At 42.3% G+C, this 57,671-nt stretch carries 48 protein-coding genes, 1 tRNA gene, 3 pseudogenes and 1 riboswitch (2 of these 53 only partly in view); of the genes and pseudogenes, 13 read left to right on the top strand and 39 right to left on the bottom strand.

Features of this window, described 5'->3' with window-relative positions; genetic code table 11:
- On the top strand, window positions 1–195 hold the 3' end of the coding sequence (locus NQ541_RS01365; protein WP_005611005.1) for a M48 family metallopeptidase. Its footprint begins 378 nt before the window's first position; 195 of the gene's 573 nt are visible here — the last part of the coding sequence; the start codon falls outside the window, past its left edge; it ends in the stop codon at window positions 193–195.
- A 205-nt stretch (window positions 196–400) separates the two neighbouring features.
- Here NQ541_RS01365 and NQ541_RS01360 read toward each other — a convergent pair whose 3' ends face one another.
- The 11 genes from NQ541_RS01360 to murB all read right to left on the bottom strand — a co-directional run bounded on the left by NQ541_RS01360 (window position 401) and on the right by murB (window position 11,397).
- On the bottom strand, window positions 401–1,012 hold the full coding sequence (locus tag NQ541_RS01360; protein ID WP_005611006.1) for a VanZ family protein: 612 nt from the start codon (window positions 1,010–1,012) through the stop codon (window positions 401–403).
- 243 nt (window positions 1,013–1,255) lie between these two features.
- Window positions 1,256–1,858, bottom strand: a complete 603-nt coding sequence (locus tag NQ541_RS01355; protein WP_005611007.1) for a Maf family protein — start codon at window positions 1,856–1,858, stop codon at window positions 1,256–1,258.
- Window positions 1,859–1,894: 36 nt separating this feature from the next.
- On the bottom strand, window positions 1,895–3,598 hold the full coding sequence (locus NQ541_RS01350) for an ABC-ATPase domain-containing protein (RefSeq protein ID WP_023921758.1): 1,704 nt from the start codon (window positions 3,596–3,598) through the stop codon (window positions 1,895–1,897).
- Window positions 3,599–3,721: 123 nt separating this feature from the next.
- Complete coding sequence (locus tag NQ541_RS01345; protein ID WP_005611009.1) at window positions 3,722–5,836, bottom strand: glutamine synthetase III family protein; 2,115 nt, start codon at window positions 5,834–5,836, stop codon at window positions 3,722–3,724.
- A 217-nt stretch (window positions 5,837–6,053) separates the two neighbouring features.
- Entirely contained in the window at window positions 6,054–6,917 is an 864-nt protein-coding gene (fba, locus tag NQ541_RS01340) for a class II fructose-1,6-bisphosphate aldolase (RefSeq protein ID WP_023921755.1), read from the bottom strand.
- 212 nt (window positions 6,918–7,129) lie between these two features.
- Window positions 7,130–7,201 (bottom strand) — tRNA-Glu (locus tag NQ541_RS01335).
- Between the two features lie 177 nt (window positions 7,202–7,378).
- Window positions 7,379–8,305, bottom strand: coding sequence for a diacylglycerol/lipid kinase family protein (locus NQ541_RS01330; RefSeq protein ID WP_005611012.1), 927 nt, complete (start codon window positions 8,303–8,305; stop codon window positions 7,379–7,381).
- Between the two features lie 80 nt (window positions 8,306–8,385).
- Complete coding sequence (locus NQ541_RS01325) at window positions 8,386–8,643, bottom strand: HPr family phosphocarrier protein (RefSeq protein WP_005611013.1); 258 nt, start codon at window positions 8,641–8,643, stop codon at window positions 8,386–8,388.
- On the bottom strand, window positions 8,640–9,599 hold the full coding sequence (gene whiA, locus NQ541_RS01320; protein ID WP_023921751.1) for a DNA-binding protein WhiA: 960 nt from the start codon (window positions 9,597–9,599) through the stop codon (window positions 8,640–8,642). The genes NQ541_RS01325 and whiA overlap by 4 nt, the downstream gene beginning before the upstream one ends.
- 12 nt (window positions 9,600–9,611) lie before the next feature.
- On the bottom strand, window positions 9,612–10,490 hold the full coding sequence (gene rapZ, locus NQ541_RS01315) for an RNase adapter RapZ (protein WP_005611016.1): 879 nt from the start codon (window positions 10,488–10,490) through the stop codon (window positions 9,612–9,614).
- A gap of 1 nt (window position 10,491) precedes the next feature.
- Window positions 10,492–11,397: a UDP-N-acetylmuramate dehydrogenase gene (gene murB, locus NQ541_RS01310; RefSeq protein WP_005611017.1), complete on the bottom strand. Its 906-nt coding sequence runs from the start codon at window positions 11,395–11,397 to the stop codon at window positions 10,492–10,494.
- A 265-nt stretch (window positions 11,398–11,662) separates the two neighbouring features.
- Between murB and NQ541_RS01305 the strand changes: the two genes are divergently transcribed.
- Entirely contained in the window at window positions 11,663–13,009 is a 1,347-nt protein-coding gene (locus tag NQ541_RS01305; protein ID WP_005611019.1) for an HlyC/CorC family transporter, read from the top strand.
- A 134-nt stretch (window positions 13,010–13,143) separates the two neighbouring features.
- Here NQ541_RS01305 and NQ541_RS01300 read toward each other — a convergent pair whose 3' ends face one another.
- Window positions 13,144–14,280, bottom strand: coding sequence for an aminotransferase class V-fold PLP-dependent enzyme (locus tag NQ541_RS01300; protein ID WP_081442955.1), 1,137 nt, complete (start codon window positions 14,278–14,280; stop codon window positions 13,144–13,146).
- 213 nt (window positions 14,281–14,493) lie between these two features.
- On the opposite strand from NQ541_RS01300, the gene NQ541_RS01295 reads away from it, so the two are divergent.
- Together NQ541_RS01295 and NQ541_RS01290 are read left to right on the top strand one after the other, a co-directional pair.
- On the top strand, window positions 14,494–15,270 hold the full coding sequence (locus tag NQ541_RS01295) for an N-acetylmuramoyl-L-alanine amidase (RefSeq protein ID WP_044940666.1): 777 nt from the start codon (window positions 14,494–14,496) through the stop codon (window positions 15,268–15,270).
- A 116-nt stretch (window positions 15,271–15,386) separates the two neighbouring features.
- Window positions 15,387–16,418 carry a branched-chain amino acid aminotransferase gene (locus tag NQ541_RS01290; RefSeq protein WP_005611023.1) on the top strand — a complete coding sequence of 344 codons (1,032 nt, stop codon included), beginning with the start codon at window positions 15,387–15,389 and terminating at the stop codon, window positions 16,416–16,418.
- A gap of 100 nt (window positions 16,419–16,518) precedes the next feature.
- On the opposite strand, the gene NQ541_RS01285 is transcribed toward NQ541_RS01290, so the two are convergent.
- Together NQ541_RS01285 and glmM are read right to left on the bottom strand one after the other, a co-directional pair.
- Window positions 16,519–17,796 carry an amidohydrolase gene (locus NQ541_RS01285; protein WP_005611024.1) on the bottom strand — a complete coding sequence of 426 codons (1,278 nt, stop codon included), beginning with the start codon at window positions 17,794–17,796 and terminating at the stop codon, window positions 16,519–16,521.
- Between the two features lie 5 nt (window positions 17,797–17,801).
- Window positions 17,802–19,145 carry a phosphoglucosamine mutase gene (gene glmM / locus NQ541_RS01280; RefSeq protein ID WP_005611025.1) on the bottom strand — a complete coding sequence of 448 codons (1,344 nt, stop codon included), beginning with the start codon at window positions 19,143–19,145 and terminating at the stop codon, window positions 17,802–17,804.
- A gap of 284 nt (window positions 19,146–19,429) precedes the next feature.
- Between glmM and NQ541_RS01275 the strand changes: the two genes are divergently transcribed.
- A complete protein-coding gene (locus tag NQ541_RS01275; protein ID WP_005611027.1) occupies window positions 19,430–20,227 on the top strand; it encodes a Cof-type HAD-IIB family hydrolase in 798 nt (265 codons plus the stop codon).
- A gap of 637 nt (window positions 20,228–20,864) precedes the next feature.
- Here the strand turns inward: NQ541_RS01275 and glpK are convergent.
- Together glpK and NQ541_RS01265 are read right to left on the bottom strand one after the other, a co-directional pair.
- The gene (gene glpK, locus NQ541_RS01270; protein ID WP_259936377.1) at window positions 20,865–22,364 is read right to left on the bottom strand and encodes a glycerol kinase GlpK; all 1,500 of its coding nucleotides are present in this window, start codon (window positions 22,362–22,364) and stop codon (window positions 20,865–20,867) included.
- 32 nt (window positions 22,365–22,396) lie between these two features.
- On the bottom strand, window positions 22,397–22,528 hold the full coding sequence (locus tag NQ541_RS01265; RefSeq protein WP_005611033.1) for a hypothetical protein: 132 nt from the start codon (window positions 22,526–22,528) through the stop codon (window positions 22,397–22,399).
- A gap of 123 nt (window positions 22,529–22,651) precedes the next feature.
- Here NQ541_RS01265 and NQ541_RS01260 point away from each other — a divergent pair, with 123 nt between their 5' ends.
- Both NQ541_RS01260 and NQ541_RS01255 read left to right on the top strand, forming a co-directional pair.
- Window positions 22,652–24,304 (top strand): SulP family inorganic anion transporter, encoded by a 1,653-nt coding sequence (locus NQ541_RS01260; RefSeq protein WP_005611035.1) that lies wholly within the window; start codon window positions 22,652–22,654, stop codon window positions 24,302–24,304.
- Window positions 24,305–24,527: 223 nt separating this feature from the next.
- On the top strand, window positions 24,528–25,907 hold the full coding sequence (locus NQ541_RS01255; protein WP_005611037.1) for a citrate/2-methylcitrate synthase: 1,380 nt from the start codon (window positions 24,528–24,530) through the stop codon (window positions 25,905–25,907).
- A gap of 795 nt (window positions 25,908–26,702) precedes the next feature.
- On the opposite strand, the gene NQ541_RS01250 is transcribed toward NQ541_RS01255, so the two are convergent.
- Window positions 26,703–27,527 carry a TrmH family RNA methyltransferase gene (locus NQ541_RS01250; protein WP_023921692.1) on the bottom strand — a complete coding sequence of 275 codons (825 nt, stop codon included), beginning with the start codon at window positions 27,525–27,527 and terminating at the stop codon, window positions 26,703–26,705.
- A gap of 143 nt (window positions 27,528–27,670) precedes the next feature.
- The gene (locus NQ541_RS01245; protein WP_005611042.1) at window positions 27,671–29,044 is read right to left on the bottom strand and encodes an MATE family efflux transporter; all 1,374 of its coding nucleotides are present in this window, start codon (window positions 29,042–29,044) and stop codon (window positions 27,671–27,673) included.
- Between the two features lie 181 nt (window positions 29,045–29,225).
- On the opposite strand from NQ541_RS01245, the gene fliB reads away from it, so the two are divergent.
- Entirely contained in the window at window positions 29,226–30,455 is a 1,230-nt protein-coding gene (fliB, locus tag NQ541_RS01240; RefSeq protein ID WP_005611044.1) for a flagellin lysine-N-methylase, read from the top strand.
- A gap of 92 nt (window positions 30,456–30,547) precedes the next feature.
- Here the strand turns inward: fliB and NQ541_RS01235 are convergent, their stop codons facing one another.
- Together NQ541_RS01235 and NQ541_RS01230 are read right to left on the bottom strand one after the other, a co-directional pair.
- Window positions 30,548–31,879: a GGDEF domain-containing protein gene (locus tag NQ541_RS01235; RefSeq protein WP_005611045.1), complete on the bottom strand. Its 1,332-nt coding sequence runs from the start codon at window positions 31,877–31,879 to the stop codon at window positions 30,548–30,550.
- A complete protein-coding gene (locus tag NQ541_RS01230; protein WP_005611046.1) occupies window positions 31,876–34,008 on the bottom strand; it encodes a SulP family inorganic anion transporter in 2,133 nt (710 codons plus the stop codon). The genes NQ541_RS01235 and NQ541_RS01230 overlap by 4 nt, the downstream gene beginning before the upstream one ends.
- A 448-nt stretch (window positions 34,009–34,456) precedes the next feature.
- Between NQ541_RS01230 and NQ541_RS01225 the strand changes: the two genes are divergently transcribed.
- Both NQ541_RS01225 and NQ541_RS01220 read left to right on the top strand, forming a co-directional pair.
- Window positions 34,457–35,749: an IS110 family RNA-guided transposase gene (locus NQ541_RS01225; RefSeq protein WP_023921410.1), complete on the top strand. Its 1,293-nt coding sequence runs from the start codon at window positions 34,457–34,459 to the stop codon at window positions 35,747–35,749.
- A 260-nt stretch (window positions 35,750–36,009) separates the two neighbouring features.
- A riboswitch (cyclic di-GMP riboswitch) is annotated at window positions 36,010–36,104 on the bottom strand.
- Window positions 36,105–36,342: 238 nt separating this feature from the next.
- Window positions 36,343–37,476, top strand: a complete 1,134-nt coding sequence (locus NQ541_RS01220; protein WP_005611050.1) for a tyrosine-type recombinase/integrase — start codon at window positions 36,343–36,345, stop codon at window positions 37,474–37,476.
- Window positions 37,477–37,601: 125 nt separating this feature from the next.
- On the opposite strand, the gene NQ541_RS01215 is transcribed toward NQ541_RS01220, so the two are convergent.
- The 18 genes and pseudogenes from NQ541_RS01215 to NQ541_RS01125 all read right to left on the bottom strand — a co-directional run bounded on the left by NQ541_RS01215 (window position 37,602) and on the right by NQ541_RS01125 (window position 53,246).
- Window positions 37,602–38,183 carry a hypothetical protein gene (locus NQ541_RS01215; protein ID WP_155813740.1) on the bottom strand — a complete coding sequence of 194 codons (582 nt, stop codon included), beginning with the start codon at window positions 38,181–38,183 and terminating at the stop codon, window positions 37,602–37,604.
- Window positions 38,184–38,240: 57 nt separating this feature from the next.
- Window positions 38,241–39,449 carry a carboxynorspermidine decarboxylase gene (gene nspC / locus NQ541_RS01210; RefSeq protein ID WP_226969643.1) on the bottom strand — a complete coding sequence of 403 codons (1,209 nt, stop codon included), beginning with the start codon at window positions 39,447–39,449 and terminating at the stop codon, window positions 38,241–38,243.
- Window positions 39,450–39,454: 5 nt separating this feature from the next.
- Window positions 39,455–40,714, bottom strand: a complete 1,260-nt coding sequence (locus NQ541_RS01205) for a saccharopine dehydrogenase family protein (RefSeq protein ID WP_005611053.1) — start codon at window positions 40,712–40,714, stop codon at window positions 39,455–39,457.
- 94 nt (window positions 40,715–40,808) lie between these two features.
- Window positions 40,809–41,663 carry an agmatinase gene (speB, locus tag NQ541_RS01200; protein ID WP_005611054.1) on the bottom strand — a complete coding sequence of 285 codons (855 nt, stop codon included), beginning with the start codon at window positions 41,661–41,663 and terminating at the stop codon, window positions 40,809–40,811.
- Window positions 41,664–41,666: 3 nt separating this feature from the next.
- Window positions 41,667–42,518, bottom strand: coding sequence for a polyamine aminopropyltransferase (speE, locus tag NQ541_RS01195; protein ID WP_005611055.1), 852 nt, complete (start codon window positions 42,516–42,518; stop codon window positions 41,667–41,669).
- Window positions 42,502–43,983, bottom strand: a complete 1,482-nt coding sequence (locus tag NQ541_RS01190) for an aminotransferase class I/II-fold pyridoxal phosphate-dependent enzyme (RefSeq protein WP_005611056.1) — start codon at window positions 43,981–43,983, stop codon at window positions 42,502–42,504. Before NQ541_RS01190 ends, speE begins: the two co-directional genes overlap by 17 nt.
- 459 nt (window positions 43,984–44,442) lie before the next feature.
- Entirely contained in the window at window positions 44,443–45,804 is a 1,362-nt protein-coding gene (locus NQ541_RS01185; RefSeq protein WP_005611059.1) for a hypothetical protein, read from the bottom strand.
- A 4-nt stretch (window positions 45,805–45,808) separates the two neighbouring features.
- Window positions 45,809–45,889: pseudogene (locus NQ541_RS01180) on the bottom strand (SEC-C metal-binding domain-containing protein); the annotation flags it as partial.
- 409 nt (window positions 45,890–46,298) lie between these two features.
- Complete coding sequence (locus NQ541_RS01175) at window positions 46,299–46,976, bottom strand: DUF6710 family protein (RefSeq protein WP_005611061.1); 678 nt, start codon at window positions 46,974–46,976, stop codon at window positions 46,299–46,301.
- A gap of 7 nt (window positions 46,977–46,983) precedes the next feature.
- A complete protein-coding gene (locus NQ541_RS01170) occupies window positions 46,984–47,499 on the bottom strand; it encodes a hypothetical protein (protein WP_233417828.1) in 516 nt (171 codons plus the stop codon).
- A 433-nt stretch (window positions 47,500–47,932) separates the two neighbouring features.
- On the bottom strand, window positions 47,933–48,751 hold the full coding sequence (locus NQ541_RS01165; RefSeq protein WP_005609355.1) for an IS3 family transposase: 819 nt from the start codon (window positions 48,749–48,751) through the stop codon (window positions 47,933–47,935).
- Entirely contained in the window at window positions 48,741–49,088 is a 348-nt protein-coding gene (locus NQ541_RS01160) for a transposase (RefSeq protein ID WP_005609354.1), read from the bottom strand. Before NQ541_RS01160 ends, NQ541_RS01165 begins: the two co-directional genes overlap by 11 nt.
- Before the next feature lie 75 nt (window positions 49,089–49,163).
- Complete coding sequence (locus NQ541_RS01155; protein WP_330362694.1) at window positions 49,164–49,517, bottom strand: hypothetical protein; 354 nt, start codon at window positions 49,515–49,517, stop codon at window positions 49,164–49,166.
- Between the two features lie 234 nt (window positions 49,518–49,751).
- Entirely contained in the window at window positions 49,752–49,979 is a 228-nt protein-coding gene (locus NQ541_RS01150) for a DUF5348 domain-containing protein (RefSeq protein ID WP_005611064.1), read from the bottom strand.
- A gap of 499 nt (window positions 49,980–50,478) precedes the next feature.
- Window positions 50,479–51,501 (bottom strand): AAA family ATPase, encoded by a 1,023-nt coding sequence (locus NQ541_RS01140; protein ID WP_044940669.1) that lies wholly within the window; start codon window positions 51,499–51,501, stop codon window positions 50,479–50,481.
- 125 nt (window positions 51,502–51,626) lie between these two features.
- Entirely contained in the window at window positions 51,627–51,947 is a 321-nt protein-coding gene (locus tag NQ541_RS01135; protein WP_005611068.1) for a plasmid mobilization protein, read from the bottom strand.
- Window positions 51,937–53,049, bottom strand: a complete 1,113-nt coding sequence (locus NQ541_RS01130) for a site-specific integrase (protein ID WP_005611070.1) — start codon at window positions 53,047–53,049, stop codon at window positions 51,937–51,939. Before NQ541_RS01130 ends, NQ541_RS01135 begins: the two co-directional genes overlap by 11 nt.
- A 2-nt stretch (window positions 53,050–53,051) precedes the next feature.
- Complete coding sequence (locus tag NQ541_RS01125) at window positions 53,052–53,246, bottom strand: hypothetical protein (protein ID WP_005611072.1); 195 nt, start codon at window positions 53,244–53,246, stop codon at window positions 53,052–53,054.
- Between the two features lie 183 nt (window positions 53,247–53,429).
- Between NQ541_RS01125 and NQ541_RS01120 the strand changes: the two genes are divergently transcribed.
- Together NQ541_RS01120 and NQ541_RS01115 are read left to right on the top strand one after the other, a co-directional pair.
- On the top strand, window positions 53,430–53,879 hold the full coding sequence (locus NQ541_RS01120) for a helix-turn-helix domain-containing protein (RefSeq protein ID WP_005611074.1): 450 nt from the start codon (window positions 53,430–53,432) through the stop codon (window positions 53,877–53,879).
- A gap of 449 nt (window positions 53,880–54,328) precedes the next feature.
- A pseudogene (locus NQ541_RS01115) lies at window positions 54,329–55,159 on the top strand (MSCRAMM family protein); the annotation flags it as partial.
- Between the two features lie 11 nt (window positions 55,160–55,170).
- Here NQ541_RS01115 and NQ541_RS01110 read toward each other — a convergent pair.
- Entirely contained in the window at window positions 55,171–56,361 is a 1,191-nt protein-coding gene (locus tag NQ541_RS01110) for an IS630 family transposase (RefSeq protein ID WP_005609147.1), read from the bottom strand.
- A gap of 109 nt (window positions 56,362–56,470) precedes the next feature.
- Between NQ541_RS01110 and NQ541_RS01105 the strand changes: the two are divergent.
- Window positions 56,471–57,671 (top strand): annotated as a pseudogene (locus tag NQ541_RS01105) (VaFE repeat-containing surface-anchored protein); its annotated part runs 1,001 nt beyond the window's last position; the annotation flags it as partial.

Genomic DNA, 57,671 nt, shown 5'->3' with positions numbered 1-57,671 from the left:
CTTAACTTTAACTGGCGTCTGATCTTCGCTCCCGAAGAAGTGGTTGATTATATTGTCGTTCATGAGCTGGCTCATCGGAAAGAAATGAACCACTCCAGAGCTTTTTATAATGTAGTTGCGTCCGTTCTGCCGGATTACAAAGTCCAGGAAAAATGGCTGAAAGAGAATGGGGAAAAATTGTGGAATTGTGTATAAATTCCTGTCTCCTGATCTTGGGTGAAATTGTTAATGTATTTTCTCCTTCCCCATTTCCCCCTCGAATTCGAAGGGGATAAAATGAGAATTATTCAACCTTTTATCAACCGATCATCCGATTTCATAACAAAACATCCCGACAGTCAAAACTGCCAGGATGTTTTCCCCTTTATCTTAAATCTTTTCCCTCTGCATTTTTCATATATCACTTTAACAATGCATCAGAATTGTCATCGCACACACATTTAATATAGGACAAAAAAGCATTTGAGTTCGTTTCTAACTTTTTGTATCCCCACTGAAATACATTACGGAATATTTTAAATACCCCATATCCTAACAATACTCCTATAATATTCAAAAGAATATCGTCTATATTCACATGTCTGAAAGTAAATCCAACCCATAACGCAGTCAATAATTGCCCTGCCTCTGCACATCCACCCACCAGTAATCCACTCAGCATAATTTGTCGCCAAGAGCATCTCATCAGAAACGATAACCCAAATCCCAATGGAATTGTCACTATAATATTCAGAACGCTCTCCATTGAAAAATCTGTCACTATCGTCTTTAGTGGAATCAAATTCATTTCTCTCCAAACATTTTGTCCACCCATTGCTGCTTTCATTCCTTCCGATGCATAAATTGGGAATTGCGTTAAATCAAGGACAACACATAAGTATATGTACATAACAGAAAAGCATAATAAATACATATTGCTTTTTCTTTTCATAAATTTCAAAAAAGCCAGTAGTATAAGAAAAAGTAATGCTAAACCGCCTATGACATAAACGCTGTCAAAATAATAAATCATCTATTATGCCTCCGGAAATTTTAATAAAAGAAAGCTGTAAAAAATTTACACTTCATAAACTTGCTCCTTTCATAAAGCATATTACAATATCAGTTACTTTTTTCTATGTGACGCACGCCTTATGTTTTTATTATACAATAATAATAATTTTTTCAATATAAACAGATATTTTATCTGATTTCAAATTGTTTTCGCTCTTTTTCAACTTCAAAATAAATAAGCATACTTATAACCATGCTTTCGTTAGCACATCAAACATATCTCCTTCAACTGCTGATACACATACGACACCGGAAGTCCCACTACGTTATAATAGTCTCCCTCGATCCCGTCGATATAAGCAGCGAACACTCCCTGGATTCCGTATCCGCCCGCCTTATCCATCGGGTCTTTTGTTGCAACATATTCGCGGATTTCCTTTTCGCTCATTTCATGCACATGAACTTTCGTCTCAACTGCATGAGAGATTACCTCTTTTTTTCCTTCTTTATTATAAGAAAGAAATGCCACACCTGTATAAACTTCATGGCTTCTTCCCTGGAGATTCTGAAGCATTTCAAATGCATGTTCTTCATTCCTTGGCTTTCCAAGAATCTGCCCGTCCAAAACTACGATCGTATCTGCACCGATCACGACTGTATCTATCAGAAGTCCTTTCTCTGCTTCTATATCTGACGCAACATTTTCGGCTTTCATCAGTGCCAGTTCCTTCACAATCTCTTTTGGTTCTGTCGCTGTATACCGTTCTTCTTTTCCGCTTACTCTCTGCTCAAACTCCACTCCGACCTGCTCTAAAAGTTCTTTTCTTCTCGGCGAGCCGGAGGCAAGGATTACTTTTTTTGCCATGCTTTCTCTCCTTTTCCATTATCTTCCAATTCTATTCTACAGTTTCAGCCCTCTGTACCGGTTAAAGCAGGCGAAAATCTCCTGTCTCCTCGGCATTGCCATACATGGCACACTTGAACCACTTCCACTCAGAGCCTCCAGCCCGCCTTTGTCCAGTGTCTTTTCCAGTTCCCCGACAATCTCTTGCAGCGTCTTTTTTCCATCTATGATCTGCTTCTGTGCATAACGGATACAATACCCAAGTGTAGTAAGCTGCTCGCTGTCTGTCAATTGTTCTACATAGCGAAGATCGATCGTGTCCCGGTTGATGGACACCGCCTCGCATCCCATCACTTTCATTTTCACACGGTCTCCGCTTTTTAATTCCCGGTTTGCTGTCGGACATCTTCTGAAATCCGGTCGCTTTGCAGCCACTTCCGGTACACTGATCGCCGGAAATGTCTCTGCTTCTTTCTTTGCAAAAGCTGTAATGTCTTTCGGCATATACCGGTCCATCTGAATCACGCTGTCCGCTATATGGAAATAAGCTCCCGAACTGCCCGCCACGATCACCGTAGAAATATCGTATTCTTCATACAACTCCCGGATGCGTTCAATAAACGGAGTGATCGGCTCCATTTCCCGGTGAATCACCCGCTGCATCAGTTCATCACGGATCATGAAATTCGTAGCACTTGTATCCTCATCGATCAGAAGAAGTTTTGTTCCCGCTTCAATTCCCTCTACCACATTTGCCGCCTGTGAAGTACTTCCACTTGCATCTTCTGTGCAGAAGCCGACCGTATCCTTTCCATTTGGAAGATCATTGATAAACATGGAAATATCTGTCTTTTGGATACTTCTTCCATCTTCTGCACGTAATTTCAATGCAGATGCATCCGTAATCACATACTCCCGTCCATCACCGGCAATATGGTCATACACTCCCAGTTCCAACGCTTTCAAAAGTGTCGACTTTCCATGATAGCCTCCGCCAACGATCAGGGTAATTCCTTTTTTAATCCCCATTCCTGTAAGCTTTCCCTTATGCGGTAATTCCAAAGTCACTTCCTGCTCCTTCGAAGAAATAAATTTCACCCCGCCACGCATCGGTTTTGCTGAAATTCCCGACTCTCTTGGAAGAATACTTCCATTTGCCACAAAGGCACAGAGTCCCAGCTCCGATAACATTTCTCTTATATAATGCTGGTCTTCCGCCAGGTCAATGATCTCTCTGAGCTTTCCTTCATTCATATTTTTATAAAAAAGTGAATATCTGACACATTCCGGTACAAATTCAAACAGGATCTTTTCCAGTTCTCTTGCATTGATCGTTCTTCCATTTGCAGGAAATCCAATCTCCATTCTCAGCGTCACATCTCCCGTCCTTTCATCAATCCGGCACGCTGTCCGTTCCAGCACTTCCTGTCCACACCGGCTTACTGAAATCAGGCCACTTTTTCCCGATCCTTTTGCCTTAAATGCAAAGCGTTCTGCCCTTCTTCCAAACTGCCGCGTCAGTTCATCCTGCAACGCAACTCTCTGATGTCTTTCTTTATACAATTCTTTCGGAAATGCTGCCTGTCTTCCCCGCACACGGACACTTACCTTTGACGGTGACGCAAATGGATCACCCTGCACATGGTCAATAGACAATTCATATCCCTGAAACTGATAGATTCCTTTTGTATCTTTATAAGCCGGATAGCCTTTATGGTCGATCCGGTTCAGTAAACTTTTCAATTCTGCTGCTGACTGCATTTTTATTCTCCACACTTTCTTTTTATATTTCTTTTTCATTATACTATAAAAATAAAAAAAGTCACTGCCCGGACGTTTCATCCGAACAGTAACTTTTTATAATAAGTAAAACTTTTATGAATATTATACCTCGAAGATCAGGTCTCCGTAAGATGGCATTGGCCAAGCCTCTTTGTCAACGATCATCTCAAGCTTGTCGACCGGAGCACGAAGTGCTTCCATAGCCGGAACAACATCTGAATGATAGAAGTTCGCCTGCACTTCTCCCTCTTCTTTTGCTGCTGCCTCATCTGTTACTTTCACAAGGACATCCAGTGCTGCCTTTGTCTCAGCCATAAGAGCACTTACTTCCTTCAATGCTTCAGTCTGGACTGCAGCATCCACACCTGCCTCTTTTACAGCAAGAACTGTATCAGCCAGTGTCTTTGTATATTTGATAAATGCAGGCAGGAACTGCTTGCTTGCCATATCGATCATCGTACGCGCCTCGATATTAATTGCCTTTGCATATGCCTCATACTGGATCTCTGCACGGGACTCAAGCTCTGCCTTTGTAAATACACTAAATCTCTCAAACAGCTTGATGGACTTATCTGTTGTAATTGCAGGAATCGCTTCTACCATGGACTTGATGTTCGGAAGTCCTCTTCTCTCAGCCTCTGCAACCCACTCATCAGAATATCCATTTCCGTTGAAGATAATTCTCTGATTGTCTGTCAGATATTCTTTGATCAGGTCATGTACTGCAAGATCAAAGTCATCTGCCTTCTCAAGAATATCACACGCATCTGCAAATGCTTCAGCAACGATCGTATTCAGTACAATGTTCGGATTTGCGATGGAATCTCTTGATCCTACCATACGGAACTCAAATTTATTTCCTGTAAATGCGAACGGTGATGTTCTGTTTCTGTCTGTTGCATCTTTTGAAAGCTCCGGAAGTGTGCTGACACCTGTATCCAGCTTTCCTCCATTCAGGCTGTGCGTAGCCTCTCCTGTGCTGATCAGCTGATCTACCACATCCTCAAGCTGCTCGCCAAGGAAGATGGAAATAATCGCCGGTGGTGCTTCATTTGCTCCAAGTCTGTGGTCATTTCCCGGATCTGCTGCGGATTCTCTAAGCAGATCTGCATGTACATTCACTGCCTTCAGAATGCAGGCAAGTACCAGAAGGAACTGTGTATTTTCATGAGGTGTCTTACCTGGCTCAAGAAGATTGATTCCATCGTCTGTTGTAATGGACCAGTTATTATGCTTACCGGAACCGTTTACTCCTGCAAATGGTTTCTCATGAAGCAGGCACTTCATTCCATGCTGGCATGCAACTCTCTTCAACGTCTGCATTGTGAGCTGGTTCTGATCTACTGCAATATTTGCTTCGGAATAGATCGGAGCAAGCTCGTGCTGTGCCGGAGCAACTTCATTATGCTGTGTCTTTGCTGTAACGCCGACTTTCCACAACTGGATATTTACATCTCTCATGAAAGATGCGATCCTCTGACGGATCGTTCCAAAGTAATGATCATCCAGTTCCTGTCCCTTCGGAGGCATTGCACCGAAAAGGGTACGTCCTGTATAGATCAGGTCTTTTCTCTGTTCAAACTTCTCTGCATCTACGAGGAAGTACTCCTGCTCAGCTCCAACAGAAGGAGTTACTTTCTTAGATGTTGTGTTTCCAAATAAACGGAGCAGTCTTAATGCTTCTTTATTAATTGCTTCCATGGAACGAAGCAGCGGTGTCTTCTGATCCAGTGCCTCTCCTGTATAAGAGCAGAATGCTGTCGGAATGCAAAGTGTAGCTCCGCCTGCGTCCTGTCTTACGAATGCCGGTGAAGTACAATCCCATGCTGTATATCCTCTTGCTTCAAATGTCGCTCTCAGTCCTCCTGACGGGAAGGATGAAGCATCCGGCTCTCCTTTGATCAATTCTTTTCCTGAGAAGCTCATCAGGACTTTACCACTCGGAAGTGGTGCAGAAACAAATGAATCATGCTTCTCTGCCGTAACTCCTGTCAGCGGCAAGAACCAGTGAGTATAATGAGTAGCACCTTTCTCAATGGCCCATTCCTTCATCTCATGAGCAATTACATCTGCTGTTTCGAGGTCAAGATCTTTTCCCTCTTCAATCGTCTTTCTCAGGTTCTTATAAACTTTCTTTGGCAGACGCTCCTGCATGACTGTATCATTAAATACATTTTCTCCAAAGATTTCAGCTACGTTGATTACTTCTGTGCTCATACATATCCCTTCCTTTTCATTGATTCTTGTCGCATCCAGGTTCCTCTATGACAGAATCCCTTTCTGCTTTGCATATTTTACACATCACCAAAAGAATCTTTCCTGATGTATAAAAAAGGGCATTCCAATCTTAAATTGGAACGCCCTTGTTCTGTCTACGTCAGTCAGTATAACTCAACTTTTCCTAAAACGCAAGTAAAAGTTAGAAAAATTTTTCTCAGGCTTTTCCGACAGATCCGAATAACTCCATTTTTTCTTTTACTGTAGCCATAATTGCATCTGTACCTGGCTTCAGAAGTTTACGTGGGTCAAATCCTTTGCCCTCAAGATCTTTTCCTGCCTCGATGTACTTACGTGTAGCATCTGCAAATGAAAGCTGACACTCTGTATTTACATTAATCTTAGCAACTCCAAGAGAAATTGCTTTCTTGATCATATCGTCCGGGATACCTGTACCACCGTGAAGTACGAGCGGCATGATACCTGTACGCTGCTGGATCGCATCCAGAGTCTCAAAACTTAATCCCTCCCAGTTAGCCGGGTATTTACCGTGGATGTTACCGATACCTGCTGCAAGGAAGTCAATTCCAAGATCAGCTACCATCTTACACTCTTCTGGATCAGCACACTCACCTTTTCCGATGACTCCGTCTTCTTCTCCACCGATGGAACCTACCTCAGCCTCGATAGACATTCCATGCTCATGAGCGATCTTTACAAGTTCTTTTGTCTTCTCAACGTTCTCGTCGATCGGATAATGAGATCCGTCAAACATGATGGATGAGAATCCTGCTTCTACACATTTCAGGCATCCTTCGTAGCTGCCGTGATCAAGATGAAGAGCAACCGGAACTGTAATTCCAAGTTCTTCCATCATTCCATTTACCATTCCCACAACAGTCTTATAACCTGTCATGTACTTTCCTGCACCCTCTGATACTCCAAGAATAACCGGAGAGTTAAGCTCCTGAGCTGTTGTCAGGATTGCCTTTGTCCACTCAAGGTTGTTGATGTTGAACTGGCCAACTGCGTAATGACCTGCTTTTGCTTTCTGAAGCATTTCTGTAGCTGATACTAACATATTCATTTCCTCCAATTCTTTCATTTCCCGACACTCTGTGAAAACTGCCGAAAATAATTTAATTTAGAATCTTCCTATATTATAGCTTATCCAATGGAAAAAGACAATCTTATGTTTTGCATAAAATATAAGTACTTTCCCGTCTTTTTTTGTACAAGAAAATAGTTTCCGCAGAAACAAAAAGATCTGCAGAATACTCTGCAGATCTTAAGTGACTCCGAGGGGAATCGAACCCCTGATTCCAGCGTGAGAGGCTAGCGTCTTGACCGCTTGACCACGGAGCCATATTTACTTGCCTGTACTTTCTTTCGTCACAAGCAAGTATGATTATATAGTACTTTTTTTTAAAATGCAAGTACTTTTTTCATTTTTTTTAATATTTTTAAAAATTTCTTCAATTCAGTTTATATTGGTATATTTTCTGAAATTTCTTCCTTTTCAGCTCGATACTATCCTCTGCTTTATTCTGTTCCTTTTTTCTCGGAGACATCCTCAATGACTTCCGGCTTTACCATGATCTCAAGTGCTTTCTGACAGTCTTTTACCACTACTTCTTCATGCACTCCGCCAAATTCACCATCCAACGTCCATGGAATTTCCTCTTCTGTCTCAAAATGAACCTCATTTGTCTTAAAAGAGTACATCCGCTTCGGGTTGATCTTTCTCAGTGCCAACGCCCCCAGGATCTCGTTCAGTTCCATTGGATTCCTTGGTGTCTTGAACAGTGTTACTTCAAATTTCCCATCATCAAAGACTACATTCTTTCCTGTAATTCCTTTAAATCCCCCCACCGATCGGGAGTTCGTCACCATTCCGTAAATAAATTCATCTTCTATCGTCTCTCCGTCATGAGTCACTTTGATCCGGTAAGAGGGAATATTAAAGATACGTTTCGTTCCTTCTAATATGTATGCCAGATGTCCCAGTACATTTTTCATGCTCTGCTTCGTCTCATAAGAAACATCCGTAAATAATCCAAATGCCGCAATATAGACAAAGTAATCCTGATTAAACACTCCCACATCACACGCAAACGGCACTCCATTCACAACTGTATCTGCCGCTTCCAGCATATTTTTGGAAATATGAAGACTGCTTGCAAAGTCATTCGTTGTTCCGGCCGGGATATATCCGATCGGTACTTTGTCCTCCCGCTTCATCATCCCCGTAACAACTTCATCCAGCGTTCCGTCTCCTCCGCTGCATGCTACGAGATCATACTGTTCCTCGTATTCTCCCATCTTTCTTACGGCATCATGATATTTCTGGGTAGGATAGACCGTCACCTCATATCCGCCCTTTACAAAAATATCCAGCACATCTGAGAGCTTCGGTTTCAGAAGCCCCATGCCTGAATTGGGATTATAAATAAATAACATCTTCTTCATACTCACAGACCTCCAAATTTAAGATAAAAGAAGGCTGCACTTTCCAGCACAACCCTCTTAACTTCTCTTCTATCAGGAATTTATCCTACCGTCGCAAAAAAAGATTTGATTCCCTCTGCTGCTTTTTCTTCATCTTCACCCTCTGTTACGACAGTGATCTCCTCACCACCGATCAGGTTCAGACTCATCATCCCCATAATACTTTTCGCATTGATATGCTTTTCTCCAACCTGAATATACACTGTACTTGCATACTGGCTTGCTTCCTGTACAAGAAGTGCGATTGGACGTCCATCAAATCCAGGGTCAGCTTTTACTACAACAGATTCTTTAATCATAATAATCCTCCTTGTTCTTGCCTCACTTTATCTGCCAACTCACTCAGTTTCCGCAGTCGATGGTTGATACCGGACTTTCCAACAGGGGGATTCAGAACAGCTCCCAGCTCTTTTAACGTCAGATCAGGATTCGCAAGGCGGGCAAGAGCGGCCTCCACAAGTCCTTCCGGCAGATTTTCAAAACCAATCGTTTCTTTCAGATATGTAATATCTTCAACCTGCTTGACTGCTGCTGATACAGTCTTATTAATATTGGCAGTTTCACAATTCACTTTTCTGTTTACTGTATTACGCATCTCTTTTAAAATCCTGACATTTTCAAGTTCCATCAGAGAAACGTGTGCTTCCATGATATTCAATATATCTACGATCTGCGACCCCTCTTTCAGATAAACTACATAAGACTTCTTCCTCAGAACCGTCTTTGCATCCATTGAAAAACTTCGCATCAGAGTACAGACCTGCTTTCCCATCTCTTCTGTAGAACAGACAATCTCAAAATGATAAGACTTGTTCGGATCACTCATGGAGCCTGATGCCTGAAATGCACCTCTCAAAAATGCTCTTTTACAACAGGTCTGCTGCACGATCAGCGGATCTACTGCATGAATACTCTCTCCATTATCCTCATATTCTTCTGTCATCTTCGTCGCCTGCAGGATCCTCAGTGCATCTTCATGCCTGCGGATCACAACTGCATAGGATACAGTCTGCTTGCTGATATTCCTTCTTACAGAGGCATCAGCCTTTATATTAAAGGTTTTTTGGATCAATGTAAAGACTTTTCTTGCCACAAGTAAATTTTCTGTATGGATTCTTATGCTGTACTGGTCAAAGCTGTTGATTGCAACCGTTCCGCACATACCAATAAATGCAGCCAGCTCGGCAATCCGGCAATGCCTTGCCGGACTGATATTTCCTGCCAGTTCTTCTTTTACTTTACCGGAAAACGACATTTTCCCCACCTTTTACTTTCTTTTCGTGATGCTATCTTTTCCAATGTCACGATGTTCGATACGCACCCCATAATTTTCTTCTTTATCCAGAATCTGGTAGAGTGCATTCGCCAGTGTAACTGATCTGTGCTTTCCTCCGGTACATCCGATTGCGATCACAAGCTGATTCTTCCCCTCCAGGATATAATTCGGAATCAGAAATTCCATCATGTCTTTCAGCTTGTCAAGAAAGATCCTTCCTTTGTCATTCTGCATCACATAATCCTGCACTTCCGCCTCATTCCCGGTCTTCTCCCGCAATGTATCAATATAATACGGATTCGGCAGAAAACGCACATCAAAGACAAGATCCGCATCCTGCGGAATCCCATATTTGAACCCAAACGACATAACCGTAATATAAAGATTGCAGAAACTCTGCCCATCCACAAAAATCTTTTCCAACTCGATCCGAAGCTCTCTGGTCAGCATTTTACTGGTATCTAAAATATAAGTCGCCTTCATTTTAAGGAAAAGAATCTTTTCTCTTTCTTTCGCAATTCCGGTATCCACTCTTCCCGATCCGCTTAAAGGATGCTGCCTCCTTGTCTCTTTATAACGCTTCACAAGTACTGCATCATTCGCATCAAGGAAAAGGATCTCATATCCGATCCGGTCACGATCCATTGCTTCCAGATTTTCCTTCAGTCCGGAAAGATCCTGTCCACTTCTCACATCCAGTCCCAAAGCTACTTTTTTCATCTCTGTATCTGTATTCTGCAACATCTGGACAAATCCCGGAAGAAGCGGGATCGGCAGATTGTCCACGCAAAAATATCCCATATCCTCAAGCATCTTCAGAGCCGTAGACTTTCCTGCTCCCGACATTCCCGTAACGATAACAAAACGCATCCTAAAACTCTCCTATCCTTTTCACTTCCGGCTCCAGCGTTACTCCGGAAGTCTCTTTCACTTTCTTTACAACTTCCTGCATCAGCTCGCAGACCTGGGCTGCTGTCGCATTTCCCCTGTTGATAACAAATCCGCAGTGCTTTTCAGAAACCTGTGCATCCCCAATACGAAATCCCCGCAGTCCCGCATCCTCGATCAGCTTTCCGGCAAAATAGCCTTTCGGACGCTTAAATGTACTGCCTGCACTTCCAAATTCCAGTGGCTGCTTTGTCACTCTCCGCTGCTTCAGATCATCCATCACCTCACGGATTGCTGCCTGATCGCCCTTTTTCAGTCTGAGTGTTGCCTCCACCACAACATAATCTTTCTTTTCTACCACACTGGTACGGTAAGCAAGTCCCAGTTCTTCCACCGGGATCGTCAGAAGTTCTCCCTCCTGCGTCAGGACAACTGCACTTTCCAACACCTGCTTCATTTCGCCTCCATAAGCACCTGCATTCATCCTTACCGCACCGCCCAGTGTACCGGGGATCCCTGCTGCAAATTCCAAACCGGTCAATGACGCATTATATGCTGCACTTGCCACTTTTGACAAAAGCACTCCCGCCTGAGCAGTCACCCTTTCGCCCTCTACCCGGACGTCATTCATCTTTTTAAAAATCTGAAGAACAACTCCCCGGAATCCACCGTCACCAACAAGAAGATTGCTTCCATTTCCTACAATATAATAAGGAACATTCTCTTTCCGGCATACTGCGAGTATCCCCCGGATCTCTTCCACTGACTGTGGTGTGACAAAATAATCTGCCGGTCCGCCCACACGGAAAGTCGTATGTCGGCACATCGGTTCGTCTCTCAAAATATTTTCTTCCTTCGTAATCGTACACAGACTGCTGTATAAATCCATATATTTTTACTCCATTTCTTTTCTGTTAAGTGCTGTAAACATCATACACCACGCCACATTTAAAGTAAAGCCACCCTTTTCATAAAATAGGCTGAGAAAAGCGACTCAAAGCAGAATCTGCATCATTTTGTAAAAGCAGCAGATCCAAAATAACAGTTCACACTCGCCGGACTGTGCCGCCACTTGCAAATCACCTGAAAAAAGTGTATACTAATTGAGTATATCTAAATTGACTTTTATCATACAAAAGGAGTGATTATTTCAAGTGGACGCGAGTGACACTTTCCAACTGATTATATTGATTATCCTGCTGATTCTTTCAGCATTTTTTTCATCTAACGAGACAGCACTGATGGCGGTGAATAAGATCCGTCTCCGTTCCCTTGCAGACGAGGGAAACAAGCGTGCTGCCATGGTTCTTGATATTACGGAGAATCATACCCAGAAGATGCTCAGTGCCATACTGATCGGCAACAATATCGTGAACATCTCTGCCTCTTCGCTTGCTACTTCACTTGCCTATCATTTTGGCGGTTATATGGTCAGTATCGCAACCGCTGTACTGACTGTTGCGATCCTCGTATTCGGAGAGATTACCCCGAAGAATTATGCAACGCTCAACGCAGAAAAGGTCACGCTACGTTATATTCCATTTTTCAAGTTTTTTATGACGGTCATGACACCTTTCATCTTCATCATTAATTTATTCTCCCGTGTGATCATGCTGATCATGCATGTTGATCCTGATGCCGTGAATAACGCAATGACTGAAGAAGAGCTTCGTACAATCGTAGATGTCAGCCACGAAGATGGCGTGATTGAATCCGATGAAAAGGAAATGATCTACAATGTATTTGATCTGGGAGATGCCAATGCCAAAGATATCATGGTTCCAAAAGTCCATGTCACCTTTGCCAGTGTAGACAATACTTATGAAGAACTGATCGATATTTTCCGTGAAGATAAGTTTACCCGTCTTCCGGTCTACGAGGAAACGCAGGACAACATCGTCGGTATCATTAATATGAAGGATCTGCTTCTTTATGATGCAAATACCGAGTTTCATATGAAAGATTTTCTTCGTGAGCCGCATTTCACTTACGAATATAAAAATATTTCTGAATTACTCGTTGAGATGAGGGATTCTACCTTTAATATTGCCATCGTGCTGGATGAATATGGCGAAATGGCAGGACTCATCACACTGGAGGATATTCTGGAAGAGATCGTTGGTGAGATCCACGACGAGTATGATGAAAAAGAAGATGAACTGGTTCAGCAGATTTCTGACCGAGAATATATCATTGAAGGTTCTATGAGCCTGGATGATGTGAACGATCATCTGAATACAAAGCTGGAGTCCGAAGATTATGATTCTCTCGGCGGATTTATCATCGAACATCTTGATCGTCTCCCGGCGACCGGAGATGAAGTGATGACGGAGGATGGCATCCGGCTCGTCGTTGAAAAACTGGATAAGAACCGCGTAGAAAGCGTTCATATTTATTTACCGGAATCCGATGTAACTGCTTCTGATACGCATACAGAGACTGCAGCCGTTTCTTCTGATGATTCTTCTGAGCAGAAAGTTTCTTCCGAACATGAAGTGTAAGCCTCTGATATAAAAATACGGCACCTGTAGTGGATTTATTTCCACCAGGTGCTGTATTTTATTACCAAAGTATGCAAGAGAAGCTGCCTGCGGCAGATTCTCTGAATTACGCGATGACTCGCAAAGCATCTTTCTTATAGTTCTGCCAGTTCTTTCAGTGCCTCTACTGCTGTCAGAATTTCCTTCTCTGTATTATAGTGGGAAAAGCTGAACCGTACCGCTCCCTGTTCCACTGTACCCAGTGCCTCATGCATGAGCGGTGCACAGTGAACTCCCGGTCTTGTTGAAATCCCATACTCTGTGAATAAGGCATCACTGAGTTCTGCCGAATCAACATCCTCAAAATTAAGCGTCACGATGGGACAGCGTTCTTTCCCGGAAAAATCGCCATATACGATCACCCCTGGAATTTTTCTGACTTTTTCATAAAATTCCCACATCAATGCCTGTTCTTTTTCGCGGATCGTATCAATCCCGGTTTCCGTCAGATAATCCAGTGCTGCGTGCAGACCTGCGATCCCATGTGCATTTAATGTCCCTGCCTCCAAGGCAGTGGGCATCTGCCGGGGATGCCTTTTACTATATGACTGTACTCCACTTCCGCCACTTTTCAACGGACGGATCTCAATCCCCTTTTTTACATAAAGTCCACCTGTTCCCTGCGGTCCAAGCAGTCCTTTATGACCGGTAAAGCAGAGAACATCGATCTGCATCTGCTTTACGTTGATTGGAAATACTCCCGCTGTCTGAGAAGCATCCACGATAAAGAGCAGTCCATGCATCTTTGCTATTTTTCCGATTTTCGTCAGATCCAGCAGATTCCCGGTCACATTTGAGCCATGCGTGCAGATGATCGCCCGGGTATTTTCACGGATCGCATTTTCCATCTCTTCATAAGAAATGCATCCCTTTTCATCACTCTTCAGAATTGTCAGTTCTGTTCCTTTTTCTTCCATTTCATACAGGGGACGCAGAACCGAGTTATGTTCCAGTGCCGTTGTGATAATATGATCGCCCGGATAAAAGAGTCCTTTGATGGCAAGATTCAGGCTTTCTGTTGAATTTGCAGTAAACGCGACCTGCTCCGCATGGTCTCCGCCAAAAAACTCTACCAGTTTTACTCTTGTATCATAGATGATCCGGGATGCATCCAAAGACGCATGATATGCCCCTCTTCCTGCATTTCCTATTGATTCCAGTGCTTTCACCACAGCCTGCACTACCTGTGGTGGTTTCCGCATCGTAGTTGCCGCATTATCCAAGTAAATCATTTCCGCATCTCCCTTCCTGTTGGATTTTATTTTAATATGTATTTCCCACAAAATCCATAGGTTTTTGAAAACTCTTTCCTTGTATTCGATCAGCTTTTTCTTCTGCCAGCACTTTTCCTTTCATTCTGTCAGTTCCTTTCCTCACCGGCTTTGACCTTTTCTGCCTGTTTTTCATATAATATATAGAAAAGATCCATCAACGGAGAAATAACTATGCCTTATTCTATTATGCTTGATGCAGGACATGGAGGTCGTGATCCGGGTGCTGTGTATAATGGCCGTCAGGAAAAAGACGATGCACTTGCCCTGACACTCGCCATCGGTGAACTGCTTCAGGAAAGAGGAATTGATATTCTTTATACCCGTACCACTGATATTTATGAATCCCCTTATCAGAAAGCCATGGAGGCAAATATCGCAGGGGTTGATTTTTTTATTTCCATTCACCGCAATTCTTATCCAACTGACAATACTGTTTCCGGTGTGGAATCTCTGATCTATGATAAATCCGGTATCAAATATAAAATGGCTCAAAATATCAACGATCAGCTTGAATCCGTCGGTTTTGTCAACTTAGGAGTCAAGGAACGTCCCGGACTGGTCGTTCTCCGCCGTACCCAGATGCCTGCAGTTCTTGTCGAGGTCGGATTCATTAATTCTGATGTTGATAATCAGATTTTTGATAATAATTTTAATGATATTGCTCTCGCCATCACCCAGGGGATTCTCGATACACTGGATCTTGGAGGCGAAATTGATAACGATGTGATACAGCCTTTTTATTCTGTTCAGACCGGAGCTTTCCGCAACCGGACTTATGCCAACCGCCTGCTGGGAGAACTTCGATCCCAGGATTTTCCTGCAGAACTTTTAGAAGGGAATGACCTGTACCGAGTGAATGTCGGTTCTTTTGAGACACTGGATGAAGCTGTTGCTATGGAACGCAGGCTGAAAAGAGCGGGGTATCAGACCGTGATCGTGATACTGTAAATTGAACCTTCCGAAAAAACCGAGCGTACTCTTGATTTTTATTAATGACAGTATTATAATATCGGCATAGAAACGCTACGGTCTTCAACCGCAAGAGGAATGGAGGATTTAATACAATGGAAAAAAAGAACATTGACTGGAGTAATTTAGGTTTCGCTTATGTACCAACAGACAAAAGATTTGTTGCAAATTTTAAAAATGGAAGCTGGGACGAGGGAGCCCTGACAGAAGATTCTAATATTGTGATGAGTGAGTGTGCAGGAGTTCTTCAGTATGCTCAGACAGTTTTCGAAGGAATGAAAGCTTATACAACAGAAGACGGACGTACTGTTATCTTTCGCCCGGACCTGAATGCATCCCGTTTCGCAGATTCTGCAAAGCGTCTTGAGATGCCTGCATTCCCGGAAGATAAATTCGTTGAAGCAGTTGTCGATACTGTAAAGGCCAATGCAGCCTATGTACCGCCTTACGGATCAGGTGCTTCACTTTATATCAGACCTTATATGTTCGGTATCAGCCCGGTTATCGGAGTAAAGCCTGCAGAAGAATATCAGTTCCGTGTATTTACTACACCGGTTGGTCCTTATTTCAAAGGCGGTGTTAAGCCTCTGACCATCTGCGTGTCTGATTTTGACCGTGCTGCTCCGCACGGAACAGGTCATATCAAAGCCGGACTGAACTATGCTATGAGCCTTCATGCCATCGTAACAGCCCATGCAAATGGATTTGATGAGAATATGTACCTTGATTCTGCTACGAGAACTAAAGTAGAGGAAACTGGCGGAGCTAACTTCCTGTTCGTCACAAAAGACGGTACAGTTGTTACACCTCACTCCTCAACAATTCTTCCTTCTATCACAAGACGTTCTCTGATGTATGTGGCAGAGCATTATCTTGGATTGAAAGTAGAAGAGAGAGATGTATACTTTGATGAGGTAAAAGATTTCGCAGAATGTGGACTTTGCGGAACTGCTGCCGTAATCTCTCCTGTAGGAAAAGTTGTAAACCACGGTGAAGAGATCTGCTTCCCAAGCGGAATGGAGAAAATGGGACCAGTTACCCAGAAACTTTATGATACTCTCAGAGGCATCCAGATGGGACAGATCGAAGCTCCTGAAGGATGGCTGAAAGTCGTAGATGTAGAGTAATCTCCCCATCTTATTACCTGTATAACCCAAAAGCGGATAACCTGTTCTCAACAGATCAGGTATCCGCTTTTTCAGTCTTTTCAGTCTTCTTTTCAATCTTCTATTCCGTCTTTCGGAACTCATCCCATGCTGCATTCAGAATCTCCGGCTTTGTCACAAGCTGCCATGCTCCCTCGGCCATACATTCAGCCGCATAGAACATACCTTTCTGCCCGATACTCATTCCCACCTGTGCAGTAGTTGCCCAGTGGTGAAGCGGTGTTCCTTTACACATGGCTGCCGCACTGAGCATGATCGTCGGAACAGTATGGCTCACATCTGACACGTCCGTTCCGATTGCCAGTGGAACTGGCTGATCCTCCAGCGGTTCAAGGCCGGCGAAATATTCCCCATGATTTTCAAATCCGGCTTCCTTTGATATTTCAGCCGCAAATGCAATCTCATCTTCCGTATAAACCGGTGTCGGGATCTTTTTCATTTCCTCATAAAAGGTTTCCGCAAGCACACGGTTCGTCTTCATCTCTTTATTGCAGGTGACACGCTCAATCTCCACTCGCGTCCCGGTCATCAGTGCTGCTCCCTTTGCACAGTTATCCACACGCTCCGACGCATCTTTCGTCTTTTTCCACAGACATGAGCGGATAAAATAATTCGTTGAGGCAAAAGGTGGAACAATATTTGCCGGACCATCTGTATTTGTATACGTATAATGCATTCTTACATCATCTGCCACATGTTCCCGCAGATAATTCACTCCCACATTCATCAGTTCAGCCGCATCCAAAGCACTTCTTCCTTTTTCAGGAAATCTTGCCGCATGTGCCGCTATCCCGTAAAACTTATAATTTTTAATATCCTGGGCCTGCCAGATATCATAACTGACACGGTTTCTGTCAAATGGATGCCATGTAACTGTAGCAGACAGCTCATCGAATACCCCCTGCTCATTCATACGGATCTTTCCGATGACGATTTCTTCCGCAGGGCAGCCATAGACACGAACCGTTCCTGAAATCTGTTCTCTTTCCATCCGTTCCTTCAGTGCCACTGCCGCACCGGCACACGCCGTACCTAAAAGATTATGTCCACAACCATGTCCCGGACCTTCTTTTGGACAATGCCGGCTCACCGGCTCCTGTGCAAGCCCCGGAAGTGCATCATACTCCGCAAGGAAACCAATGATCGGCTGCCCCGATCCCCACTCAGCTACAAAAGCGGTCCTGAAACCTGCCAGTTCCCACTTTACAGTAAATCCTTCCTGTTCCAGAAAATCAGCTAAAGCACGAGAAGACTGCTCCTCGTGCTTCGATAATTCCGGATGCTGAAAAATATAATCTGAAACTTCTGTCATCTTATCTTTAAGCTTATCTCTCATCATCCCGGTTATTCACATAATCCTTCCTGTTCAAAGATCTTAACCACACCATCAACATATTTTTCACAGATCTCATCCGATGCGGCTTCGACCATTACACGGATCACCGGTTCTGTACCACTCTCACGAACCAGAATCCGTCCGTCACTTCCAAGCTCTTCAGCAGTCTGCTCGATTGCCTTCTGTACTGCTTCATTATCCAAGGCAGTCCTTTTATCCTTTACACGTACATTTTTCAAAAGCTGTGGGAAAATCTTCACTTCATCTGCCAATGTTCCAAGACTCTGCTTCTTTTCAAGGATTGCTTCCATGACCATCAGAGAAGTCAGGATACCGTCACCGGTACGTGCATGCTTGCTGAAAATAATATGACCGGACTGCTCGCCACCGAGAACATATCCATTCTGAAGCATATTCTCATATACATACTTATCTCCAACCGCAGTCTGCTCATACTTCATGCCGATCTTATCACATGCTTTATAGAGTCCGAGATTGGACATGATCGTTGTAACAATCGTATGATCTGCCAGGCGTCCCTGCTCCATCAGATACTTTCCGCATACATACATAATACGGTCACCATCTACAACATTTCCATTTTCATCTACAGCGATACATCTGTCTGCATCTCCATCATAGGCAAATCCTACATCCAGCTTCTTCTCCTTTACAAATGCCTGAAGTACTTCGATGTGGGTCGATCCGCAGTTCGTATTGATATTCACACCATTTGGTTCATTATTAATAACATAAGTCTTCGCTCCAAGTGCATCAAAGACACTCTTTGCGATACTGGAAGAACTTCCATTCGCACAGTCAAGTCCTACCTTCATATCTTTAAAAGAGCGTGTAGCAAGGGCAATCAAGTGTCCGATATAACGGTTTCTTCCTGCTGCATAGTCAACAGTACGTCCAATATTTTCTTTTGTCGCCAGCGGTACTTCCCCAATTTTGCCATCAATATAAGCCTCAATTTTTTCTTCTACCTCTGCCTCCATCTTATGTCCGGCACTGTTGATCGCCTTGATACCATTATCATAATACGGGTTATGGCTGGCGGAAATCATAAGCCCACAATCAAAGTCTTCTGTTCTTACCACGTAAGACACACTCGGTGTTGTCGTAACATGAAGAAGATATGCATCTGCTCCTGAAGCCGTCAGTCCTGCTGCCAGTGCATACTCAAACATATAACTGCTTCTTCTCGTATCCTTGCCGATCACGATCCTTGCCTTATGCTCCTGCCCGAAATACCAGCCAAGATAACGTCCTACTTTAAAAGCATGCTCAACCGTCAGAACTACATTTGCCTCTCCACGAAAACCGTCTGTTCCAAAATACTTACCCATAATACATTTCCTTTCCTGCAATCTCTTTTAATATGTATATTCAGGTCTTTTTCTGTCGCGACCTGCGATTGCAATTCCCCCAGATCTTTTTCTGAAATACTTCAGATACACCTTAGATGTTTTCATTATATAACCATTACAAATCATTTACAAGTATTTCTTTTTTGTTACATAAAGTTCCGATATATACAAATTTTTTCTGTTATTCTGCTTAATTTGACACTCTTTACGAAATCCTCATTTTCATGTATACTTGAATCAGTTTTAAATGGAGGTTTTAATAAATGATCAAATTAATTGCAAGTGACCTTGACGGAACACTTCTTCAGGATGGTACCCAGGAGCTTACTCCCCGTGCAATCAGCCTGATTCATTCACTGACACAGAAAGGGATTTATTTCGTAGCCGCAAGTGGTCGCCAGTATACTAATGAGCGAATCGTATTTGATAAGATCAAAGATGAAATTTCTTATATTGGAGAGAACGGCTCAATCTGTATGCATCAGGGCAAACTTATTTTCCGCGGAACGATCAGAGATGACCTTGCTTACCGGATCATCCGGGAAGTGAAGAAATCTGATCATTTTGAAATCATTGTCTCCAGAGAAGATACCTGCCTGATTGAAGACCGGAATCCCGAATTTGTAGACCACATTGTCAATGTTATGCACAATAAAACAGAGATTGTCGAAGATCTCAGCCAGATCAATGGTCCGTTCCTCAAGATTGCTATCTGCAATATGATCGATGGACCTGATGTCCTGAATGCATACTTAAAGCATCTTCAGAGTATTTTTGGCTCTGAGATTAAGATCGTAACTTCCGGAACTATCTGGATTGATTTTATTGCACCGGGTACAAATAAGGGAGCTGCACTGAAGCATCTTCTGAAAGTTCTCGATATCACCCCGGAGGAATGTATTGCCTTTGGCGATCAGTATAATGATATTGAAATGCTGGAACTGGTCGGCACAGGTTATGCCATGGCTAATGCCGCTCCCGGAGTTGCAGATCACGCTGATGCGGTGACATCTTCCGTTGAGGATGTTCTTGAGAAGATCTTATTGGATGTAAATTTGTAGTTGTTGGAATGATACGCTTGTAAAGCAAAAGACTTCTTTATGGCGAAGCGGACGCGGAAAGCAGAGATATTCCCTCGCGGTGCAGACCCGCTTTACCTCAGCCCGTTGACCGTTTGTAACTCGAAAGTGGAAATCTTCGTGCAAAGGCACTCGATTTACTTTCTCTAACAAACGCTGCAAAGTGTCTTCGGAACGCTCCTGCTAATGCACCTGCTCAGGAACACCCTGCTTTCCGCTGGCAGTCGCAGTAAGAAGTTTTTTTCTGACTCCACAGCGTATTCACTCAACAATGCAAATTTAAAAAGAATAGAAAAAAGCCGGATGCGAGGAAAGTTTTCTGACTTGAAAAGCCTAATATCCGCCCTTGTTGTTGCGTGAGCAGTGCATTGACAGGGAGCGTTCCGAAGACACTTTGCCCAACTTGTTAAGGAACGTAAACAGGAGTGCCTCTGCACGAGTGTTTCCACATTCCTGTTACAAGTTGTCAACGGGCTGAGGTAAAGCGGGTTCTGCACTGCGATGCAACAACAAGTGTGGATATGGACGCTCTTCTGTCAGAAGCACTTCCTGCTGTCGCGATATTTTCCCCCAACAACTACAAATTTCTACTCTGTCGTAATCAAAAATCACCCATTTCCTAATCCTCTTCTTTTGCCCAGCCGTAAGCATATCTTACAGCTTTATTCCATCCACGAAGCATTTCACTCCGTTTCTCTTCTCCGATCATTGGTTCAAATGTCCTGTCGATTGCCCAGTTCTTTATTACTTCTTCCCTGCTGCTCCAGTAGCCTGTCGCAAGTCCTGCAAGATAAGCCGCTCCCATTGCTGTTGTCTCGACACATTTCGGTCGCTTGACCGGGGCATGAATAAGATCTGCCTGCGTCTGCATCAGGAAATCATTTGCACTCGCACCACCGTCTACTTTCAATGCTGCAAGTTCAATTCCCGAATCTGCTTTCATCGCCACAAGAACATCATTGACCTGATACGCCAGTGACTCCAGCGTTGCCCGAATAATATGATAACGGTTGACACCTCTTGTAAGGCCTACGATCGTTCCTCTCGCATATTGATCCCAGTAGGGTGCTCCCAGTCCCGTAAATGCCGGCACTACATAACATCCGTTGGTATCTTTTACTTTTTTTGCCATTATTTCTGAATCCGCAGCCGAATCGATCAGCTTCATCTCATCCCGCAGCCATTGAATTGCCGCTCCTGCCACAAAAATAGAGCCTTCTAACGCATAGGTAACTTTTTCATCCAGCCCCCACGCGATTGTCGTAACCAGTCCATTTTCAGAAAAAACCGGTCTTTCTCCGGTATTCATCAGTAAAAAGCAGCCCGTTCCATATGTATTTTTTGCCTCACCTGCCTGAAAGCACGTCTGACCGAACAATGCCGACTGCTGATCCCCCGCAGCACCTCCGATTGGGATTGCTCCTCCAAAATACGACGCATCTGCTTCTCCGTAAATACAACTCGACGGTTTCGGTTCCGGCAGCATACATAGCGGGATTCCCAACTCTTTCAATATCTCATCATCCCACTGAAGTGTATTGATATTAAATAACATCGTCCGGGATGCGTTGGAATAATCCGTAACATGAACTCTGCCCTTCGTCAACTTCCAGATCAGCCATGTCTCCACTGTTCCGAAAAGAAGCTCACCCTTTTCAGCCCGCTCTCTCGCTCCCGGTACATGATCCAGCAGCCACTTTACTTTTGTTCCCGAAAAGTAGGCATCAATAACCAGTCCGGTCTTTCGTCTGAACTCTTCTGTGAGACCTTTTTCCTTTAACTCATCACAATACCCTGAAGTCCTCCGGCACTGCCATACGATTGCAGGATGGATCGGCTCACCGGTTTCTTTATCCCACACGATCGTCGTCTCTCTCTGATTCGTGATTCCGATCGCTGCGATATCTTTTGCCGATGCCCCGATCATCGTCATTGCCTCTACTGCCACACCGAGCATCGTTGCCCAGATCTCATCCGCATCATGCTCGACCCATCCGGGCTTTGGAAAGTACTGCGTAAATTCTCGCTGTGCCACACTGCACATCTCACCCTTTTTATTAAAAAGGATACACCGGTTGCTCGTTGTTCCCGCATCCAGTGCCATGACATATCTTCCCATTCCCACTCCTCCTTCATTGCCAGTTTCTATTCTTAATCAGAATACGTTGGGACAAAATCCGCAACGATGATTTCTGTGGATTGCTCCGCACATACACCTCCACAATCCTGTCTTATTAAAATATATACCATCCCCTCTGCTTTCGCAATTCCTTCTTTTTCCATATTGTATCTGATTTAGTGCAGTTTTTTATATTTCCTTACATTTCCAACGATATTCGAATATGGTATACTCTTATCCTGTGGTTTTTTATCTGAGAATGAGAATCTAAAGAAGGGAATAAACAAATGAATCAATTAAAACCAATGTTACTTACATCTTTGAAAAATTATAATCGTTCCCAGTTCGTCAAAGACGTAACTGCGGGAATTATTGTTGCGATCATAGCACTTCCGCTTTCCATTGCACTTGCACTCGCCTCCGGTGTCGGACCGGAAGCCGGTATTTTTACCGCCATTGTTGCCGGATTTGTCATCTCAGCCCTTGGTGGAAGCAGTGTTCAGATTGCGGGACCAACAGCTGCTTTTGCAACCATTGTCGCAGGGATCGTTGCCAAAAATGGAATGGACGGACTGATCATTGCAACTATCCTTGCAGGAGTTTTTCTGATCCTGATGGGACTTTGCCACTTCGGAAGTCTGATCAAATTTATTCCATATACGATCACAACCGGATTTACATCCGGAATTGCAGTGACGATCGTGATCGGACAGTTAAAAGATTTCTTTGGTATTTCTTACCCCAACGGAGTAAAACCAATTGAGACTGTAGAAAAACTAAGGGCTTTCTTTGAAAACTTTTTCACATTCAGTCTTGATGCATTGATCGTTGGTGGAGTCAGCCTCGCCATTTTGATCCTCGCTCCTTATGTGCTGAAAAAAGTTCCCGGTTCACTCCCGGCAGTCATTGTTGGTATCCTGATGGTAAGATTTCTTCCATTAAAGGTTGCCACGATCGGTAATCTTTATACCATCAGCAACTCCCTGCCCACTCTTCATATTCCAACCATGAGCCTTTCTATGATCGGAGATGCACTTCCAAATGCATTTACCATCGCCGTACTTGCCGCAATCGAATCATTGCTCTCCTGTGTAGTTGCTGACGGCATGATTAATGGAAAGCACCGCTCCGATATGGAACTCGTCGCTCAGGGTGCGGGAAATATTGCCTCTGCTCTTTTCGGTGGAATCCCGGCTACCGGAGCGATCGCACGTACCGCAGCAAATATCAAAAACGGAGGACGTACCCCGATTGCCGGAATCGTCCACTCCATTACACTGGTCATCGTACTTGTTGTTCTGATGCCATTTGCAGGAATGATCCCAATGCCGACGATTGCAGCGATCCTCTTTGTTGTTGCTTACAATATGTGCCAGTGGCGTACTTTTGTTCATCTGATCCGTACCGCTCCAAAAAGTGACATCATTGTATTACTTACAACATTTATCCTCACGGTCGTATTTGATCTCGTTGTTGCGATCGAGATCGGCATGGTGCTTGCCTGCCTGCTTTTCATTAAACGGATGAGTGAAGAAACTCATGTAGACAGTTGGACTTATGTGGATGATGATACTCCGGATGTGGATGAACACCTCCGCCGTCTTCCCCTTCAGATCCGTGTCTATGAGATTACCGGTCCTTTGTTCTTCGGTGCTGCAGATGCCATTGAACATATCGTAGTGAAAGACTTTACAACCTGCCTCATTCTTCGTATGAGAAGCGTGCCTGCCCTTGACAGTACCGCACTGAATGCATTGCAGAATCTCACAAAGGTCTGCGAATCCAAAGGAATTACCCTCGTCTTCTCCCATGTAAATGAGCAGCCTATGAAAGTTATGGTAAAATCCGGCTTTGTTGATCTCGTTGGCAAAGAAAATTTCTGTCCGAATATTCGTGCTGCACTTGATCATGCCGAAAAAATTATTGCAACAGCAAAATAAAAATGAATTTTACTGATAATTGACTTACAGCAAAACAAAATATTCATTTCTGTGCTGAAATGATCAATAAATCCTCAGTTTTTTGCAAGAATCGACCATTACTTCTTGCAAAACTGAGGATTTCTGTTTATAATAAAATCATATGTAACTGTCAGGACGACAAAATCTGCCGCCACATCACAGATTTACAAATGGTATAACAACGAGAGGTGAGATTTGTATTATGGCTTTAGAAGAAACTTTGATTGCAAATAACAGCAGCTTAAAAAATGAAATGGATTATCTGGAACAGGTTCTGCTGAATACCCACAGAATTGATCCGAATCTCTATGAAGAATACGATGTAAAGCGTGGACTTCGTGATTCTAATGGTAAAGGTGTCCTGACCGGACTGACAGAAGTGTCCGATGTCTGTGGATTCGATGTCATCAACGGACGGAAGATTCCTGCAGAAGGCAGTCTTTATTATCAGGGAATCAATGTTAATGATCTTGTTCATGGTCTTGGAAGCAAGAAATTTGGATTTGAAGAAACTATTTTCCTTCTTTTATTTGGTCGTCTTCCAAAAGAAGAAGAATTAAAACGTTTCCTTGGAATTATGTTTGAACTGGAGGCATTAAGTGGACGTTTTGTCCGTGATGTTGTCATGAAAGCTTCCAATTCCAATATCATGAATGCCATGCAGCGTTGTATTCTGACATTGTATACTTACGATGACAATCCGGAAGACATTTCTGTGGAAAATGTACTTCGCCAGTCATTAGAGCTGATTGCTAAAATGCCACTGATCGCAGTTTATTCTTACCATGCATACAGACATTTCCGCAAAGATGAAACACTTCTCATCCGTAATCCTGAAAAAGGACGCTCACTTGCGGAAAATCTTCTCCTGATGCTCCGTCCAAATGGACAGTATACCGAGCTGGAGGCAAAAGTTCTCGATATCGCCCTTGTTCTTCATGCAGAGCATGGTGGTGGTAACAACTCAACTTTCACGACACACGTTGTTACCTCTTCCGGTACTGATACTTATTCCTCGACTGCTGCATCCATCGGTTCACTGAAAGGACCAAGACATGGTGGTGCAAACCTGAAAGCCCAGAAAATGTTTGACGATATTAAAGCTTCTGTAAAGGACTGGGATAATGAAGACGAAATCCGGCTTTATCTCCGCAAGATTCTGAATAAAGAGGCTTTCGACCATTCAGGACTGATCTATGGTATGGGACATGCAGTTTATACTTTATCCGATCCAAGAGAAAAGCTTCTGAAAAGTTTCGCTGAAAAACTTGCCAAAGAAAAAGGACTGGAAAATGAATTTGCTTTGTATGACCGTGTAGAGCGTCTTGCCAAAGAGGAGATCATGACTCACCGCAAAATGTTCAAGCCAGTCTGTGCCAATGTTGATTTTTACAGTGGATTTGTCTATACCATGCTTGGAATCCCGGAAGAACTGTTCACACCGCTCTTTGCGATCGCCCGTATTGCCGGTTGGAGTGCCCACCGACTGGAAGAACTGCTCAATGCCGGTAAGATCATCCGTCCGGCTTATAAATATGTCGGACATCATACTGAGTTTTATGCAAGGGATGAGAGAGAGTGATGTGAAAATAAAAATTTGTAGTTGTTGGAGTGAAAATATTGCGACAGCAGGAAGTGTTTCTGACAGAAGAGCGTCCATATCCACACTTGTTGTTGCATCGCAGTGCAGGACCCGCTTTACCTCAGCCCGTTGACAACTTGTAACAGGAACGTGGAAACACTCGTGCAGAGGCACTCCTGTTTACGTTCCTTAACAAGTTGGGCAAAGTGTCTTCGGAACGCTCCTTGTCAATGCACTGCTCACGCAACAGCAAGGGCGGATATTAGGCTTTTCAAGTCAGAAAACTTTCCTCGCATCAGGATATTTTCTCCCAACAAAGATGAAATTCCAATAAGAAAGATGTCGGGGGCAAAAGCCCCCGACTTTGATGCCTACGGATGGCTATCAACTAAGATAAACGCTCCATCAAATAGTAAATACAATATCTATTATCTGATATTTACGATCGAATATCTTAGTCAATAGCCATCCGGCTTTTTCTATCCTTTGGAAATTTGCATTGTTGAGTGAATACGCTGTGGAGTCGGTATAACTTCTTATTGAGATGGTCAGCGGAAAGCAGGGTGTTCCTGAGCAGGTGCATTAACAGGAGCGTTCCGAAGACACTTTGCAGCGTTTGTTAGAGAAAGTAAATCGAGCGCCATTGCACGAAGATTTCCACTTTCGAGTTACAAACGGTCAACGGGCTGAGGTAAAGCGGGTCTGCACCGCGAGGGAATATCTCTGCTTTCCGCGTCCGCTTCGCCATAAAGAAGTCTTTTGCTTTACAAGCGTATCATTCCAACAAATACAAATTTATCTCCCCAGCTCCCAAAAAGCCACTGCACTTGCCGCAGCGACATTTAATGAATCAACTCCATGAGTCATCGGTATTTTGACCGTATAATCGCACTCTGCGATTGTCTGCTCTGCAAGTCCGTCACCTTCTGTCCCAAGGATGATTGCCAGTTTTTTCTCTTCACGGAGTCTTTTATCATCAATACTCACAGAATCATCGCTCAGAGCAAGAGCCGCAGTCTGAAATCCCAGGCCATGTAATCTCCTGATTCCATTTTCAATCCAGTCTTCCTGCTTTTCTCCGATAAATGTCCACGGAATCTGAAACACCGTCCCCATACTGACACGGCTTGCTCTGCGATACAATGGATTGCTGCATCCGCCTGTCAGAAGTACTGCATCCATATTTAAAGCTGCGGCAGAACGAAAAATCGCTCCCACATTCGTCGGATTCATTACATTTTCAAGAACTGCAACCTTTTTTGCATTTTGACATACCTTTTCCACTTCTGGCAATCCCCTCCGTCGCATAGCACACAGCATTCCTCTTGTCAGCTTAAACCCTGTCAGTTGTGCCAGCACATCAAATTCTGCTGTATAAACCGGAATCTCATCGCATCGTGCAAGAACAGAGGCTGCCTCACCTTCAATCTGCTTTTTCTCTACCAATACCGCTACCGGAGTGTAGCCGGCATTCAAGGCTCTCTCAATCACCTTTGGACTTTCTGCAATAAACATTCCCTCCTCCGGGTGATCTTTATTTAACAACTGTGCCTCGGTCTTTCTCGCAAATATATCCAGCTCTGGTGCATGAAAATCCGTTATTTCTATCATCCGAATCACTTCTTTTCCCCTCCTGTTAATTCCAGTTTCTTCAGCTCTGTCTCTTCTGCCTTATATCCTGACTGCTTTCATCAGATCTGACTTTATCTCTTCTCTCTTATACCCTGACTGCTTTCATCAGATCTGACTTTATTTTTTCTACTCTATACCTGCCGCTGCATATCCCGGTGTACTTTTTTTCTCACGAAATAATAGCAGATTACCTGCATAATGATCGTAATGATCCAGGATGCAGGATAAGAAATAAATAAAATATCCAATGAATGATGTGCAGGAAAGATCCAGAAAATCCAGACAATTCTTGTCCCTACTGTTCCGATTACCGAAAGGATCATCGGAACGGCTGAGTGTCCCATTCCTCTCAATGCCCCCGGAAAAAGATCCATCAGTCCACACAGGAAATACGTTACCGTTGTATATAAAAGAATTTCCATTCCACACTGGATAACTTTTGCATCTTCCGTATAAATCTTCAACAGTTCCGGACCAAATCCATACGCACTGACGCCAAGAATCGATGTAATAACTACTGATAAAATAATACAGTCAATCAGAACTTTATCCATTCGTTTACTTTTTCCTGCACCATAATTCTGACTCGTAAAACTCATACATGTCTGTGTCACGGAATTTACAGTCACATATAAAAATCCGAAAATATTATTGGCTGCAGTATATCCTGCCATTGCGGTAGACCCAAAAGAGTTTACAGAAGACTGCAAAAGTACATTTGAAAAATTAATCACTGTACTCTGTATTCCCGCCGGAATACCAACCTGAAAGATCTGCTTCATATAGATTCCCCTGATCCGAAGCTTTGAAAATGATAGTTTGTAACTGCCTTCCGATCTACAAAGGCATCGTAAAACCAAAATACTTGAAATCATCTGGGAAACGATTGTTCCGATCGCAACTCCTGCCACACCCATGTCAAAAACAATTACCAGCAGCAGATTCAGACCGGCATTGATCACTCCTGCAGCAACCAGGAAGAACAGTGGACGCTTCGTATCTCCGACGGCCCTCAGAATGGCTGCACCATAATTGTAGAGCATAAAAAACGGCATTCCTAAAAAATAGATTCTCATATATAACGTTGACAGTCCGATCACATCATCCGGTGTATCCATCAATTCTAACGCAAATCTCGAAAAGATCACTCCCACAAATGCCATGACGATCCCGCTGATTAATGCCAGTGTAATTGCGGTATGTACCGTCTCTGACATCTCCTTTTCTCGCTTTGCCGCATAAAAACGTGCTGCCAGAACATTTGCTCCAAGAGAAATTCCAATAAAAAGATTGGTAAACATATTGATCAATGCTGTTGTTGATCCAACTGCCGCCAATGACTGACTTCCGCTGAACCTTCCAACCACAATAATATCTACCGCATTAAACATCAACTGAAGGATTCCTGAAAGCATCAATGGAAGTGAAAAAGAAATCAGCTTATCCATAATCGTCCCATTGCACATATCTATTTCATATTTACTTTTCTTTGTCTGAGATTCCATACTTCTGCATTTCTCCTTTAAAAAATCTGTAATCAGTATACTTCATTTTTCTATAAATTTCTATAAATGTAACTATCCGATTTTGCTGAATGTGCTTTCTGTGGTATGATAATACTATGATGCCAGGGTCAAAAGCCCCCGACTTTGATACCAGATAACAGCCTTTTAGGAGAAAAGAACAATGAAAAGAATACGCCCTGACTTTTATAATGAATTTCACTGCATCGCAGATTCCTGCACAATTACCTGCTGTCAGGAATGGAAAATTGCTGTGGATCCGGACACAAACCGGAAATGGAAAAAAGTTTCTGCCCCCGCTGATGTACCGGAACAAAAAAAGAATCTCAGTGCCTATACAGAAAAAAAAGACGGTCTCCGGGTCATTCAGCTTGACTCAGACCATCGCTGCCCCTTTCTTTCCGAGAACAGACTTTGCCGGCTTGTTACTGCTTACGGTGATAAAATCCTGTCCGAAACCTGTACTACGTTTCCAAGAGAAATTCACCGGTTTCCCTGTCATATCGAGGAAACGCTGATGCCGTGCTGTCCTGCGGTGATCGATCTGCTGGAGCAGGCTGATGCATCACAGTTTCCAGATGTTCCCACCGAATGTGACACTCCTTTATTTCAGATCCGCAGGAACATTCTCCGTCTTTTGTTGCCCGCATCCTCACCGGTCTGTTCTGTTGAGGATTACTCCATTGAGCCTTGTTCCGCTGAGATCTGTTCCACTGAGGATCTCCTGCTTAAGATTCATTATATTTTACAGGAACTATATCGTAACGATTCCTTGGATGAGACCCTGATCCGTGATTACTTTTCGGCTGATACACTCTCCCAGTTAAGTGATGCCATCCAATCTATCCATCTTCCGGCAGAAGATACTTTTTTTGAATGCAATGAACTGTTGCAGGATCTTGCAGTTAATTATCAGAGTGAGAAACTTTATTGTGATTTTTTAAATCCAATTACTTCTCTTTCAGAGTACATTTCAGAATCTGCAACAGATTTTATGCATCCGATTTCTTTTCCTTCTTTGGATACAGGAACGTCACTCTCTGAACTTTGGTCAGACTTTCAGATCAGATTTTCTGAAGTTCAGCCACTGATGCTGAAGTTTCTTGCCAATGAAATTTTTTCGGATCTTGTCACTCCTGACAGCCACCTGGAAGATCTTCTGATCCGAATCCAGTGGATCGCTCTTGAATATTCAGCGATCCGTCAAAGTCTTTTTCTACAATGGCTTCAGAATAACAGGAGTACACTTACATATGAAATGGTTCGCCGGACACTCGTTATCATCACAAGAATGACAGGCTACGAAGAAGAGGATATCCGCAAATATCTGACCAACGGTTTTGAAGCTCTCATTTGGGACTGGGGCTATTTCGCTCTCATTCTCGGACATTGATCTTTCTCAGTTCCTCTGATCGTCATTTGCAGCATCTCCTGCGAAATCATTTGGATTATCCAATATTTTGCAGGATTTCCTGCATACACTTTTTAATAGAACTTACAACCATTTCTTCCATTTTCTTTGACATAATAGAGAGCTTTATCTGCATCTTTAAAAATACTCTCTCCGGAATTTTCCCGATCCGAAAAAGCAACTCCGACACTCAGTGAAACTGCCGGGATATTTTCATTCTCCGTCCCTAGCTCCTCATTTACTGCTTTAATCTTCTCTTCGATCGTATATTTCAAATCGCTGGTCATCTCTACCATGATAATTGCAAATTCATCTCCACCGATCCGGCAGACATGATCGATACTTCGGAATGCTTTCTTTAAAAGACCGGTTACTTTCTTTAAAATCTCATCGCCGACTGCATGACCATACATATCATTCACAGTCTTAAATGTATCTACATCTATCAAAATTAAAGCGTATGGTGTATCTCCATTTTCATACATATGCAACAGTTTTTCAAAAGATCTTCTGTTCAATGCATCTGTCATTGCATCATGTTCTGCCTGACGGCGGATCAGTCTTTGAGTCTCTTCATTTTCTTTAAAAACTTTATTATAAGTTTCTGCCCATTTTTGAAGTTCTGCTGCTCCGATCACCGGAAATATTTCGCCTTCCATAATACTCTTATTATAATAGACAAGCGGTACTACAATCAATTTTCTTACGATTATACAGATTGACAGTAAAAGGATCACCAGTATCATGATCGCAATTTCCAACTTCAAATACATATCGGAAAAGATCGTATTCGCTCTCTGCTGACGGTTTTTTGTCTTTTCGAGCAACTGATCCAGACAGCCACTTACTTCTCTCATGATTGTCCCTCGTTTATTCCGATATTCATTATTGGAAACCAGTTTCTGTGCTTTTTCCAGTTTTTCTTTCTGTGATAACTGCTTTTCCTCTTCCGGCAAATCCAATTGCTCAAGCTCTGCCGGAATGTCTTTTTCTCCCATCACAGTTGCAACGAGTTTTAAAGAATGATATTCTGTCAACATCAATTCTTTTGAATCTTCCATCGCCTGTTGCAATGACTGAAAAGCTTCGGTTTTGTCAAAATACTTTTTAAGACTTTCCAGTGCCTGTTCTCTGCGTTTGGTCACATCAGCCTCTTCAAAATATTGATCCAGATAATTTCGTTCTCCCGTCATTGCATACAGCCTTACCTGTTCCGTTAGATAATCAGACCCATCCTGTAACTGTCTGGCCGCATTTTCACAAACGATGTACTGATCAGTCGCATCTTCAAACCTTTTAACTTCATTTTTCCCATAATGCAGAATTACAACAAATACTACTGTTAATATCAGTGCAATCCCAATACTCCACGCACTTATGCTTTGAATTTTTATTTTCCTTTTCATTTTCTTTCCTTCTCCCGCAGGCTGATCACCAACTCATACACCTCCGGCCGTCGCTCTTTCAAATGCTGGTCCAGATGATGACGACGTTCTCTGAACCGCTCTGCAAGTTCCGGGTGTTCCTTCGCAATCCGGTCATGCACTTCCCGTCTATGCTCTTCCAGTCTTGCGGCAAGCGTCTTTTCATCTTTTCCTGAAATGTTCACGATCTCTTTCAGGTGTTCTTCCAGATGTTCCAGCCATTCATCTTCATCCATCGCCTCCATGTGCGACCAGCTTCCATGCAGCAGATTTTCCACATCTCCGCTTTTCTTCAACTGTTCGATCTGACGCAGGATCTGCTTTTCAATCTCTGTTTCCGACTCAGACCCAAAGGCCCAGACGAATTCCTGTACCCGGTTATCGACCCGCTTTCTTGAGGCACTCCGTTCCTCATTGTCCACACCGCCTTCCAATGGATACGGGCGATTGATTCCCATATCTTTCAATGCGATATGGATCGTTCTCCTCACGCATCCTTCAGAGATCAGATATCCGAGTCCCAGCTTTCGCATCTGCTCATTTAAATCTGCTATATGCTCTGTAATATAAAAACGAATCCCCTGTTCTTTCAGTGCTTCATAGAGGATCGCCAGTCGGTCTGCCGCTGTGATATCAATACTTCCGATTCCACTGGCATCCAGGATCACTGCTTTCGTCCCCTTTTTCTTTTCCAGTTCTGCCTCAATATCCTGCTGCAGGATATTGACATTTGCAAAAAAGAGATTACTGCTGAACCGATAGACCAGAACTCCTTCCACTGCATGGATCTGACTTCCCTCCGCAAGATCACGGAAATGTCTGTGTCCCGGCTGGATTCCGACAAAACACCTTGCAGGCTTAGACGAACGGATCACCATTTCTGAAAAGGATAAAATAATTCCGATCAGCACTCCATTAATCGTTCCCAACAGCAGAACGCCTACAAAAGCACCCCAGAAGATCAGACATTCCGTCCGGCTGACTTTCCACAATTTTGCTGCCAGCTTAAATTCTGTTGCTCCAAGCAATGCCGAAATCACGATTGCTGTCAACACAGGAACCGGCAGATACCCGATAAATCCTGTTCCGCAGACCAGAAGGATCAGCATGGATGCTCCTGCTACAATACTCATCAACTGGGTCTTTCCCTGGTACTGCTCCCCCATTGCCGTTCTTGAAACCGACCCGTTAATAGGACAGCAGCCGGTCAGTGCCGCAACAAGATTTCCTGCTGCAAAAGCTAAAAGCTCCTGATCGTCATTGATACGGTATCCATTCTTCTGAGCAAAATTATTTTCAGCGAGCAGTGTTTCTGCCATGATCACGACCGCCACAGAAAGGCTCACTGTGATGACCTGGTTCAACGGAAGCAGTGCCAGATCCGGAATCTTCCACTGCGGCAGACCTGGTTTCACTGACTCCAATGTCCTGATTCCCCATTCTTCCATTGGCAGAACAACCGTAAGTACTGCCCCTGCTGCCATCAGAACTACCGCCATCGGAAATTTCGGAGCAACCTTTTTTACTGTCAGTAAAATAGCCAGCGAAATGAGTCCAAGCATTAGTGAAGGAAAATTGATCCGTCCGGCAGTCTCCTGGATATGCTCCAAAAGCTCCGGCAGTTCCCCTGTTCCGGCAGTCCCGCCCAGTAATTTGGGAACCTGCATCAGAATGATCGTCATACAGATTCCACTGATGAATCCGCCCATAACCGGTGCAGAAATGTAATTGACCAGTTTACCGGCATGCATCAGATAAAAGGCAAGCAGCCATACCGCCACAAAAAACGTCAGAACCGGCACGACCTCAAGTGCCTCTTTTGAACCACCCTCAATCCCCATTCCCAACAGGGCTGAGCCGATCAATGCCGCCGGTGCCGCATCTACCCCGAAGATAAACTGCGGAGACGTCGAAAATACTGCAAACAAAATAATCGGAAAGACCGAGCCATACAGTCCGTATACTGCCGGCAGTCCGGCAATCTGTGCATATCCCATCGAAATCGGGATTGACACTGCCATGATAATCATACCCGCAATGACATCCCTCATCAGATTTTTTCTGTTATATTTTCGCATTGTCGGTGCTAATGTAATCCTTTTAAACCTCATGTTCCGTTATTTCCTTCCTGAACGACTTCTGCTCCTGCATTCCGTCGCTTTTCCCTGAACTATTTCATATCTCCTGGTATGATGTAGTCATAGACCAATAAGGTCATCCACATCATATTCTCTAATCTATATCCTGGTTGGTAAGAGGATTCTCCTCCATAATCACTCCAACCATAGATACGTGTATAAGTTACATACATTTTTGTATGATTATTCACTCCTAGACTATGTCTGTTACATAAGGTATTATTTTCCATTGGATAGGGAAAAGGACGATTTTCTCCTAGGGAGCTGGCTTATGTCCAGTAATACCCGTAACTTAAGACTGTCATTCCATCAATGAAAATTTATGTTTTAGGCTGGTTGGGAGCAATTAAGCTATACCCGTATAACGCACCAGGTAGTGTATTCATTGTTTTTTATGGAACCCTATCGGAAGGAGCATATAATGCATAACAAAAACTATATTTCCGTCGGCATTGATGTCGGTTCAGCTTTTAGCTTTATGACAATTCTTGCGCCAGACGAAACAGTGATCTTGAAACCTTTCAAGATTACTCACAATAATAAGGATTCTTTGGAACGAGCTGTTTCTGAAATTAAAAAAGCAGAAGAGCTGTATTCCTTAGAAAGTCGCACCTTTCTAGAATCCACTGGGATTTATCATTTCCCGCTCTTCTGCTATCTTGTTGATTGTGGTTTTAACGCGTCCATAATCAATCCTATTATTACACATTCTACTAAGAATGGAAATATCAGAAAAGTAAAAAATGATAAAATCGATTCTAAAGGTATTGCCAAACTAGGATTATCAAAAGATATTCCTGTTTCCCAGTTCCCAGCAAAGCTGGTTCTTGAACTGCGTAGCCTTACCCGTAAGTATTACGATTTAACTGATGAGCGTTCTGCTCATATCAATAAACTTAAAGGAGACCTGCATACCGTGTTTCCTCAGTATCTTGACGTTTTCTGTGATGTTACCGGCAAGACCTCAACAATGATTCTTCGCCAGTACGGTACTCCAGACAAGATACTTCGTGGTCATAAGAAGACCATGATTGAAAAAATATCAAAAGCTTCACGAAAAGGTCTTGCCAAAGCTTCTGAAAGATATGAGAAACTCTGTGCTGCAGCTAATGCTGCAAAGACATTTGGATGTCAAATAGACAGTATCTACTTCAATATCTTTTTAACTTTGGACCTTGTTGAAAAGCTTGATTCTGCTTTGGATTCCATACTGAATCGTATTAGGCAGCTGATTACATTCAATAAAAACGAGAAGTTTATTCAGCAGATTAAACTTTTAAATACAATCCCAGGTGTTGGCTTTCTGACTGCTGTAACAATCATGTGCGAAATAGGTGATTTCTCAGCATTCCGTAATCCAAAACAACTTTTTGCTTACTTCGGATTAGATCCTGAAGTAAATGAATCTGGAAAATTCGTTGGCACTCAGTTACATATGAGCAAACGTGGCTCCAGAATCGCGCGCCGTGCTATCTTTGCAGTAGCACTCGCCTCCATTCGTACAAAACGTAATGGAGAGGGCATCAATCCATACCTCCGTAAGTATTACGAATTAAAGTCTGGACAAAAGCCTAAGATGGTTGCAATCGGTGCTGTAATGCATAAAGTCTGCAACATCGTATTTGCTGTTCTTCGTGATGAAAAGGCATTTGAGCTTCGGTCACCAGAAGAACACTGTAAGCAGTATCAAAGACCTGCTTTAGCAGCTGCATAAAGATGCAGCTATATAAAACCATAGGAGCTTCTTGACGAAAATCCAAGTGATTTACGTTTGTTAAAGTTACTCATTTTTAGGTTTCAAAACATAAAAGAAAAATATCTATTTTTTGTCTTTTAGGTATTGACTATAACTAGCTGGTCTTTTAGTTTATGTGAGCATCAAAAAATGCCTGTAATAAATTACAGGCATTCTGTAAAGAACAGACCAAAATACAACTACCAAAAACCTAATATTTAAAAATTCTTATTCAAAATTCTTGTAACCGGCTGGCATTATCCAAAATCTCTCTGGATTTTAGCCCCATCTGGCTTTGCGTCCCTGACTTTCGTCAAGTTTGCCCGTATAACTTTATTCGTTTATGAATTATACACGGCACATGATAATTTTGCAATATTACAGAATAAATAATTTCACATTCAAATTCACATTTCATTCAGTCATATTTTTCTTTATTAAGCAAAAATACAGGATTTGAAATTTTTTAAACGTCAAAATTCTTTTCTATATTTATATGCACACTTTTTTATGTTTTTGCGAATATCATAATAGAGTCCCACCACATATTCATAAAGAAGGAGATCAGAGACATGGCTAAAGGAGAAAATATTTATAAACGCAAAGATGGACGATGGGAAGGTCGTTATAAAAAGGGGTATGATAAAAATAAGAAAATTAAATACGGCTATTGTTACGGACATTCTTACCGGGAAACAAAAGAAAAGGTAACTCGAGCAAAAATTGAACTTATGCTAAATTCACCTCCGGTATCAAAGGATATATATAGGAAGCGTTTTTCTGAATATTGTGTACAGTGGATAAAGATTAATGAAAGCCGATTAAAAAAATCTACACTTGCGAAATACCATTTCATGCTGGAAAATCACATAAAACCGCAGTTGGGAGATTATAGTTTCACTGATTTAAATTCGGATATAATCGCTGATTTTTCAAAAGATCTATTATATCAGAAGAAGCTTTCCCCTAAGACAGTACGGGACATTTTGACATTTGTACATAAAATAATCAGCTATATTCAAGCTGAAACCAACAGCAACCTGTCTTCTATTACTATTTCTTATCCCAGGCTTGAACGAAAAGAATTAAGAGTTTTATCAGCGGAAGAGCAACAAAATTTAATACAATATTTAGTTCAGGATTTTGATATTTACAAATTTTCAGTTTTGATCGCACTATTTACCGGACTTCGGATTGGAGAAGTATGTGCTTTACAGTGGAAAGATATTTCTGTAGAATCAGGACTTCTGACTGTGAGACATACTGTTCAGCGTATTAAAAATCCAGATAGTGATTCTGCAAAAAAAACGCTCCTCCAGCTCGGAACGCCAAAAACTTTTTCTTCCGCAAGAACGCTGCCTGTTACAAATGGACTGCAAAAACTGTTCAAACTATTTCAACATGACGACCCTGAAGCCTTTATTCTAACAGGGAATCACCAATTCATAGATCCCCGAAATTTACAGCGTAAATTAAAAAAGTATACAAAAGATCTTGGTATACAGGATGTTCACTTTCACACGCTCCGCCATACCTTTGCAACACGTTGCATTGAATTTGGCTGTGACATAAAAATTTTAAGTGAAATGCTGGGACATTCCAATATTTCAACAACATTAAATCGCTATGTACATCCGAGCATGGATTTTAAACGGGAAAATATTCTTAAATTGGAACAAGCCGGATTTTTTCCACCGTCAATATAGCCGTCAAAGTCGGGGGCTTTTGCCCCCAACATCTTTTAATAATGAAAGTATAGAAAGCAATTTGTCGCAGAGTATCTAACTCTGCGACTGAATTTATAACAATTTTTCCCAATAACGGAGACCTGCTATTTACATATTACTTTTTCGTATTTTCTAAAATTTCTCTTATCCGTCGTGCCACGCTCTTCATCATGGTCCCGATACCTTGCTTTTCCAATCAGATAAGCATTTGAATTAGCCTGAGATAGATACTCCGGACTCTTCTGAATATAAAATAATTTCTCGTTCTGCCTTAGATCATATTCTAATGTCCTCAGTTTCTCTAAGAATTTCTCACATATTTTCGTATAATGCTCTTTGATATAGAGAAGATTCCGGTTCAGGCAAACTGCACTTTTTTCTGTCATCTTCCGTTCTTTTACATTTTTAATCCAGGCATATTCTTCAGGTTGTACTTTATCACCTTCAATGGATCTCTCTAATTCCTTAAGACAGTAAATATGACGCTCCCAACTGTCCGGGAACATAAAATAAGTTGAAAATTCATGATCCAGCATCGGTGCTAATCGCAGAATCTCTCCCGTTTCATCACAGATAAATGCCACATTTTCATAATGATAATTCTGATCACCCCCCACAACTTGGACACACCAATGACGGGCCGATCCGAACATCCAGAAATCGCTCTCCACACTCACTGCACTCATAAAAATCCGCATCTCGCAGTTCCATCCGGTACGTAATACATTTTTGTTCCTCCAAATCTATTTTCTTCCTAGTCGAGTTTTAAAATCCTGATATCCAAACGCAGTAACCTGTTCCAGCCTTCCTTGCATTCCCAAACTCCATATATCCGGAAGCGGCATCCCGTTAAATGTATTATTTTTACAAGTCGTATAAATTGCCATATCGCCGAAGATTACCATATCGCCAGCTTTTAGTTCCTTCGGAAAATAGTAATCTCCGATCACATCTCCCGCAAGGCAGGTCGGTCCTGCCAAACGGTATCGGTGCTGATATTGCCCGCCTTCATCCGGCTGTTTTGCTGCATTGTAAATTGGTGGCTGGTACGGCATTTCCAGTACATCCGGCATATGGCAGGCCGCACTTGCATCCAGAATTGCAATCTGTGTCTCTCCATTTTTCACAATATCAAGAACACGACTCACAAGATACCCTGCATTCAGAGCAACCGCCTCGCCCGGCTCCAGATATACCTGAACATCCCATTTCTTCTTTATGGACAGAAGTAGCTCCTCCAGCCGGGACCTCTCATAATCATGTCTGGTAATATGATGTCCACCGCCCAGATTCACCCATTTCATTCGTGGAAGGATATCCCCGAATTTGTCTTCCACTGCACGCATCGTCACTTCCAGTGCATCTGCATTCTGTTCGCACAGCGTATGGAAATGGATTCCATCCAGCAGTGAGATCAAATCTTCCGTCATTTCTTGATTCCACTGTTCGCGTGTTGTTCCCAGTCTGCTGCCCGGAGCACACGGATCATATATGTCATGTCCGTCCTGTGTAGAACATTCCGGGTTGACCCGAAGTCCGATGCTTTTCCCTTGTGCCTTTGCTCTTTCCCCTAATTTCTTTAACTGCCCCGGCGAATTGAACACAATATGGTCTGCATACTCAAGAAGCTCATCAAATTCATCTTCCCGGTAAGCTGCACAGAAGACATGGACTTCCTTTCCACCCATTTCTTCTTTTCCCAAACGAGCCTCGTACAATCCGCTCGCTTCTGTACCTGCAAGATATGGCTCTAAAAGAGGATAGAAATTGTAATTAGAAAATGCTTTCTGAGCCAGTAATACTTTGCACCCGGTCCGTTCTGCCACCGCCAAGAGACAGAAGCCATTGCACTCCAGCTGAGTTTCATCAATCACATAGCTTGGACTTGGCAGCCTGCGAAACAAGTCCTCCGGGCTGTATTCTTCTAATCCCGAAAAAACAATTTTATTCATATTCATTACTCCACAATAACCGGATCATAGCTTTCACTGCGTGGCAGTCCATACTGATCTAACGCAGCAAGGAACGGATCCGGATCAAATTCTTCTACTGTATGTACACCTGTCTTTGTCCATTTTCCGGTCAGAAGCATCAATGCACCACACATTGCCGGAACTCCGGTCGTATAGCTGATTGCCTGGCTCGCTACTTCCTTGTAGCACTCCTGGTGATCACATACATTATAGATATAATATGTTTTTTCTTTTCCGTCTTTCTTTCCTGTAAAAATACAACCGATATTTGTCTTTCCATGTGTACGTGGACCAAGGCTTGCCGGATCCGGTAACAGTGCCTTCAGGAATTTGATCGGAACAATCTGCTGTCCCTCGAATTCAATCGGAGTTGTAGAAAGCATCCCCACATTTTCCAGGCAATTCATATGTGTGAGGTAGCTCTGTCCAAATGTCATGAAGAAACGGATTCGTTTCACTTCCGGAATATTTTCCGCGAGAGATTCGATTTCTTCATGATGAAGCAGATACATATCTTTCTGTCCGACACAGTCAAAATCATACTCACGTTTTATGCTCATAGCCGGGATTTCAACCCAGTGTCCGTCTTCCCAGTAGCTTCCCGGTGCTGATACTTCACGCAGATTTACTTCCGGATTAAAGTTGGTAGCAAATGCGTATCCGTGATCTCCGCCGTTGCAATCCAGAATATCGATTGTATCGATCGTATCGAATTCATTTTTCTTTGCATGTGCACAGTATGCCTGTGTCACTCCCGGGTCAAATCCGCATCCAAGAAGAGCAGTCAGCCCAGCCTTCTCAAACTTCTCACGGTATGCCCACTGCCAGCTGTAATCAAAATAAGCAGAAAAGCCTTTCTCCTCGCAGCGTTTGTTGTAAATTTCACGCCACTCTGGATCCTCCGTGTCTTCCGGCTCATAGTTTGCAGTATCCATATAGTTCACTCCACAAGCCAGACATGCATCCATGATCGTCAGATCCTGATACGGAAGTGCGATGTTCATCACAAGATCCGGCTGATACTCCTTGATCAGTGCGATCACCTGATCCACATCGTCCGCATCTACCTGGGCTGTTGTAATCTTTGTTTCGGTTTTTCCTTCCAGGTCTGCCGCCAACTCATCACATTTTGATTTTGTTCTGCTCGCAATACACAGCTCGCTGAACACTTCGCTTACCTGGCAGCACTTTCTGATTGCCACAGAAGCTACTCCGCCGCATCCAATTACTAATACCTTACTCATTTTCGTTCTCCTCCTGTAAATTCACTCTGTATGTTCATTCTATCTATTCAAATTCTGCATGTTCACGCTACTTTGTCACAAATGGTCTGAACGATCATTTTTTCAGACTCAGAAGTAATTCCCGCAGTACCTTGCATGCTGTCGCAGTAGACACTCCGCTCTGATCTAACATCGGGGCAAGTTCATTAAGATCCGCTCCGACAATCTTTGTTTCGGATACAAGGCGGATCGCATGTAACAGCTGCATGAACGTGACTCCTCCGGCCTCCGGAGTTCCTGTTCCCGGAAATACAGACGGATCCAGACAGTCCAGATCGATTGTAAAATATACCGGGGTGTTGTTCTCTTTCAATTGCTGTACGACTTGTTCCAATCCTTCAAAATCAAACGGATGAAGATCGGTGTGTTCTTTTGCAAATGCAAATTCTTCCCGCTCTCCGCTTCGAATACAGAACTGGTGAATGCGTCCGTCTCCCAACATGTCATGGCATCTGCGGATGACACAGGCATGACTCAGTTTTGCACCGAGATAATCCTCTCTCAGATCGGTATGCGCGTCAAAATGGATGATGTGCATTTCCGGAAAACGCTTGTATACTGCACGTACATTTGCCAGCGTTACAAGATGTTCTCCGCCCAAAAGCAATGGCATTTTTCCCTCTTCCATAATCTGATCGGCATGCTGTTCGATGTCGGAAAGTGCATCCTCTGTATTGCCAAAGCACAGCTCCAGATCTCCGCTGTCAAATACAAAACAATCCGTCAAATCTTTATCCTGATACGGACTGTATGTTTCCAGCCCGAAGCTTTCATGGCGCATCGCTGATGACCCGAACCGGGCACCCGGGCGATAGCTTGTCGTGGAATCAAAAGGCGCACCAAACAGGACGATTTCCGCTTTCTCATACTCACAATCACACCCGATAAATGTTTCAATATTCTGTTTCATCTCTTATTCTACCTCCTCAAGCAGCCGTTCCAAAAACGCCGGAAGATAAAAGGCACCTTTATGCAGACGGGTCGTATAATAATTCGTTTTCAGATTCAACGCCTGCCATTTCTCCGCATCAAGATCATCCAGCGGATGATATTTTTTGCTTGCGAAACCAAAGAGCCAGTATCCTGCCGCATAGGTCGGGATGTGTGCCTGATACACTCTGCTGATTGGAAATGTACTGACGATCCGCTGGTGGCTGCGCTGCATCGCTTCTGCATCGTGCTGATAAAACGGGCTTCCCTGCTGATTGACCAGGATTCCGTCCTCATGTAGTGCATTGTAGCAGATTCCATAGAACTCTTTTGTAAAATAACTTTCCGAAGGACCGAACGGGTCTGTGGAATCCACAATGATCAGATCATATTCATCCGTGCGGCGCCGGATAAAGCGAAGTGCATTGTCAAAATAAATATGCACACGTTCATCATCCAGCCGGCTGGCATTTTCAGGCAGATACATCCTGCAAGCCTCTACAACCTGCTCATCCATTTCCACCAGATCAATATTTTCAATCGTACGGTAACGTGCCAACTCATGGACAACGCCGCCGTCTCCTGCTCCGATCACAAGTACATTCTTAATTCCGGGATGAACCGCCATCGGAACATGCGTGATCATTTCATCATAAATAAACTCATCCCGTTCCGTCAGCATGACATTTCCATCCAGTGACAGAACTTTACCGAATTCCGGTGTCTCGTAGATATCAATCTGCTGATACGGACTTTTGTGTGAATAGAGGTGTCTGTTCACCCGGATACTGTGTTTGACATCGGGAGCGTGAAATTCACTAAACCAAAGTTCCATGATCGTCCTCCTTTAAAATATTGATATATTCAATCTCCGGATCCTCCGGTCCTGTCATGGAGCATCCTTTTTCTTTTGCATACTTGATATATTCCAGAATATCCTCTGTAATTTTCTCTCCCGGTGCAAGGATCGGGATTCCAGGCGGATAACACATTACAAATTCGCTGCAGATACAACCTGCACTGCTGCCAATCGGAACACTGATTGTTTCCGCATAGAACGCTTCCTGCGGACTCATCACAACCTCGGGATCAATATACTCCTGATTCATCAGACCGCTGCTGTCTGTCTGATATCTTCTGCGTATTTCAGCCAGTGCACTCACCAGTCGTTCCAGTTCCTGTGGTCTGTCTCCGATGGAGAGATATGCAAGGATATTTCCGATATCCCCAAACTCAATCTGAATATCATACTCATCCCGAAGAAGATCATACACCTCAATGCCCGCAAGCCCGATATCCCGTGTATGGACACTAAGCTTTGTCGGGTCAAAATCAAACACGGAATCTCCATTGATCAGTTCCGATCCAAATGCATAATAGCCGCCTACCGCATTGATTTCTTCCCGTGCATACGCCGCCATGGAAGACACCTGACGGAACACTTTCCTTCCACGCAATGCAAGATTGCGGCGGCTGATATCCAGACTGGACATCAGAAGATAACTGCCGGAAGTCGTCTGCGTCAGATTGATGATTTTCCGCACATGACCTTCCTGAATATTCGGACCCACCAGTAATAAACTAGACTGTGTCAGACTTCCACCGCTCTTATGCATGGAAACCGATGCCATATCCGCTCCCGCTTCCATCGCTGACACCGGCATGTCCTCCCCAAAATAGAAATGGGTTCCGTGTGCCTCATCAGCCAGACAGTACATGCCCGCATCGTGAGCCATTTTTACAATTGCTTTCAGATCACTGCAGATTCCATAATATGTAGGGTTATTCACCAATACAGCAACTGCATCCGGGTGTTCTGCTATCGCTTTTGCCACCTGTTCTCTCTTCATCCCCAGGGAAATGCCCAGATGGTGGTTCACTTCCGGATTCACATACACCGGAATCGCACCGCAGAGTACAAGCGCATTGATCACACTGCGATGTACATTTCTCGGAAGAATGATCTTATCTCCTCTCTTACAGACCGAAAGCACCATCGTCTGCACGGAGCTTGTGGTACCTCCGACCATAAGAAATGCGTGTGCTGCACCAAAAGCATCTGCCGCCAGTTCTTCCGCCTCGCGGATGACAGAAATCGGATGGCACAGATTATCCAGCGGTTTCATACTGTTCACGTCAATGCTGATGCAACGCTCCCCTAAGAATTCTGTCAGCTCCGGATTTCCCCGGCCCCGTTTATGTCCAGGCACATCAAAAGGCACAACCCGCATCTGTCGGAATTTCTGCAGTGCCTCGTAGATCGGTGCCTTATTTTGATTCAATTCGTGTTCTTCTCTCATTTTACACCTCAAAAAAAAGCAAGCTGTAAACACACAGCTTGCTTTGAAATCTTCAATCGTTATCTCTTATACAGCATCAATACTTTTACTACGCTTAATTGACCGTTTCACAAGTCTGCACTATCATGCATTTCGGTTATGAAGTAACCAACTTATAAAATTTGAGCTTTTAACTCAATCAATGAGGGTATCCTATCTTATACCCATCGGCAGCGGACCCGGCTGTCCGTATGGCCTCGACTTCAAAAGAAGTGGTCCTGTATTCGCTAGATAACTCTTTGCGTCGTTTTAATTTTATCATTTTTTCGGATAATGTCAATGTGAAAATTTAACCTCTTATACCAAAATAATTTTTCATCTCTGTCTGAAATGAAGAATGTCTTGGAAATTTTCTTTTATATATGGCAAAAATTTCCTGTCGCATCCCCTTTTCACCCATTTGTTCCTTTATTTCGGCAATCATTGCAAGCCCGAAAAGCCTATCGAATTCGCAACCGCTTTAGCCGCCTTTGAGGGAACAGCATCTTCAAATAAGTATAAAAGAAACAGGCAAATTCCTTCCCCGACAAAACAATTGCTCCACCCCAAAGAACCGCTTGGATTTTTTGATACTGCTTTTACTGCTTTAAAATTTCCCGTATAAAAGTTCAACTCATTATATGTATAATTGTTAATGATGTTCTGATTCAGCTCAGAATTTCTTATAGAGGTAACCGGATTTCCTTTTATCCTTGAAGCCAGAGCCTTCTCCGCTCTTATACCATATTGCTCTGCCATTTCCCTTGTAGCAAACAATCTTAAAAGATTTCTTACCGTAGAATCAGAGCGAAAACTTTCCCAGCAAAAAAGCATTAGCTTTTCTGTATGATTAAGATATGACGAAGCACACGCTGCCTTTAATGCTATTTTACTGCGGATTGTCAGCTTAGAATCAATCTTTTCTATTGCATTCTCTCCAATTTTCTCTATTTGGGAATATCCATAATTTTTATCATACTCGTTCATGGCTTCCAGGTACAAAGATGGATGTACTTTATAGTTATCATTCGCCATTTTCACAAGCCCTTCTATTCCCTCACGATATAAAACAGCTTCTTTCAGCAATCTGCTCTCTGTATCGCCGCTTTTTGTCTTCAGCAATGAAATCCAGTCATTCCAGAATTGCTCGGTTTCCGTCAAATTTTCTCTTCCTGCATGGAACATATCCTCAATATGAAGATCATGAAATGCATAATGTGAAAAATACAAATATATATCTTCCGGCACTCTCATTTGATAATCCACATACAGGGTCAAAAGTGCCAACTGCTTCAAGTCTGCAGTCACTATTTCTTTTTCGACCAATACTTCCAAATCTGCAGGATCAACATATTCTTCCTCTGCAAACACTTCCATCTCCCAGATCCATTCATAGATCAAACTGGCTTCCTGATATTTCCTGTCATCTACACAGTCTTTTGCAAACCGGAGCATCGTATTAATTTTATCTCCAATCCCCTGTTCATCATAATATTCTGTAATTAGATCACTATCCCAATATCCACTGGAATAATCTTCATATTCATCTGCATTCAGATAGAGTTCTCCTTCATCAATCTGCTGTATCCAAATTTTGATCTGTGCCATTTTTTCGGATACAAACTCATCTGACATTCTTGCCTGGACCCCATCGTGAGAGTTCACTGACTGATCTGTCAAATATCCAGCCACAATCTGATTACATTTTCTGTTCTGGTTCTCATTTAAAAGCTCTGACATTTCCAATATCAGCTCGATCAAATTTTCCTTGTTTAATTTCTTCAGTTTCTCTCTCGTTATCATATGCTTACCGCCTACCACAGCATTTTTTATATTTTTTTCCACTGCCGCACGGACACGGATCGTTTGGATAAATTTTCGTTTCTTTTACAATCGGCTGCTGAACCGGCATACTGAAATCATCATACATATCATTGTAGTCATCTGCCATTTCCATTGATTTAAGAAATGATTGTTTCTGTGTTTCTATCCACTTCAGATCAGCTTCCCGGTTTAGATGCTGTGCAAGAGACTCCATTATCGTCAATACCGGTGTGAATGCAATTCTTGTTATCCGTTGCGAGGAATGAAATTTCTCTGTCACTCTTAATGACCCGAATGATATTGTATATTTGTACCGGCTTGCAGAGGAATCTCCTCTGTTGTATGCCAAACTGGCATTGAAGGAAAATGGTTTACAGGATTATGTGGATGCAATGAATTGGTTCAATTATTAGTTCAACTCTGCTTATATTAAGATAAACTTCTTTAACCTTATCGCAAATGATTATTGAAGTTTATCTTATTCCATTTTCTGCTAATAGTCTACCAATTTCATATAGCGCACCAATTTCAAATCTCTCTACCTTATATAATTTCTCATCATTAATTTTATTTCTAAAATATATACCATCAAAATACATATAATCATATGTTGGTACAAGATCATATGTCTGATTTGCTTGTATTGTTCCTTCTCCCTTCAAAATGCCTGACAAAGAGGAATGGTTTCCATTATAAACAATTGTTAAACCTATAGGAAAAATATATGTGGCCATATGATTGGTTTTGTCATATTCAAATGAATTACCTACATTTTGCCCTATATTTAATAATGCATCAACAAATCGTTGCTTATTCCACGCACATACCAATATGGCATCTTTTGATAAATCTATATTAATATTGCTCTCTCCTAATTCAAAACTCTTGCAATTGTTAAGTTTATTGCTATTAATTAAATACTCTCCTATATCTTTGTATATACTTTGAACATCTGTAACTTCTTCATCCTCATACAATTCACGTACTATATCATATAAGTGATAATTTGACATTGCTCTTATAAGTGAATAAACAGGATTTTTTCTCACATCCTTAATCTCATTGTTTTTGATGAGATTACGTGTTGTCTGCAACAAACTATTTAGTCTCTCTTTTTTCTTTCTATCCTCATTACAAAATAAAAACATCATTTTTCTCCTAAAGTTTCTTCTCCACCTTCTCCAATTCATCCAACAATGCTGGTTTTCTTGGATATCTCTGCTTCAATTCCTCAATTAACGACTTAGCAGTATCATTACCCTTCCATTTTATAAGCTGTGCAATATTCTTCGTTATCTTCTTATATTCTCGTCTATCCTTTGCCTGAGCACAACTCTCACTTATTTCCTTATAACACAACCCATATACCTGCTCCGGATATTCCTTTACCAAATATTTTCCATAATAAAACAAATCATACGGATTCTCCATTACATCATCAAGCAATCTCTTCTTTTCATTTTCAGAAATAAGAACACTGCGATAGCAAACAGTTCGCTTGCTATCCTTCAATTCATCCAGTAAGCTTCCGTAATTTTCATTACACACCCCGCACTCATTATAAATCTGTTTCAAAACACCCCAGAACTTCTCATTTCCCATCAATAGCAGCTTTTTTGCCTGTGCGATTTGCTTTTCCTTGTTGTTTGCTGTCTTATATATATCATATAACATATTATTCCAATCTTCCGGATCACTGCAATGATAATGCCATGTCTCTTCTGCGTTTGCTTTCTCTAAACAAAGTTTCTCTGCTTCATCATAATTCTTATCTTCCATAGCATCCTTGATAGCTATAATACGGAGTTCATTTATTGCAATATTCTGATATAGTTCCTTCTGTGTGTTCTTTTTGTCATATAAATGTCTATGTAAAAGGTATCTTACAATCAAATCTTCTTTTTTCGTATATTCCGGGTAATAATCCTCCCGTGAAATTTCCAAAAGGGTATCCAAAACCTTTTCAAGCTTCTTTGCACTCTTTTCATCGTATAGTGGCTCAGTTGTCAAGACAAAAATCTAAGATTTTTATAATGAACTGATATGGTTGATAAGTAACAAGGAACATGGGGAGGATAGTGGAACACTCCCCAGATCCATATATGCATTAAGCTGCATACGGCAAAAGCATTGCCGGGTAGTAACATTCAGCCGGTGTTTTGTAATCAAGGGCAGAATGGCATCTTTCAAAGTTATAGGTGTGGACATATCGTCCAATAGCAACTCTGGCATCCTTGATGTTGTTATACAGCGTCAGATAAGCTTCTTCATACTTGAAGCTGCGGAACCATCGCTCAATCATGATGTTGTCAGCCCAACGGCTTTTTCCATCCATACTCTGACGGATACCGTTTTCTTTTACAAATTCAATGTATTTCTGACTTGTGAACTGACAACCCTGATCAGAGTTCAAAATCTGTGGTTTTGACACAGCAAATGCTTTTTTTAGAGCATTGATAACCATTCTGGTATCAAGGGTATCATCGACTTCCCAGCCTACGATACAACGGCTGTACCAGTCGATTACAGCTGTCAGATACAGAAATCCGTGTCTGATTGGAATATATGTAATGTCAATAGACCACGCCTGATTTGGTGCATCTATGACGGCATTTCGAAGAAGATAAGGACATCCCTTTGCCTGTTGCATCCGCTTGGAAAGATTCATCTTAGGATAGATTGGGTAAATATCCATCTCATTCATATAGCGGCGTGCTTTACGACGCCCAACATGATAACCTCTGTTTTTGAGTTGTGCAGACATTTGCCTTGCACCCCAGGTTGGATTATCCGTATGAAGATGGTCGATAATCTCTTTACAAGCCAGTTCTTCGTCTGATACAGGTGAAGTCTTGTAATAGATGCTTGTACGGTTGATATCAAGCAGTTTTGCTCCTACAGATGCCGGGATTTCTTTAGTAGTCAAAAGGTTTTGGACTAAACTTACTCTCGTAGTCAGGTCCACAAATTTCTTCAGATTTTTTTTTGAGCCAGTCAACCTGCATGGTTAACTGACCAACCTTTTTCGCATACTCCGCCTTTTCCTTGCGTTCTTCAGCAAGCTTGTCTTTGAGGTTTTCCTGACGCTTGTCATCGAATACTGCAGAGGCATTGTTAAGGAATTCTTTCTTCCAATTGCGGAGCAGATTTGGTTGGATGTTATTCTCGGTTGCAAGGGTGTTGAGATCTTTCTCGCCCTTAAGCAGCTCGATTACCAGGTCTGATTTAAATTTGGCACTAAAGTTTCTTCTTTGTCTGGACATAATGATGAATCCTCACTTTCATACTGATTTTAGTATATCAGATTCATTAATATTTGTCCGAAAAAGTGTCTTAATTTATGAGACCATTATACTCAGTACCGTTACAGCCAAATCTCCCTCTTCTGTTCCAACAGCCATATCTTCTCGGTTCCCAATCTGGAAAATCACTTCATGGAACAGCTTTTCCTGTTTCCCCTGGCGAATCTTTTCATAATAATTTGTAATCTGCCGATCTTTTCTTTTCCCGACATTATACCGTTCTACAGCTTCATCAAACAGCTCTTTATAGACTTCTTTCAGATTCTCATTCCAGTAACAAATATTTAATTGCACTCTGTCTGGATCAACATTTTCTGCTATAAAATCTCGTCTGTTATGAGCCAGAGAACCAGTCCCAATCATACCGCTGATTGTTCGTTTCATCGTCATCTTTCTCACCTCACTTTCTAAAATCAGTGCCAGATATGGCACATAAATTTGTATATTTGCCAACAATGGCATAAAAAGAAATCTTCGCCGGATACGGCGGTTTTGTTACTTTTGTCAAAAGTAACGCAAAAGCACTTTCGACATCCGTTCCGTCCATCAAAAGTACCCTTGCGCCCTGCCGGGGGCTATTCCTCCCGTTGGTCGGTTCACTCCTGCGTTACTTGTATGGCTGACTTATCCCGGTATCCTCGCTCGGATATATTCCAGATCACCACAATATGGTGTCCCTACGAGATACCATTCTCTTGCAGGATTCATTTCCATCCTGGTCTGAACCCATTCATCATCAAGCAACACTTCCAGACATTCTCCACAGTGAAATCCCGTATCAATCCATAAATCTGATGATAATAATCCATATCTTTTGTTATAACTGTTGTATCCTAATCTTCCTTCTTTCATTGTGACATTCTCCCTTCCACTTATCGTTTTCCATAGGGATGCCCTGTTTCAGGGCCCCCTTTACAATTTTCCAACTCCAGACAAACTCTCAATATATTCATAACGTTCCGTCTGTGCCTTATCAGACCTCTCCTTATCTACTATCTACAGGTGCGTGACACGCTCCTGTAATAAGGCAATCAGAGAAAATCTTTACCTTCGAAAGTTTTCTGGTATTCCCCGCCTGTCCAAATATTCCTGCCGGGATTTTTCCCGTTCTTCCTCTGTTGATGCAGTTTTATATTTGCTGTATAATTCTCGGTTGACCATTGTATCCAACTTTCTTTCTAATCCCTGCCGAATTATTTCTTCGCTTTCATAGTTTTCCATCAAAAAATATTGCAAAAGTTGAAAGAACAACTCGTATGGGATCTGCACATTTCTGTTTTTCATCCTATCTCCTTTCAAGGTGGCAAGATGCCCTTTTCTTAAGATATGGTCACCTTGCCATCTTCCTTTTCTATTCGGGCAGCACCCAGTACCACTGATTTCCCCGTTTTACCGAATCTACTTCCAGTTCTGACTTCGCATTTCTCAGCGTTTTTCCTTTGATTCCACGCTTCGCAGCTTCTTCTAATATTTTCTTCTGTGACATACCACCATCTGCCAGTATCTCAAGAAGAAATTCTTTCGCTTTCCGGCTTTTCTGTCCCTTGCCATCTCCATTAAGCAACTCGTCTGCACTGATATCATATTCTCCAATCCACTCAAATCCATTATCCTTATCTAATTGAAAAGCAATAGATTTTCCTTCCGGTGCTAAAGAACTTTTCGTATGGCACACCACCCTCGTTTCTGGTTCTTCCTTGATTCTGCCAACAATCAGGACACTTCTTGCTGCTGCCTGAAAGTCAATTGATCCAAGTCCACGGTAGGAAGATTTTCCGTTACTGTTTTTGTTCATATGTCCGATTAAGATAATCGCACAGTGATATTTTTCTGCCAGCACTGCGATGCGCTTCATCAGCGGACGAATCTCATTTGCACGGTGCATATCAACTTCTGCTCCCAAGAATCCCTGAATTGGATCAAGTACAACCATTCTTGCTTTTGTCTGTATAATTGCCTCCTCCAGCCGGATATCTGCCATTGTCAATGGCTGGTCTGCATCATCAATGACCAGCACCTTGGAGCAGTCTGCACCTGCAGCAAGCAATCTGGGTTTTATGGTATCTCCCAAACCATCCTCTGCTGTCTGGTAAATCACATTTACAGGTACTTCTGCATTTTCTTTATCATCAGTTAATAAAACTGTCGGAAGAATTGCTTCTCCTCTGGTCAGTTTTGCAATGATCTGAAGTACCATTGTAGTCTTTCCTTCTCCCGGATCTCCTTGGATAATCGTTACTTTCCCATATGGGATAAATGGATAGAGCAGCCATTCAATCTGTTCAACTTCTACCTTATCCATGTTGATAAGCTTCAATTCCGGCTCCATTCTTTTCTGTACTGTTTTCTTTACTTCTGTTACTTTGTTTTCCATCAGTTCCTCCATATTTTCCCGTTGAAAGAAAGAATGGATTTTGATAGAATACCCATAGAAACATTTTGGAAGAGTATTCTACCAAATCCTTGCCTTTAAGTGTTTGCCGACACTTAAAGGCATTTTTATTCATCTTTCATTCCATCCATCGTTACTGTAATCAACTGAATTACTTCCAGTAAATCTTCTGACACATTTTCTCCTTTTTTCAGCCGTCTCAGTTCATTCAGTACCTTTGCAAGTTCATTTTTCAATGCCTTGTACACTCTCGGATTCCCGGTTACTACAACCTCTTTTTCCTGTAATCTTCGGATAATATACTCTTGTTTCGTCAATCCGGATAAGCGGACTGCTGTTTCCAGAAGTTCATCTTCCTCTGGTGACATTCGGAACGCTACAACTTTATTTCTCCAACGTCCCTGTTGATCCAGGCATTTAGCTGACATTTGCAAGTCCTCCTCCCATTTCATTCGGTTCTTCCTTCATATTTTCCGCATCTAATTGCTCTGCCATATCCAACTGTACCGATGGAAACAGGTGTGCATAACGGTAAGTGATCTTTTCTGCTGAATGACCAACTCTTTTTCCAATTGCCAGAGCTGTATATCCCATATTGATCAGTAAAGATACATGGCTGTGCCTAAGATCATGAACACGGATTTTCTTGACACCGCATGCTTTGCATCCCCTTTCCATCTCATGGTTCAGGTAATATTTTGTCACAGGAAAAATACGGTCATCAGGTTTTAAACTGTAATATAATTTCAGGCAATCCTGCATTTCATCACATAGAAACTGTGGCATCACAACTGTCCTGATACTGTTTTTCGTTTTCGGTGTCGTGATTACATCTTTTCCCTGTAACCGCTGATAGGACTTATTGATTCGCAGCGTTTTCTTTTTAAAATTAAAATCCGCCGGAGTTAAAGCCAGAAGTTCTCCTGACCGTATTCCGCACCAGTAGAGTAGCTGAAACGCATAGTATGAAAGAGGCTTATCCATCATTTCTTCTGCAAAAAGTTTATATTCTTCTTTTGTCCAGAACAGCATTTCCTTTCCTTCCTCTGTTCCTAATGCTCCGGCTTTTCTCGCTGGATTGGTACTGAGATCATAATATTTCACTGCATGATTAAAAATGGTACTTAACTGTCCATGTATCGTTTTCAGATACGTTGGAGACAAAAGTTTTCCTGTCTTTGTTTTCAGTTTTCTCATCTGGTTATGCCAGTCCATCACATCTTTTGCTGTGATTTCCGACACTTTACGCTGTCCCAGATAAGGCAGAATCTTTTTCTGGATAATATTTTCTTTGGTAAGCCAGGTACTCTGTTTCAGAGACGGTCTTACATCCTCTTCATACAAAGCACAGAAACTTTCCATTGTCATATCCAGACTTGCTTTTTTCTGCAGCTTAAACTGTAATTCCCAGTCCGCTGCCTCTTTTCTTGTAGCAAATCCTCTTTTACATTTTTGCTTTCTTGCACCTGTCCAGTCCTGATAGCGGATCATTACATACCAGGTGCCATTGTTGTTCTTGTAAATTGCCATTCCTAATTCCTCCCATCATTTGATCTGGTTCCGTAGAACTGTTCGTAAAAATATTTGCGGTCAACTTTTCCAGCGATTGTCTGACAGCCCATTGCCTGTAATTCTCTGTTGAGTCGCTTCATCAGCTTATAAGCGTAGGATTCTGAGACTTCGAGGACTTCCATGACCTCTTTTACATTCATAAACATTTTACTCATTGTAAATCCCTCCTTTGTTTGTTACTATACATTTCTGTATAGTTTGTATGATACTATACTTTTTTGTATTGGTCAAGTGCTTTCAGTGTTAAATTCTATACTTTTTTGTATGGTTTTTCTTGTCTGTACTATACAGATATGCTATACTCAACCTATCAAGAAAAAGACAGGAGATGTAAAACTATGGCAATAGGAGAAAGAATCCACCATTTCCGACTTCTGCGTGGATTCACGCAGAAATATTTAGGGCAACAGCTCGGATTCAGCGAATCACAGGCTGATGTCCGTATTGCACAGTATGAAAAAGGTGCCCGCAGTCCAAAAGAAAACTATCTGAATGCACTGGCTGATATTTTTGAAATCTCTCCGCATGCACTGGCTGTCCCAGATATCGACAGCTATGTAGGGCTTATGCATACCTTATTTACATTAGAAGACCTTTACGGACTTCATATTGGTGAGATTGACGGAGAACTCTGCCTCCGGCTGGACAAATCCAAGGGAACCACCTACCTTTCTATGTTTGATATGTTCCATGCATGGCAGGAACAAGCTGAAAAGCTGAAATCCGGAGAAATCACTCAGGAAGAATATGATCAATGGCGGTATAATTATCCGAAAAACGACAAATAAAAAACCAACGAAAAAGGCCTTACCAAATTGATTTCACTCAATTCAGTAAGACCTTTTTGTTGGTTTCACACATATTACCTGATAACCACAAGATTCCGGATAAACAATGCCAAAATCTCTCGTGTTATCATTTTGTTATCAAATAGAACTTTATCTGCTCTAAAATGCCCTTTTTATAAGGGATTTCAGAAAATTTTTATTACTCAAACTCCAGACAGACAGTACGGAGTATAAAGCAAAATCGTTGATTTTAAGCCATTTTTAGGCAATATAAGTAACTATAAAACCATATAAAAATATTAAAAAATGCAATTTTAATGCAATGAGGTGCAATTAAAATTATCTGATTTGTACCTAATCCCAAATCTCAATATCGACTATTTAGTTAAAGGCGTTCAATAAATGAGCGTCTTTTTTCATACCCAAAATCGAAAGGAGAAAGAGAAAATATGAATAAGCTAGTAAAGCGATTGCTGACAGGAACGCTTGTTTTTGCAACTATCCTCACGGCATTACCAGTGACGGCGGTTCATGCTTCCGGCAATCAATACTGGACAGAATCAGCAGAACGTGTCGGCTACATTGAACAAATTATGAATGACGGTTCTATCAAATCCACGTTCCATGAGGGACACATGAAAGTTGAGGGCGAAACTGCCTACTGCGTGGACATCAATACCAATTTCAAGAATGGATATAAAACAAGGTCTGACGCAAGTACACGCATGAGTAGTGATCAGATTGCGGACGTTGCTCTTTCCTTAGAGTACGTCAAGCAATATACCGCTACTCATACAGGGCTGAATAACAACCAGAAGTATTTGCTGGAACAGTGTGTTGTCTGGCAGAGATTGAGCGAACAGCTTGGCTGGCAATGCGATAATGTCAGAGCTTCCTATAATGAAATCTCACAGGCAGTTCAGAATGAAGTTTACGCTGGTGCGAAAGCATTTGTGAAAGCAAATAAAGGACGCTATGAATGTGGTGGTTATATCTACACTGGCGAGGGACAGGACATTGGACAGTTCTGGGCAAAGTTAAATGTAGGAAATGCAAAGGTCAAAAAGACTTCTTCCAATCCCACGGTCACAGATGACAACGCCAACTATTCCTTTGAGGGTGCGACATTTGGTGTCTATTCTGATAAGAGCTGTAACAGCCAGCTTGCCACACTTACTGCCGATGGAAACGGCGATACCAAAGAAGTTGAGGTAAAAGCAGGAACAATTTACATCAAAGAGCTTTCTGCTCCAAAGGGTTATAAGCTGGATTCTACTATAACCGTTATTAATTAACTGGACTTTTGAATTGGCAACGTATCAACCACCACCTCTTCACTTGAATTAATTTCTTCAAGCTTATACTTCCAGTGATATACGACAGGTTGTTCGTTTACTTCATCGAAGTATCTATAGATACGCTGCACAAGTTCATCCTTAGTTTTTACACGTATGCCTTTTAGCATCTGACGTGTGAGTTTACTAAAGAATCCCTCAACAAGATTCAACCATGAACCATGCTTGGGAGTAAACACAAATTCAAATCTTCCCGGCTTTGTCGCAAGGTATTTTCGGGTTTCCTCTGAAGAATGAACTTTCAGATTATCCAATACCAGACGAATCCGGTCAGTCTCCGGATATTTTGAATCAAGTATTTTTAGAAACTCAATATATTCCTTGCTGCTGTGTTTATCTTTTACAAGCGGAATTGCCTCCCCTGTTTGTAAGTCGATTCCAGCAAGCAGTGAAATAGTTCCAAGACGTTTATATTCATAATCACGGCTGACCGTCTTGTGATTTTCATCCGGCAAGAGGTCTTCTGTGGTATTGGCAATTGCCTGAATTCCGGGTTTTTCATCATAGGAAAGTACATGTACAACCTGTTCATCCTCCTTAAACGGAATGAGCTGTCCCTTCTCGTCAAACTGTAAAGACAATTGTTTATATACAAGAAGAACATTATGCATTTTCTGGTCAAAATCAGGGTCACGATTTTCGCAGTAATAAGTTATTTTGTTAGGCTTAATATCCGCTTCTTCCAGTATTGTGCGGACCTTTGACTGACTGATTGTTGACAACCTTGTATGACCTGCTTCTTCGGCAAATTTATTAATATGTTTTGTAAGAAGAGCACGCGTCCATACTTCTGCTGAATATCCAAGATTGACAGGCTTCTGACAGGCGATATTTATTATCCAGGCTTTTTCATCATCGGTTATTTCAGCATTCCTGCCACGACCGGGTGCATCAAACAGAGCATTTTCCACACCACCCTCAAGGTATTTATTGATACAGAGCATGACGCTTTTGCGATTCATTCCTACTTTGTCTGCAATATGGTCAACTGAAATACCTTCTGCTTTGAGTAGTAAAATTCTTGCCCGAATTACTGTCTGGGCTTGAATTGTTCTTGCACGCATCTGAGTTTCAAGATATAAACGTTCGTCCTCGCTAAGATTAATAGTGGATGCTTTTCTTCCCATAGTTTAATGCTCCTTTTGATTTGATGAGAACAGTATACTACAGAAAAGAAATATAGTCCATTTATTTAAAAACTTTTGTACTACTGTCCATGCCTTAAATGTGGAAGTTGGAAAAACAGCGACATTAACTGTTGCTGACACTCCAAAGGTCACAGAAACTTTGATTGATTTATTCAAAATTGACATGGAAACAGGAAAATCTACTCCACAGGGAACTGCTTCTTTAGAGGGTGCAGAGTTCACATGGAGCTATTATGACGGACACTACAATGCAGATAATCTACCTGCAAAAGCTACCCGTACATGGACAACCAAAACCGTTGCCGAAAAAGACAGTGACGGAACTATCCATTATGTATCCAGACTTGCCGACAGCTACAAAGTATCCGGCGACAGCTTCTATACACAGGACGGTAAAAATGTACTGCCACTTGGTACACTCACTGTCACAGAAACAAAAGCACCAAACGGCTACTTATTAGATGGTGCATATATGCAGGCTGGCGGAAGTTCCGAACAGATTAAGGGGACATACCTTACACAGATTTCCGAAGATGGCGAACTTGCCGTACTTTCTGGAAGCAACCAGTATTCCGTATCCGATAAGGTTATCCGTGGCGGTGTGAAAATCCAGAAACGTGACCTTGAAACAAAGGATACCAAAGCACAGGGAAGTGCGACCTTACAGTACACAGAATTTAATATCATTTCCTTAAATGACAGTCCTGTACTGGTTGAGGGAAAATTATACAGCAAGAATGAAACGGTAAAGAAGATTCAGACAGGCATTGACGGAATTGCTTCTACTTCTGCTGACCTGCTCCCTTACGGAAATTACAGATTAGAAGAAAGCAAAGCACCAGAGGGCTACTTGACAGACGGTGCAAAAACAATCGACTTTTCTATCACGGAAGATGGAAAAATCGTGGACTTGACCGACAAATCTCACTCTGTCTACAACCAGATTAAACGTGGCGATATTGAGGGTGTAAAAATCGGTGCAGGTACACACAAACGTCTTGCAGGTGTTCCATTCAGAATTACAAGCAAGACAACGGGAGAATCCCATATTGTAGTTACTGACAACAACGGTCAGTTCTCCACTGCTTCAAGCTGGGCTTCCCACAAAGTCAATACCAATGCTGGAAAATCCAGTGAGGACGGTGTATGGTTTGGGACATCTGAACCAGACGACAGCAAAGGTGCATTACTCTATGATACCTATGTGATTGAGGAATTAAAGTGTGATTCCAACGCCGGATTTAAGCTGATTCCAGCCTTTGAGGTGGTCGTATCCAGAAATAAAGTGA

The organism is [Ruminococcus] lactaris ATCC 29176 (assembly GCF_025152405.1).
Lineage (GTDB): Bacteria > Bacillota > Clostridia > Lachnospirales > Lachnospiraceae > Mediterraneibacter > Mediterraneibacter lactaris.
Note: the sequence above shows the minus strand (reverse complement) of the source record. Positions and strands in the feature narration are given on the sequence as shown.

Bases quoted from the DNA above. Each gene is read 5' to 3' on its own strand.
- NQ541_RS01235 (WP_005611045.1), bottom strand. From the start codon at position 31,879: ATGAAAAGGAAAATAAAAATTCAAAGCATAAGTGCGTGGAGTATTGGG.
- NQ541_RS01275 (WP_005611027.1), top strand. From the start codon at position 19,430: ATGATCAAATTAATTGCAAGTGACCTTGACGGAACACTTCTTCAGGAT.
- NQ541_RS01245 (WP_005611042.1), bottom strand. From the start codon at position 29,044: ATGGAATCTCAGACAAAGAAAAGTAAATATGAAATAGATATGTGCAAT.
- NQ541_RS01265 (WP_005611033.1), bottom strand. From the start codon at position 22,528: ATGGAAAAAGAAGGAATTGCGAAAGCAGAGGGGATGGTATATATTTTA.
- NQ541_RS01175 (WP_005611061.1), bottom strand. From the start codon at position 46,976: ATGATGTTTTTATTTTGTAATGAGGATAGAAAGAAAAAAGAGAGACTA.
- NQ541_RS01185 (WP_005611059.1), bottom strand. From the start codon at position 45,804: ATGATAACGAGAGAGAAACTGAAGAAATTAAACAAGGAAAATTTGATC.
- NQ541_RS01140 (WP_044940669.1), bottom strand. From the start codon at position 51,501: ATGGAAAACAAAGTAACAGAAGTAAAGAAAACAGTACAGAAAAGAATG.
- NQ541_RS01225 (WP_023921410.1), top strand. From the start codon at position 34,457: ATGCATAACAAAAACTATATTTCCGTCGGCATTGATGTCGGTTCAGCT.
- fba (WP_023921755.1), bottom strand. From the start codon at position 6,917: ATGTTAGTATCAGCTACAGAAATGCTTCAGAAAGCAAAAGCAGGTCAT.
- whiA (WP_023921751.1), bottom strand. From the start codon at position 9,599: ATGTCGTTTTCCGGTAAAGTAAAAGAAGAACTGGCAGGAAATATCAGT.
- NQ541_RS01170 (WP_233417828.1), bottom strand. From the start codon at position 47,499: ATGTTATATGATATATATAAGACAGCAAACAACAAGGAAAAGCAAATC.
- speB (WP_005611054.1), bottom strand. From the start codon at position 41,663: ATGAAACAGAATATTGAAACATTTATCGGGTGTGATTGTGAGTATGAG.
- NQ541_RS01130 (WP_005611070.1), bottom strand. From the start codon at position 53,049: ATGGCAATTTACAAGAACAACAATGGCACCTGGTATGTAATGATCCGC.
- NQ541_RS01300 (WP_081442955.1), bottom strand. From the start codon at position 14,280: ATGATTTACTTGGATAATGCGGCAACTACGATGCGGAAACCACCACAG.
- nspC (WP_226969643.1), bottom strand. From the start codon at position 39,449: ATGAATAAAATTGTTTTTTCGGGATTAGAAGAATACAGCCCGGAGGAC.
- NQ541_RS01155 (WP_330362694.1), bottom strand. From the start codon at position 49,517: ATGACGATGAAACGAACAATCAGCGGTATGATTGGGACTGGTTCTCTG.
- NQ541_RS01120 (WP_005611074.1), top strand. From the start codon at position 53,430: ATGGCAATAGGAGAAAGAATCCACCATTTCCGACTTCTGCGTGGATTC.
- glmM (WP_005611025.1), bottom strand. From the start codon at position 19,145: ATGGGTAAGTATTTTGGAACAGACGGTTTTCGTGGAGAGGCAAATGTA.
- NQ541_RS01230 (WP_005611046.1), bottom strand. From the start codon at position 34,008: ATGAGGTTTAAAAGGATTACATTAGCACCGACAATGCGAAAATATAAC.
- NQ541_RS01190 (WP_005611056.1), bottom strand. From the start codon at position 43,983: ATGAGAGAAGAACACGAATTGAATCAAAATAAGGCACCGATCTACGAG.
- NQ541_RS01360 (WP_005611006.1), bottom strand. From the start codon at position 1,012: ATGATTTATTATTTTGACAGCGTTTATGTCATAGGCGGTTTAGCATTA.
- NQ541_RS01110 (WP_005609147.1), bottom strand. From the start codon at position 56,361: ATGGGAAGAAAAGCATCCACTATTAATCTTAGCGAGGACGAACGTTTA.
- NQ541_RS01355 (WP_005611007.1), bottom strand. From the start codon at position 1,858: ATGGCAAAAAAAGTAATCCTTGCCTCCGGCTCGCCGAGAAGAAAAGAA.
- murB (WP_005611017.1), bottom strand. From the start codon at position 11,397: ATGGATTTATACAGCAGTCTGTGTACGATTACGAAGGAAGAAAATATT.
- NQ541_RS01220 (WP_005611050.1), top strand. From the start codon at position 36,343: ATGGCTAAAGGAGAAAATATTTATAAACGCAAAGATGGACGATGGGAA.
- NQ541_RS01215 (WP_155813740.1), bottom strand. From the start codon at position 38,183: ATGAGTGCAGTGAGTGTGGAGAGCGATTTCTGGATGTTCGGATCGGCC.
- speE (WP_005611055.1), bottom strand. From the start codon at position 42,518: ATGGAACTTTGGTTTAGTGAATTTCACGCTCCCGATGTCAAACACAGT.
- NQ541_RS01285 (WP_005611024.1), bottom strand. From the start codon at position 17,796: ATGATGAGAGATAAGCTTAAAGATAAGATGACAGAAGTTTCAGATTAT.
- NQ541_RS01160 (WP_005609354.1), bottom strand. From the start codon at position 49,088: ATGTCCAGACAAAGAAGAAACTTTAGTGCCAAATTTAAATCAGACCTG.
- NQ541_RS01150 (WP_005611064.1), bottom strand. From the start codon at position 49,979: ATGAAAGAAGGAAGATTAGGATACAACAGTTATAACAAAAGATATGGA.
- NQ541_RS01325 (WP_005611013.1), bottom strand. From the start codon at position 8,643: ATGATTAAAGAATCTGTTGTAGTAAAAGCTGACCCTGGATTTGATGGA.
- NQ541_RS01135 (WP_005611068.1), bottom strand. From the start codon at position 51,947: ATGTCAGCTAAATGCCTGGATCAACAGGGACGTTGGAGAAATAAAGTT.
- NQ541_RS01330 (WP_005611012.1), bottom strand. From the start codon at position 8,305: ATGAAGAAGATGTTATTTATTTATAATCCCAATTCAGGCATGGGGCTT.
- fliB (WP_005611044.1), top strand. From the start codon at position 29,226: ATGAAAAGAATACGCCCTGACTTTTATAATGAATTTCACTGCATCGCA.
- NQ541_RS01350 (WP_023921758.1), bottom strand. From the start codon at position 3,598: ATGCAGTCAGCAGCAGAATTGAAAAGTTTACTGAACCGGATCGACCAT.
- rapZ (WP_005611016.1), bottom strand. From the start codon at position 10,490: ATGCGTTTTGTTATCGTTACGGGAATGTCGGGAGCAGGAAAGTCTACG.
- NQ541_RS01255 (WP_005611037.1), top strand. From the start codon at position 24,528: ATGGCTTTAGAAGAAACTTTGATTGCAAATAACAGCAGCTTAAAAAAT.
- NQ541_RS01345 (WP_005611009.1), bottom strand. From the start codon at position 5,836: ATGAGCACAGAAGTAATCAACGTAGCTGAAATCTTTGGAGAAAATGTA.
- NQ541_RS01125 (WP_005611072.1), bottom strand. From the start codon at position 53,246: ATGAGTAAAATGTTTATGAATGTAAAAGAGGTCATGGAAGTCCTCGAA.
- NQ541_RS01290 (WP_005611023.1), top strand. From the start codon at position 15,387: ATGGAAAAAAAGAACATTGACTGGAGTAATTTAGGTTTCGCTTATGTA.
- NQ541_RS01260 (WP_005611035.1), top strand. From the start codon at position 22,652: ATGAATCAATTAAAACCAATGTTACTTACATCTTTGAAAAATTATAAT.
- NQ541_RS01295 (WP_044940666.1), top strand. From the start codon at position 14,494: ATGCCTTATTCTATTATGCTTGATGCAGGACATGGAGGTCGTGATCCG.
- NQ541_RS01205 (WP_005611053.1), bottom strand. From the start codon at position 40,714: ATGAGTAAGGTATTAGTAATTGGATGCGGCGGAGTAGCTTCTGTGGCA.
- glpK (WP_259936377.1), bottom strand. From the start codon at position 22,364: ATGGGAAGATATGTCATGGCACTGGATGCGGGAACAACGAGCAACCGG.